General features: G+C 27.3%; 55 protein-coding genes and 1 pseudogene (2 of these 56 only partly in view). 54 read left to right on the plus strand and 2 right to left on the minus strand.

Going from position 1 to position 57,671, the window contains the following annotated elements; all coding sequences use genetic code 11:
• The 54 genes and pseudogenes from PG913_RS08560 to PG913_RS08825 form a co-directional block, all read left to right on the plus strand.
• A protein-coding gene (locus tag PG913_RS08560; RefSeq protein ID WP_271230375.1) for a DNA cytosine methyltransferase crosses the window boundary here: on the plus strand, positions 1–807 show its 3' portion. The gene continues 66 nt to the left of window position 1, outside the view; only the last 807 of its 873 coding nucleotides appear in the window; its start codon lies beyond the left edge, outside the window; the stop codon is at positions 805–807.
• 41 nt (positions 808–848) lie between these two features.
• Positions 849–1,178, plus strand: coding sequence for a DNA cytosine methyltransferase (locus PG913_RS08565; RefSeq protein ID WP_271232152.1), 330 nt, complete (start codon positions 849–851; stop codon positions 1,176–1,178).
• Between the two features lie 1,334 nt (positions 1,179–2,512).
• Positions 2,513–2,905 carry a helix-turn-helix domain-containing protein gene (locus tag PG913_RS08570; protein ID WP_271230376.1) on the plus strand — a complete coding sequence of 131 codons (393 nt, stop codon included), beginning with the start codon at positions 2,513–2,515 and terminating at the stop codon, positions 2,903–2,905.
• 14 nt (positions 2,906–2,919) lie between these two features.
• On the plus strand, positions 2,920–3,768 hold the full coding sequence (locus PG913_RS08575) for an IS3 family transposase (RefSeq protein ID WP_233885030.1): 849 nt from the start codon (positions 2,920–2,922) through the stop codon (positions 3,766–3,768).
• A 55-nt stretch (positions 3,769–3,823) separates the two neighbouring features.
• Positions 3,824–5,014: a hypothetical protein gene (locus PG913_RS08580; RefSeq protein WP_271230377.1), complete on the plus strand. Its 1,191-nt coding sequence runs from the start codon at positions 3,824–3,826 to the stop codon at positions 5,012–5,014.
• A 241-nt stretch (positions 5,015–5,255) separates the two neighbouring features.
• Positions 5,256–6,110, plus strand: coding sequence for a hypothetical protein (locus PG913_RS08585; protein ID WP_271230378.1), 855 nt, complete (start codon positions 5,256–5,258; stop codon positions 6,108–6,110).
• Positions 6,111–6,294: 184 nt separating this feature from the next.
• Positions 6,295–6,786, plus strand: a complete 492-nt coding sequence (locus PG913_RS08590) for a hypothetical protein (protein WP_232121157.1) — start codon at positions 6,295–6,297, stop codon at positions 6,784–6,786.
• Positions 6,787–7,613: 827 nt separating this feature from the next.
• A complete protein-coding gene (locus PG913_RS08595) occupies positions 7,614–8,159 on the plus strand; it encodes a hypothetical protein (RefSeq protein ID WP_271230295.1) in 546 nt (181 codons plus the stop codon).
• Positions 8,160–8,468: 309 nt separating this feature from the next.
• Positions 8,469–8,861, plus strand: a complete 393-nt coding sequence (locus PG913_RS08600) for a transposase (RefSeq protein WP_271230305.1) — start codon at positions 8,469–8,471, stop codon at positions 8,859–8,861.
• Between the two features lie 14 nt (positions 8,862–8,875).
• Positions 8,876–9,724, plus strand: a complete 849-nt coding sequence (locus PG913_RS08605) for an IS3 family transposase (RefSeq protein ID WP_233885030.1) — start codon at positions 8,876–8,878, stop codon at positions 9,722–9,724.
• A gap of 64 nt (positions 9,725–9,788) precedes the next feature.
• A complete protein-coding gene (locus tag PG913_RS08610; protein WP_271230294.1) occupies positions 9,789–10,289 on the plus strand; it encodes a hypothetical protein in 501 nt (166 codons plus the stop codon).
• Positions 10,290–10,434: 145 nt separating this feature from the next.
• Complete coding sequence (locus PG913_RS08615) at positions 10,435–10,968, plus strand: hypothetical protein (RefSeq protein WP_271230379.1); 534 nt, start codon at positions 10,435–10,437, stop codon at positions 10,966–10,968.
• 83 nt (positions 10,969–11,051) lie between these two features.
• Positions 11,052–11,276: a hypothetical protein gene (locus tag PG913_RS08620; protein WP_271230380.1), complete on the plus strand. Its 225-nt coding sequence runs from the start codon at positions 11,052–11,054 to the stop codon at positions 11,274–11,276.
• A gap of 903 nt (positions 11,277–12,179) precedes the next feature.
• Positions 12,180–12,503: pseudogene (locus tag PG913_RS08625) on the plus strand (transposase); the annotation flags it as partial.
• Between the two features lie 14 nt (positions 12,504–12,517).
• The gene (locus PG913_RS08630; protein ID WP_233885030.1) at positions 12,518–13,366 is read left to right on the plus strand and encodes an IS3 family transposase; all 849 of its coding nucleotides are present in this window, start codon (positions 12,518–12,520) and stop codon (positions 13,364–13,366) included.
• A gap of 270 nt (positions 13,367–13,636) precedes the next feature.
• Complete coding sequence (locus PG913_RS08635; protein ID WP_271230381.1) at positions 13,637–14,371, plus strand: hypothetical protein; 735 nt, start codon at positions 13,637–13,639, stop codon at positions 14,369–14,371.
• 1,064 nt (positions 14,372–15,435) lie between these two features.
• Positions 15,436–15,864: a hypothetical protein gene (locus PG913_RS08640; RefSeq protein WP_271230382.1), complete on the plus strand. Its 429-nt coding sequence runs from the start codon at positions 15,436–15,438 to the stop codon at positions 15,862–15,864.
• 1,358 nt (positions 15,865–17,222) lie between these two features.
• The gene (locus PG913_RS08645) at positions 17,223–19,709 is read left to right on the plus strand and encodes a TonB-dependent receptor (protein WP_271230383.1); all 2,487 of its coding nucleotides are present in this window, start codon (positions 17,223–17,225) and stop codon (positions 19,707–19,709) included.
• A 76-nt stretch (positions 19,710–19,785) separates the two neighbouring features.
• Entirely contained in the window at positions 19,786–20,115 is a 330-nt protein-coding gene (locus PG913_RS08650; protein ID WP_271230384.1) for a hypothetical protein, read from the plus strand.
• A 2-nt stretch (positions 20,116–20,117) separates the two neighbouring features.
• Complete coding sequence (locus PG913_RS08655; RefSeq protein WP_271230385.1) at positions 20,118–20,420, plus strand: hypothetical protein; 303 nt, start codon at positions 20,118–20,120, stop codon at positions 20,418–20,420.
• Entirely contained in the window at positions 20,420–22,486 is a 2,067-nt protein-coding gene (locus PG913_RS08660; protein WP_271230386.1) for a PepSY-associated TM helix domain-containing protein, read from the plus strand. Before PG913_RS08655 ends, PG913_RS08660 begins: the two co-directional genes overlap by 1 nt.
• Positions 22,487–22,925: 439 nt before the next feature.
• Positions 22,926–23,474, plus strand: coding sequence for a hypothetical protein (locus PG913_RS08665; protein ID WP_271230387.1), 549 nt, complete (start codon positions 22,926–22,928; stop codon positions 23,472–23,474).
• Positions 23,475–24,266: 792 nt separating this feature from the next.
• Positions 24,267–24,659 carry a transposase gene (locus PG913_RS08670; protein WP_271230362.1) on the plus strand — a complete coding sequence of 131 codons (393 nt, stop codon included), beginning with the start codon at positions 24,267–24,269 and terminating at the stop codon, positions 24,657–24,659.
• Positions 24,660–24,673: 14 nt separating this feature from the next.
• Positions 24,674–25,522: an IS3 family transposase gene (locus PG913_RS08675; protein WP_233885030.1), complete on the plus strand. Its 849-nt coding sequence runs from the start codon at positions 24,674–24,676 to the stop codon at positions 25,520–25,522.
• Positions 25,523–25,586: 64 nt separating this feature from the next.
• On the plus strand, positions 25,587–26,105 hold the full coding sequence (locus PG913_RS08680; protein WP_271230388.1) for a DMP19 family protein: 519 nt from the start codon (positions 25,587–25,589) through the stop codon (positions 26,103–26,105).
• A 158-nt stretch (positions 26,106–26,263) separates the two neighbouring features.
• Positions 26,264–26,809, plus strand: coding sequence for a hypothetical protein (locus tag PG913_RS08685; RefSeq protein ID WP_271230389.1), 546 nt, complete (start codon positions 26,264–26,266; stop codon positions 26,807–26,809).
• A gap of 1,853 nt (positions 26,810–28,662) precedes the next feature.
• Complete coding sequence (locus tag PG913_RS08690) at positions 28,663–28,857, plus strand: hypothetical protein (protein ID WP_271230390.1); 195 nt, start codon at positions 28,663–28,665, stop codon at positions 28,855–28,857.
• A 362-nt stretch (positions 28,858–29,219) separates the two neighbouring features.
• The gene (locus tag PG913_RS08695) at positions 29,220–30,452 is read left to right on the plus strand and encodes a S41 family peptidase (RefSeq protein WP_271230391.1); all 1,233 of its coding nucleotides are present in this window, start codon (positions 29,220–29,222) and stop codon (positions 30,450–30,452) included.
• Positions 30,453–31,709: 1,257 nt separating this feature from the next.
• Positions 31,710–32,621 (plus strand): hypothetical protein, encoded by a 912-nt coding sequence (locus PG913_RS08700; RefSeq protein WP_271230287.1) that lies wholly within the window; start codon positions 31,710–31,712, stop codon positions 32,619–32,621.
• 741 nt (positions 32,622–33,362) lie between these two features.
• Complete coding sequence (locus PG913_RS08705; protein ID WP_271230392.1) at positions 33,363–33,602, plus strand: hypothetical protein; 240 nt, start codon at positions 33,363–33,365, stop codon at positions 33,600–33,602.
• 33 nt (positions 33,603–33,635) lie between these two features.
• The gene (locus tag PG913_RS08710) at positions 33,636–34,028 is read left to right on the plus strand and encodes a transposase (RefSeq protein ID WP_271230305.1); all 393 of its coding nucleotides are present in this window, start codon (positions 33,636–33,638) and stop codon (positions 34,026–34,028) included.
• 14 nt (positions 34,029–34,042) lie between these two features.
• Positions 34,043–34,882 carry an IS3 family transposase gene (locus PG913_RS08715; RefSeq protein WP_271232153.1) on the plus strand — a complete coding sequence of 280 codons (840 nt, stop codon included), beginning with the start codon at positions 34,043–34,045 and terminating at the stop codon, positions 34,880–34,882.
• Between the two features lie 108 nt (positions 34,883–34,990).
• Positions 34,991–35,350: a DUF4145 domain-containing protein gene (locus PG913_RS08720; protein WP_271230393.1), complete on the plus strand. Its 360-nt coding sequence runs from the start codon at positions 34,991–34,993 to the stop codon at positions 35,348–35,350.
• Between the two features lie 156 nt (positions 35,351–35,506).
• Entirely contained in the window at positions 35,507–35,860 is a 354-nt protein-coding gene (locus tag PG913_RS08725; RefSeq protein WP_271230288.1) for a hypothetical protein, read from the plus strand.
• 3 nt (positions 35,861–35,863) lie between these two features.
• A complete protein-coding gene (locus tag PG913_RS08730) occupies positions 35,864–36,325 on the plus strand; it encodes a hypothetical protein (protein ID WP_271230289.1) in 462 nt (153 codons plus the stop codon).
• A gap of 1,315 nt (positions 36,326–37,640) precedes the next feature.
• Positions 37,641–37,853 (plus strand): hypothetical protein, encoded by a 213-nt coding sequence (locus PG913_RS08735; RefSeq protein ID WP_271230281.1) that lies wholly within the window; start codon positions 37,641–37,643, stop codon positions 37,851–37,853.
• A gap of 78 nt (positions 37,854–37,931) precedes the next feature.
• Positions 37,932–38,165: a hypothetical protein gene (locus PG913_RS08740; RefSeq protein ID WP_193709350.1), complete on the plus strand. Its 234-nt coding sequence runs from the start codon at positions 37,932–37,934 to the stop codon at positions 38,163–38,165.
• Between the two features lie 200 nt (positions 38,166–38,365).
• Positions 38,366–38,659: a type II toxin-antitoxin system HigB family toxin gene (locus tag PG913_RS08745; protein ID WP_101931722.1), complete on the plus strand. Its 294-nt coding sequence runs from the start codon at positions 38,366–38,368 to the stop codon at positions 38,657–38,659.
• A gap of 2 nt (positions 38,660–38,661) precedes the next feature.
• A complete protein-coding gene (locus PG913_RS08750) occupies positions 38,662–39,027 on the plus strand; it encodes a helix-turn-helix domain-containing protein (protein WP_271230280.1) in 366 nt (121 codons plus the stop codon).
• A 1,372-nt stretch (positions 39,028–40,399) separates the two neighbouring features.
• Entirely contained in the window at positions 40,400–40,792 is a 393-nt protein-coding gene (locus PG913_RS08755; protein ID WP_271230376.1) for a helix-turn-helix domain-containing protein, read from the plus strand.
• Between the two features lie 14 nt (positions 40,793–40,806).
• Entirely contained in the window at positions 40,807–41,655 is an 849-nt protein-coding gene (locus PG913_RS08760; protein WP_233885030.1) for an IS3 family transposase, read from the plus strand.
• A 43-nt stretch (positions 41,656–41,698) separates the two neighbouring features.
• Complete coding sequence (locus PG913_RS08765; protein WP_271230394.1) at positions 41,699–42,397, plus strand: hypothetical protein; 699 nt, start codon at positions 41,699–41,701, stop codon at positions 42,395–42,397.
• Between the two features lie 1,264 nt (positions 42,398–43,661).
• A complete protein-coding gene (locus PG913_RS08770) occupies positions 43,662–45,002 on the plus strand; it encodes a hypothetical protein (RefSeq protein ID WP_271230395.1) in 1,341 nt (446 codons plus the stop codon).
• Between the two features lie 204 nt (positions 45,003–45,206).
• Positions 45,207–45,599 carry a helix-turn-helix domain-containing protein gene (locus PG913_RS08775; RefSeq protein WP_271230376.1) on the plus strand — a complete coding sequence of 131 codons (393 nt, stop codon included), beginning with the start codon at positions 45,207–45,209 and terminating at the stop codon, positions 45,597–45,599.
• Positions 45,600–45,613: 14 nt separating this feature from the next.
• A complete protein-coding gene (locus tag PG913_RS08780; RefSeq protein WP_233885030.1) occupies positions 45,614–46,462 on the plus strand; it encodes an IS3 family transposase in 849 nt (282 codons plus the stop codon).
• A gap of 598 nt (positions 46,463–47,060) precedes the next feature.
• Complete coding sequence (locus PG913_RS08785; protein WP_271230396.1) at positions 47,061–47,762, plus strand: hypothetical protein; 702 nt, start codon at positions 47,061–47,063, stop codon at positions 47,760–47,762.
• A complete protein-coding gene (locus tag PG913_RS08790; RefSeq protein WP_271230397.1) occupies positions 47,749–48,501 on the plus strand; it encodes a hypothetical protein in 753 nt (250 codons plus the stop codon). Before PG913_RS08785 ends, PG913_RS08790 begins: the two co-directional genes overlap by 14 nt.
• Positions 48,502–49,158: 657 nt before the next feature.
• Positions 49,159–49,611, plus strand: coding sequence for a hypothetical protein (locus PG913_RS08795; protein WP_271230398.1), 453 nt, complete (start codon positions 49,159–49,161; stop codon positions 49,609–49,611).
• Between the two features lie 46 nt (positions 49,612–49,657).
• The gene (locus PG913_RS08800) at positions 49,658–50,050 is read left to right on the plus strand and encodes a helix-turn-helix domain-containing protein (RefSeq protein WP_101915088.1); all 393 of its coding nucleotides are present in this window, start codon (positions 49,658–49,660) and stop codon (positions 50,048–50,050) included.
• A gap of 14 nt (positions 50,051–50,064) precedes the next feature.
• Positions 50,065–50,913 carry an IS3 family transposase gene (locus tag PG913_RS08805; protein WP_233885030.1) on the plus strand — a complete coding sequence of 283 codons (849 nt, stop codon included), beginning with the start codon at positions 50,065–50,067 and terminating at the stop codon, positions 50,911–50,913.
• A gap of 39 nt (positions 50,914–50,952) precedes the next feature.
• Positions 50,953–51,765 carry a metallophosphoesterase gene (locus tag PG913_RS08810; RefSeq protein WP_271230399.1) on the plus strand — a complete coding sequence of 271 codons (813 nt, stop codon included), beginning with the start codon at positions 50,953–50,955 and terminating at the stop codon, positions 51,763–51,765.
• Positions 51,766–53,803: 2,038 nt separating this feature from the next.
• Positions 53,804–54,283: a hypothetical protein gene (locus PG913_RS08815; RefSeq protein WP_271230400.1), complete on the plus strand. Its 480-nt coding sequence runs from the start codon at positions 53,804–53,806 to the stop codon at positions 54,281–54,283.
• Positions 54,284–54,979: 696 nt separating this feature from the next.
• Positions 54,980–55,372 (plus strand): helix-turn-helix domain-containing protein, encoded by a 393-nt coding sequence (locus tag PG913_RS08820; RefSeq protein WP_271230376.1) that lies wholly within the window; start codon positions 54,980–54,982, stop codon positions 55,370–55,372.
• A 14-nt stretch (positions 55,373–55,386) separates the two neighbouring features.
• A complete protein-coding gene (locus tag PG913_RS08825) occupies positions 55,387–56,235 on the plus strand; it encodes an IS3 family transposase (RefSeq protein WP_271232154.1) in 849 nt (282 codons plus the stop codon).
• 218 nt (positions 56,236–56,453) lie between these two features.
• Here PG913_RS08825 and PG913_RS08830 read toward each other — a convergent pair whose 3' ends face one another.
• Both PG913_RS08830 and PG913_RS08835 read right to left on the minus strand, forming a co-directional pair.
• Positions 56,454–56,651 (minus strand): hypothetical protein, encoded by a 198-nt coding sequence (locus PG913_RS08830; RefSeq protein ID WP_271230401.1) that lies wholly within the window; start codon positions 56,649–56,651, stop codon positions 56,454–56,456.
• A gap of 231 nt (positions 56,652–56,882) precedes the next feature.
• Positions 56,883–57,671, minus strand: the 3' portion of a protein-coding gene (locus PG913_RS08835; protein WP_271230402.1) for a helix-turn-helix domain-containing protein. Its footprint extends 321 nt past the window's final position; 789 of the gene's 1,110 nt are visible here — the last part of the coding sequence; the start codon falls outside the window, past its right edge — the gene reads right to left on this strand; it ends in the stop codon at positions 56,883–56,885.

Genomic DNA, 57,671 nt, shown 5'->3' on the forward strand with positions numbered 1-57,671 from the left:
TCAGTTAGAAGATATATTCATTCTGGAAAATTAAAATCTAACAAAATTGGAGGTGTTCATAGAGTAGAAGAAAGTGAACTAGAGTATTTTCTTAAATTATCTGTTTACGAAAATGGAAAAGAAAAAGAAAAAGAACTCACTCGCCCAAAATCTACAAAAACTGATTTGATAAATTGGATGGATATTTCAGAAGAATGGGATAATCCTAAAAAAAATAAATATACTTCAGCAGATTTATTTTGTGGTGCTGGAGGAATGGCTAAAGGTTTTGAAATGGCTGGGTTTAATCAAGTATGTGGTTTAGATTGGTTTAAAGAAGCTGGTATGACTTATAGGCACAATTTTAAACACCCATTAATTGAAGGAGATATTACAAATAGAGAAATAAAAGATAAATTTATAAACACTGTAAGAAAACAACTTAAAGGTAAACCTTTAACTGTTCTTTCTGGTGGTTTCCCTTGTCAAGGTTTTAGTATGTCTGGAAGTAGAATTGTTGAAGATGAAAGAAATTCTCTTTACAAAGATATGCTTGAAATAATTGAAGAATTACAACCAGAATTTATTGTTGCTGAAAATGTTAAAGGTTTGCGTTCAATGCTTAAAGGAAAAGTTGAGGATAAAATAAAAATTGACATTAAAAAACTTGGTTATGATGTAAATGTTACTGTACTGAATTCAGCAGATTATTATGTTCCGCAAAAAAGAGAACGAGTAATTTTTATTGCAAATAGAATTGGAAAAAAAACCATCACCCTTCTCCTCTACTTGAATCAGGTTCTTATATTACAACAAAAGAAGCTATAGAAGATTTAATCAAACTTAAAGACAAAAAGGAATTTAATCATATAAGAACTAAACATAGTGATGATATGAAAGCAAGATTAGCTTTAGTTCCTGAAGGAAAAAGTTTATATGATAATTATTCTGATTCTTGGAAGAAATGTCCTTGGAATGAAGCAAGTTGTACAATAAAAGAAAACCATGGAGGAGTGAATATTCACCCTATTGAACCAAGAGTTATAACTGTGAGAGAAATGGCAAGATTACAATCTTTTCCTGATGATTTTATATTTCAAGGCGCAAAAGGAAAACAAATGGTACAAATCGGAAATGCAGTTCCTCCGTTTTTAGCGAAAGCAATTGGATTATCAATAAAAAAAACGTTAGAAAAATAAAAGTCTACAACAACGTGTATAATTAATTGCTATTATAAGCATGTTTGGAAAAATAACTACAAACTTTAAAAGTTAGGCTTATTTATTATATTTATTGCTAAAACCACGCAACTAATTATACACAAACCGTTGCAAGTAATGGCGGAATTTCCTCAGAAACTCCTAATTAGTGATTTATCTTTTCTAGAAATTAATATTGAATAATATTGCGCTGGAAAAATTGAAAATGACTTCTACTCTATTTTTAGAAAGTTAATCCTAAAAAAGAGAAAAAAACAGAATTGAACTCTGAAAAATGAAGCATGAATAAATAGGCTGAAATTAATTAAGGCGGAGTTTTAAGCTGAAACGTGAAAAAAGGCAGAATTTAACGCTGAAAATAAATCATGAATAAATAGGCGCAAATTAATTAAGGTGGAGTTTTAAGCTGAAACGTGAAAGAAAAAAAAATAAAACGGAAAAATTAAGAAATAAGAAATATAGTTAGAAAATCACTACTTGCAACACCATATATAATTTATTGCTTGTGATTAACTACTTACGAAAATCCTTGGCGGATTTTCTATTCCGTTTTTATTTACTAAATTAGTTGCTCGAAAAACGCAACAAACCATATATAAAAACGTTGCCAAAAACTCGGAAAAATAAAATGCTGAAAACCAATATTACGGAATAAAAAAGTGGAATTGACATTTTACTTAAATTGAATAATTTAGAATTTATTCAAATTTCAGAATATTATAAAGGCTGAAAATAAATATCGCGGAATTTAAAACGTGGAATTAAAGTTTTACTCAAATTGAATCGTTTAGAAAATATTGAAAATTTGGAGGATTATAAAAACTGAAAATAAATATCGCAGAATTTAAAATGTGGAATTAAAGTTTTACTCAAATTGAATAGTTTAGAAAATATTGAAAATTTAGAGGATTATAAAAACTGAAAATAAATATCACGGAATGAAAACGAAGAATTGAAATTTCACTTAAATTGAATAATTTAAAAATATTGAAAATTTAGAGTTTTATAAAACTGAAAATAAATATTATAGAATTAAAAAATGCTGAATTAAATTTTACTTAAATTCAATAATTTAGAAAATATTTAAAGTCTATAATTTAAACAAAAAGTCGCATTTGGCAACAACGTATATAATTCATTGCTTAATGATTTTCCTGCGGAAAATCCTCGCAAACGTAGATGTTTGAGTTTTTTAAACTATATTAGTGCTATGATTTCGCAACGAAATCATATACAAGAACGTTATATGCAATTGTAATCAATGTAAAATCCTGAAATAGGTTGACTAAAATTTAAACACTTTTAGTTAAACTATGGACACAAAGACAAAACTACCCTGCCGAAAAAAGAACTACAATAAAGTAGGTTTTGAACTCAAATTATTCATCATTGACCAAATTCATAATGGACGTATTTCTGTTAATTACGCCGCTAAAAAATACGATATTTCTAGAGCTACAATTCAGTACTGGATCAAAAAATATAGTACTTTTGAACAAAAAAAATTAAGCATGAGTAAACAAGATGAAATCAAAAAACTCAAAGAGAAAATTGAAGAACTAGAATTTGTAAAAGATTTTCAACAAGATATTATCGCTGATATGGAAATCATTACTGGTGTCGATATGTCAAAAAAGTCATTGCCCAAAACATTAGCAGAAGAGATTCAAAAAAAGAAGCAAAACCGTTTAAAAGAAAATGGTTAATTCAATGTTTTGGGATTAGTAAACAGGCCTTTTACAAACGATTAAAATCTTATCAAATAAAGCAAAATAACGAACTTATATTAACACAATTAGTCAAACAATGTCGTGATAGAATTGGTCAGAAATTAGGGGCTAAAAAACTATATCATCAATTAAAAATTGATATCGATAAAAAAGGAATAAAAATAGGGCGAGACAAGTTCTATAATTTCTTAAGAAGCCATAGATTACTAGTACCTAGAACAAAAAACTATCATATTACAACGAATTCTAAACATCATTTTTATAAGTATAAAAACCTTGTATCAAACAAAATCCCGACAAGAGCGGAACAACTTTGGGTAACAGATATTACCTATATAAAAACAGAAAAAGGTCATAATTATTTAGCTTTAGTAACAGATGCATATTCTAAGAAAATAATGGGGTATAAATTAGACACACATATGAGAACATCGCTTTGTATAGATGCACTCAAAATGGCTATCAAAAATCGAAAATATCCGAATGAAAAACTAATTCATCATTCAGATAGAGGACTACAATATTGCAATCCGACTTATACCCTATTTGCTGAAAAAAATGGTTTAATTATGAGTATGACTGAAAAATATGATCCATATGAAAATGCTATCGCTGAAAGAATTAATAGAACTTTAAAATATGAATATGGTTTGAAACTAACAATTAAAAACACTATTTTAGCAAAGAAAATTACAAAAAGTGCTATTAATATTTATAACAACCTTCGTCCACATTTAAGTCTCGATTTAAATACTCCTAAGAAGGTTCATATAAATCAAAATATCGAATATAAATCATATCGAAGAAATAAAAAAAATCTGGAATTATTAACCTTATAAATTCAAAAAAAAAGGTCAACCTATTTCAGGACAATACACAAAAACTCAACTTCACATGTATAATCTAAAAGAAAGTAGACTTTCTGAATTGAACATTGATTATTTACTATCAAATCATGATATTAAAATAAAAAATGAGCCTTCTATAAGATTTTCAGGAGAGTCAGATGAGCAGTCTTCGCATAGAACTAAAGTTTCAATTGATGTGATTTTCAATATTAATAATAATAGATTAGATTTTGATTTAAATGAAAATTTAATCAGATTAGTACTTGAAAAAAATAATGCGACTGAATTTTATCAAACTAGACTCAATATCTCTATAAATGCTACAGACTCTGTTTTAAGAAATATAACATTTACTGAAAATTGGAATGATAACTCTAAAGAGCCTCATAAAGGAATATTTCTTACTACTGATTTCAAGTTATCAAATTGCAGATTAAATTCATTAAAAATATCTAACAATAGGAATTCAAATAACTTTTATTTAAACAACTTAAAATGTGAGGATTTAATAATTGAAAAAAATCGTGGGAAATATTTTAAAGCAAAAGGTTTTAAGGTTAAAAAATTACAACTAACGCCCTTTGAAAACACACCTGTTTTGGACAATTTCAAACTAAATTCCTTGATATTATCTGAAAACATAGTCGATATTGAATTGATAACAGGAACAATTAATGACAAAATTGAAACTCTACCTGAAAGTTACAATCATAACAACGAAAAAACTTTATTTAAAATTTATTTTGTCAATTTAAAGAATGCTACAGAAACAAATATAGAATTGATTAGGTCAATTAAAAAGCAACTTGAAAAAGTTGGAAATAACTACGACTATTTAAACGCATTAGCTTGTGAATACAAAATAACAAAGAAGGAAATAAAAATATGGAAAAATCCATTTGATTACCTTCAGTTATTTTTAAACGAAAAATCTAACAATTTTGGTACTAGTTGGAGTAGAGCAATACTATTCACTTTTATAGTAAATCTAATAGGAACATCAGCTTTATTATACTCTATCAAAACAAGTTCCTGTTCGGGAATTTTAAATTTCGATTTAAATGCTAAAATAAAATTAATTTTCTTTAATAATTTCTCCCCCATTTATAATAATAAATTAATTGAACAATTAAATTCGACCTCCTTGGCCTCATATATCATAGTATTTTTAACTAAAATTTTTATTTTCTATGGTATTTATCAAACTGTTTTTGCTTTTAGGAAATATAGAAATTAGAAATTTATTGGTTTAATAAAACTTGAGGAAAACTGCATATAACAAAGTATAAAAATAATAAGGGTTAAGTGCCAAACCCAAAACTGGCGCATATTAACAAAGTTCGCCAAATTTACAATTTGACGGTTAAAAGAAAAATAACGGTAAAATTGTAAATTTGGCTAAGTGCTAAACAGAAAAGTAAGTGCGTTTTTAATCACTTACTATTCTTATACTAACCGTTGGCATTCATTAACAAGAAATGAGAATATTATTTAGAATTTTATTAATATCACTAATATTTGGTTGTAAAAACCGAACTTATATTTCTGACTCAAATGAAACAATTGACACGTTAAAATACTCTTATAAAGGTTTCAATAATGGTGGAAGTCTTTATTTGATGAATAACGGAAATTTTATTCACACAAAATTTATTTATGGTTGTACAGGAGGAGGAGAAATCAAACAAATTTTTGGAGAATATAAGAGAGAAAAATCAGACTTAATCCTTAATGAAAAGAGAATTGAACTTGAAAAACTTTCAATAGGTTTTAACGAAAAGAGCGAAATTTTAAAACTTAATTTTGTGCCAGATTCATTAAAACTAAATAATAAATTTAAAATCATTAATTGGAATAATTTTGAATATCTATTATCTGAAAATATTACTGAAGGTTGGAGTTTAAGAGAATTAAATGATTTTAATAGATTTTCCGATAATTATAATTCAGGCTATGAACCAGAGAATAGTGGAATGTATTTGAGAATGAAAGTTGATAGTATAAATACTAACAAAAAACTGAATTTAAATCAGATTCCCATAAAATGGAGAAATTTATTTCTACAAGAACCAATAAAAACTAAAATAGTTGGATTTAGAAAAAAAACAGAAATTATTGACAACGAAGATTACATATATTGGTTAGTTAAAATTGATAAGGGAGAAAATCAAAATATCCGAAAATTTTTAGATTTTAAAAGAAAAAATGAATATAATATTTTTACAATTGATTCAGTTTTAAGTAATAAAAGTTATATAAAAATATACGACCACACTTTTCAAGATAAAATGGATTTAAAAGTTGGAGAAGAATTAAGAACAAAATGGAATTAAACGAAATGCCAACACCGTGTATAATTAATTGCTAGTACTCGCCTACTTACGAAAATCCTTGCGGATTTTCTATTCGGTAAATATTTGCTACTTTAGTGCAGAATCTACGCAACTAATCATAACACAAACACGTTACAACCAATTTATCACAAAAACGGGGAGAAATAAGAAAAGAATATAATTAATGAATAATTCTACTTTATTAAAAAAATTAGACTCAGAATTACAATCAAATAATCAAAACCTAGAAAACTTAGTCGAGTTGATTTTTAAACTTCAAGAACAAGGAGAAAATAAATTTGAATATCAAAGATTATATATTTTAATGATTGATTTTATTAATAATAATATTGAATGTAAATCCAAAATTGAAATAAAAAACGACATTCTTGACTTAATACTTGATATTTTTTGGCATCAAGAAAATGGATTAAAAAAACTGAATAAAAAAGAGCAAATAGAATTTAATAAAGCCTTAATAAAAGTATCTAAGTATGATTACCGGGAAAGTGAATACTCAGAAAGACTATTTTATTCAATTTCAAAATCAATGGACTTAATAAAATATCAGAAAGAATATGGAGATTCAGAGAAATTGATTAACTTATATTTAAACCATTTTAATCTTGTAATTAAAGAAAGAGCAAAAGAATATTCAGAAAAAAACTGGTTGTAACACCATATATAATTTATTGCTAGTGCTTAACTACTTACGAAAATCCTTAGGGGATTTTCTATTCCGTTTTTATTTACTAAATTAGTTGCGCGAAATACACAACAAACCATATATAAAAACGTTGTAAAAAACTCAAAAATTTCGGTAGAATTTAAAATTTAAGAAAATATTTGAAATTTCCTTAAATATGAAAAACAATCTGGCGGATTTTTTAAAATATGAATTAAAGTTTTTAGAAAAATTGAATAATCTCATTTCTAATCAAAATTCAGAATTGCCCAAAATATAGATAAATAAATATGGCAGAATTGAAAACGTGGAATTGAAGTTTTCTTCAAATTGAATAATTTAGAGAACATTGAAAATTTAGAATTCCCTAAAATATGGAGAAATAAATATAGCGGAATTAAAAACGTGGAATTGAAGTTTTCTTCAAATTTAATAATTTAGAAAATATTGAAAATTTAGAATTTCCTGAAATATGGAGAAATAAATATGGCGGAATTAAAAACGTGGAATTGAAGTTTTCTTCAAATTTAATAATTTAGAAAATATTGAAAATTTAGAGTTTTATAAAAACTGAAAATAAATATGGCGGAATTTAAAATGCAGAATTAAAGTTTTACTCAAAAAAAGTAATTTAGAAAAAAAAAAGAATATTTAAACAAAAAATCGCATTTTACAACAACGTGCATAGTTCATTGCTTGTTGATTTTCTTGCAGAAAATCCTCGCGCACGTTGAAGTTTGAGGTTTTTAAACTATATTAGTGCTATAATTCCGCAACGAAACCATGCACAAAAACGTTAGCAATAATTAAACCCAAAAATGAGAAAAAATATGTTTGAAAAATTTGAAAATATAAAATCTGTACTTTATAAAATTGTATTTATGATTTTATTTTTTGTTCTTGCAAAATCTTGCGTTTCAGATTATGTTAGTGGAGGCGATAAAAATCATATAGCTGAATTACAACAAATGATTGATGAAAATACTAATATCGTTGCTAATTTATCGAATGAATATACTGAAACCAGAATAGCTAAAGTTGTTAAATTATATAAATTTGATTACTCATTTGACTTAAATGGAGAATCTTATAATGGGAAAATCACATTAAATGAAATTCCAAACGCCAATAAACTTAAAATATATTATTTAAAAGAAAATCCAAATACCATTTCTGCTGACCCTTTCGATGATTTAAAAAGTGAAAATGAAAAAGGAAAATCAATTTCAGATTTATTAGTTGGAATTTTGTGGGGTATTTTATCTATTATAACATTAATCTCTTTAATTACTAGCTTTAGTAAGAAAAAAACACCTGAAACACATAAAGAAAAAAAGAAAATAGTAAGAAAAAAAATAAAATAATTGAATCTCAAAAAGAAGTTACTGAAGAGGAAAAGAAAAAAATAGAACTTGAAAAAGAAAGAATACGAAAAGAAAAAGAAGACCCTAGTAGGTTTATGCCTAAATAACTATTGCTAACAACGTATATAATTTATTGCTAAGACTCCCCTATTTACGAAAATCCTTAGGGGATTTTCTATTCCGCTTTTATTTACTAAATTAGTTGCTCGAAATACGCAACAAATAATATACAAAAACGTTAGCACCAATTTGAAAATGTGTAAAATCCTGAAATAGGTTGACTAAAATTTAAACACTTTTAGTTAAACTATGGACACAAAGACAAAACTACCCTGCCGAAAAAAGAACTACAATAAAGTAGGTTTTGAACTCAAATTATTCATCATTGACCAAATTCATAATGGACGTATTTCTGTTAATTACGCCGCTAAAAAATACGATATTTCTAGAGCTACAATTCAGTACTGGATCAAAAAATATAGTACTTTTGAACAAAAAAAATTAGGCGTGAGTAAACAAGATGAAATCAAAAAACTCAAAGAGAAAATTGAAGAACTAGAATTTGTAAAAGATTTTCAACAAGATATTATCGCTGATATGGAAATCATTACTGGTGTCGATATGTCAAAAAAGTCATTGCCCAAAACATTAGCAGAAGAGATTCAAAAAAAGAAGCAAAACCGTTTAAAAGAAAATGGTTAATTCAATGTTTTGGGATTAGTAAACAGGCCTTTTACAAACGATTAAAATCTTATCAAATAAAGCAAAATAACGAACTTATATTAACACAATTAGTCAAACAATGTCGTGATAGAATTGGTCAGAAATTAGGGGCTAAAAAACTATATCATCAATTAAAAATTGATATCGATAAAAAAGGAATAAAAATAGGGCGAGACAAGTTCTATAATTTCTTAAGAAGCCATAGATTACTAGTACCTAGAACAAAAAACTATCATATTACAACGAATTCTAAACATCATTTTTATAAGTATAAAAACCTTGTATCAAACAAAATCCCGACAAGAGCGGAACAACTTTGGGTAACAGATATTACCTATATAAAAACAGAAAAAGGTCATAATTATTTAGCTTTAGTAACAGATGCATATTCTAAGAAAATAATGGGGTATAAATTAGACACACATATGAGAACATCGCTTTGTATAGATGCACTCAAAATGGCTATCAAAAATCGAAAATATCCGAATGAAAAACTAATTCATCATTCAGATAGAGGACTACAATATTGCAATCCGACTTATACCCTATTTGCTGAAAAAAATGGTTTAATTATGAGTATGACTGAAAAATATGATCCATATGAAAATGCTATCGCTGAAAGAATTAATAGAACTTTAAAATATGAATATGGTTTGAAACTAACAATTAAAAACACTATTTTAGCAAAGAAAATTACAAAAAGTGCTATTAATATTTATAACAACCTTCGTCCACATTTAAGTCTCGATTTAAATACTCCTAAGAAGGTTCATATAAATCAAAATATCGAATATAAATCATATCGAAGAAATAAAAAAAATCTGGAATTATTAACCTTATAAATTCAAAAAAAAGGTCAACCTATTTCAGGACAATACAATGAAACTAAATCTGACAATAATATTTATGATTTTTTGTCTGTCAACAATAAGCGGACAGAACCAAAAATTCAGAATTACAAATAGCTGTGATGATTTTTCTTATAATTTTGACAAACCAAATAACTGGGTTATTGATTCTATCAATGTAACTCAATATTTAGCACATTCAGCAATCTATAAAAGCAAAAAAGATTATGATAATGGAGGAGCTTTGATTCAAATCTTTGCTTTTAAAAAACAAGATGAAAATACTATTGAAGACCTTAACTTTGATATTAATAACTATATTGAAAAATATGAAAATCTTAAGCAAAAAGAGCTGAATATTAATCACTCTTCGTATAAAACATTTTGTAAAGAAGTATATGTTGAAGGAAGTTTTTATCAATACATTGTTTATCTTAATCCTGGAAAAGAATTTGAATTTGGAATATCAGTTGCACTTAATATAAATAAAATGGAACTTGAAAATGAGGATTTGGAAATATTTAAGAATATAGTTAAATCTGTAAAAGCATTGGAATAAAAAACTGGTGCTAACATTGTATAAAAATAATGCGTAGTTTAGTGCTTAATCAAGAGTTCGTGCGCTTTTGTTACATCTGATTTTCCTGAGGAAAATCCTCGCATACAAAACCGCACTATTCTTATACGTAACCGTTACCACACATTTGAAAAAACCAATTGAAATAGAATTAACATTTGTAAGAAAAGATTTTGAAGAGGTCTATTTCAATGGAAATCAAGCGAACTATTTCAAAAGTCAGACCGTGAAAAAACCATTTCAAAATATTTTGATTTCTGGACTTATATTTTCTCTCTTATTATATAATACTATAACAGAAAATTCTGGACATATTTTAACTATTGTTCTTGGAATCTTTTTTGTTTATAATACAACTCTGTTTTTGATTAAAGCTTATGAAATATTTAAAAGAAGAAGTAAAGTAAAAAAATATTTAGATGATGTAGAAAAAATTAAGAGTCATAAATTAATATTAACTGATACTTCGTTCGAAATAATACAAGAACACGAAAAGACAATTGAAAAGTGGACTGACTTTAAATCTAGCGAAAGTAATGACTTGTTTATCTATCTATTATCTGAAAAAGAAAATTATCTAATTCCGAGTAAGTCAATGACTGAACAGGAATATATTGAGCTGACTAATATTGTGACTGAAAAGATAAAAGCAGAAATATGACAAAGAATATAATACTGAACATATTGTTATTTTCTGCCCTAGCCATTCTACTTGTTATATTACAAGTCTTTATTTTTTGGTTTATGTATGGCGAAGGAGCTGAATCTGGGAGAATAGCGGATTTATGGTATGTTAGCTTAATTTTAGAATATTTACCTTTATTTATCATTTTAAGTATTATATCGTTTAAGACATTCAAACATTATAAAGACAAAGAATTTGATAAAGTAAAAGCGAACTTAATTTCAGTTTTGATATTAACAGTTTTATATTTATTTAGGTATGAAATTATCAACTTAATTGGATAAAAAACGTGTGGTAACACCGTATATAATTTATTGCTAGTTCTAGCCTACTTACGAAAATCCTTAGGGGATTTTCTATTCCGCTTTTATTTACTAAATTAGTTGCTCGAAAAACGCAACAAATAATATACAAAAACGTTGCTAAAAACTCGGAAAAATAAAATGCTGAAAACCAATATTGCGGAATTGAAAACGTAGAATTATAATTTTACTCAAATTGAATAATTTAGAAAATATTGAAAATTTAGAGTTTTTTAAAAGCTGAAAATAAATATCGCGGAATTTAAAACGTGAAATAAAGTTTTACTCAAATTCAATAATTTAGAAAATATTGAAAAATTAGAGTTTTTTAAAAAACTGAAAATAAATATCGCGGAATTTAAAACGTGAAGTAAAGTTTTACTCAAATTGAATAGTTTAGAAAATATTGAAAATTTTGAGTCTTATAAAACTGAAAATAAATATCGCGGAATTTAAAACATTGAAATAAAGTTTTACTCAAATTCAATAATTTAGAAAATATTGAAAATTTTGAGTCTTATAAAAAATGAAAACAAATATGGTGGAGTTTAAAAAAATTGAATTAAAGTTTTCGTAAAATTGAATATTATAGTAAAAAATTAAACGAAAAATCGCATTTAGCAACAACATATATAATTCATTGCTCATTTATTTTCCTGCGGAAAATACTCGCAAATGTAGATGTTTGAGTTTTTTAAACTATATTAGTTGCTCAAAACACGCAACAAACCATATATAAAACCGTTAGCCACTATTAGAAAAAATGTAAAATCCTGAAATAGGTTGACTAAAATTTAAACACTTTTAGTTAAACTATGGACACAAAGACAAAACTACCCTGCCGAAAAAAAGAACTACAATAAAGTAGGTTTTGAACTCAGATTATTCATCATTGACCAAATTCATAATGGACGTATTTCTGTTAATTACGCCGCTAAAAAATACGATATTTCTAGAGCTACAATTCAGTACTGGATCAAAAAATATAGTACTTTTGAACAAAAAAAATTAAGCGTGAGTAAACAAGATGAAATCAAAAAACTCAAAGAGAAAATTGAAGAACTAGAATTTGTAAAAGATTTTCAACAAGATATTATCGCTGATATGGAAATCATTACTGGTGTCGATATGTCAAAAAAGTCATTGCCCAAAACATTAGCAGAAGAGATTCAAAAAAAGAAGCAAAACCGTTTAAAAGAAAATGGTTAATTCAATGTTTTGGGATTAGTAAACAGGCCTTTTACAAACGATTAAAATCTTATCAAATAAAGCAAAATAACGAACTTATATTAACACAATTAGTCAAACAATGTCGTGATAGAATTGGTCAGAAATTAGGGGCTAAAAAACTATATCATCAATTAAAAATTGATATCGATAAAAAAGGAATAAAAATAGGGCGAGACAAGTTCTATAATTTCTTAAGAAGCCATAGATTACTAGTACCTAGAACAAAAAACTATCATATTACAACGAATTCTAAACATCATTTTTATAAGTATAAAAACCTTGTATCAAACAAAATCCCGACAAGAGCGGAACAACTTTGGGTAACAGATATTACCTATATAAAAACAGAAAAAGGTCATAATTATTTAGCTTTAGTAACAGATGCATATTCTAAGAAAATAATGGGGTATAAATTAGACACACATATGAGAACATCGCTTTGTATAGATGCACTCAAAATGGCTATCAAAAATCGAAAATATCCGAATGAAAAACTAATTCATCATTCAGATAGAGGACTACAATATTGCAATCCGACTTATACCCTATTTGCTGAAAAAAATGGTTTAATTATGAGTATGACTGAAAAATATGATCCATATGAAAATGCTATCGCTGAAAGAATTAATAGAACTTTAAAATATGAATATGGTTTGAAACTAACAATTAAAAACACTATTTTAGCAAAGAAAATTACAAAAAGTGCTATTAATATTTATAACAACCTTCGTCCACATTTAAGTCTCGATTTAAATACTCCTAAGAAGGTTCATATAAATCAAAATATCGAATATAAATCATATCGAAGAAATAAAAAAAATCTGGAATTATTAACCTTATAAATTCAAAAAAAAGGTCAACCTATTTCAGGACAATACAAAAACAATGGAGACATACATACAAACAGGATTAGGAATTATAGTTTACTTTTTTTAATTGGTTACAGACAGACAATTGGAGCTAGAAAAGAAAGAATTAAAAGCGCAAACGAAAAAATTTTAGAAACAATTCTACGCAGGCTAATTTTAGAGAATTATGAGCCGAAAAAGGATGATATCAAAAGATTGATTGAAGGTAAAGCGAGAGACTATAAAGTTAAACAAAGAGACTTATTGAGCGTTGACCAAATCATAAATACAATTTATACAAGAATTTTTGAAAACGATTTAATTAGTCAACAACAAAGAGAAGAAAACGTTGAGCGACTTTCAAATCTATTTGTAACTGACAAAAAAGAAATTAAAAGAGAAGTTGAACAAGTACTATCAAGAGGAAAAGACAGTAATAGAAAAGTATTTAATTATTTAGTAATCCTTCTTGGACTTTTATCTGCTGTAATAGGTGTATCTATCGTTTCATTTGACAAATTAGTGAATTTCAATTCTGAATTAAATTCTAACATTCTATTAACAATGCTTGCAAGTGTATTAGCAATATTCACTTCATACATCTTCTTAAGATTTAAAGACAATCAAGAAAGTTCTGATGAAAAAGACTCGCCAAGAAATTTACACAAAGTTGCATTTCGATTCGAAAGAGACATTATGAGGAGTCTCAAAAAGCAGAACTTTGACATAACCATTCCTAATGAAAAAGATTCTGGTTTTGACTTATATTTAAATAACGGACAAAAAAGCGTTGGTGTAAAAATTAAATATTGGCGAAATAGACCACCATTTTCTTATATAAAACATTTGATTTCTAGAATTGATAACGCAATGGAAAAAGAAAAGATTTCAGAGAGTTACATTATCACGAATGACACATACGATTTAGGACAAAAAATTAAATTTGATAAGAATATTTCAATAGTTACTATTAATGAACTTAAGAATAAGCTTCGATAAAATAACAGTGGCTAACACCGTGTATAATTAATGGCTAGTTCTCGCTTACTTACGAAAACCCTTGCGGATTTTCTATTCGGTTTTTATTTACTAAATTAAGTGTTTTAACACGCCACAAATCATACACAAAAACGTTGGGTTTCATTAGCGGAAATCGTTAAAATTTGAAAATTTAGTTTTTAAATAAAATTTAAAAATAGCAGAGAAAATATTTAGAAAAAGCTCCTGTAATTACCTCAGGAAATCACACAAAAAATCATTTTGAAAATTATAGTTTTTTAAGAATGTTTTTTACATTTTGAAAAATTCTAATTGAAAATTGTTGTGTGAAAATAGAAATATAAAATGAGAGAATTTTAAAATCAAATTTTACATTTTCTATATTTTGAAAAATTATAGTTCAAAACTGTTGTGTGAAAATAGAAACGTGAAATGAAAGAGTTTTAAAATCAAATTTTACATTTTCTACATTTTGAAAAATTTTAGAAAATATGAAAAATAGAAATTGAAGCTCAAAGCGTGAAAATTAAAACCGTAGAATTAAAAACTTTGAGAAAAATAATTACTGTAAAATATGAGAATTTAAAAAATAGGTAGAAAAAAAATACAAAAAATATAAAACGAAAACCCAACAGCGTGCATAGTTCATTGCTTGTTGATTTTCTTGCAGAAAATCCTCGCGCACGTTGAAGTTTTAGTTTTTTAAACTATATTAGTGCTGTAATTCCGCAACGAAACCATGCACAAATACGTTGCAAGTAATGGCCGAATTTCCTCAGAAATTCCTAATTAGTGATTTATCTTTTCTAGAAATTAATATTGAAAAATATTGCGCTGGAAAAATTGAAAATGACTGCTACTCTATTTTTAGAAAATGAATCCTAAAAAAGAGAAAAGAGATAGTTTTACTTGTAAAAATGAATCCTAAATAAAATAGACAAAGTAGATATTGGAGAAGCAACCTTTGCTACTAAAAGAGAATTCTGGAAAAAGACAAGGGATTCTTCGTAACAATAGATTAAATAACATAAACATTTAAAGCATGAAAATATATAGTTTTCTTTTTGTCTTTTTTTTTATTTTCAAAATGTGAATATCCTGATACTTTTTATGGATTGAGTATTCGAAATAATTCAGATATACCAATATCTTTTTATTTAAATACAATTTATAAAACTAAAAACTTTCAATATCCCGACACTTTAATAAATAATTCAGATATTACAAGAAATATTGGTTTATCAACAGCTACAGTTAATAGTTCAAAGAGTTGGAGAGAGATAGTGTCTGATTTACCAAAAGATACTTTGTCAATATTTATTTTTGATAAGGATATAATAAAAAAAGAAGACTGGGAAAAAGTTAGAAAAGACTATTTAATATTAAAACGATATGATTTAAGTATTGAAGATTTAGAGCTATTAAATTACAAAATACCTTATCCACCAACAGCAGAAATGTTTAAAATGAAGCAATATCCATCTTTTGATTAAAAGGTATTACTAAAAAGATAAGCGGAAATAAAATAATGCGGAGTTTTAAGCTGAAACGTCAAAAAAATGAAAAATTAAATCTTAAAAAATAATTCAAATAGAAAATTAAGAAATGAAAAATATAGTTAGAAAATCACTACTTGCAACACCGTATATAATTTATTGCTAGTTCTAGCCTACTTACGAAAATCCTTAGGGATTTTCTATTCCGTTTTTATTTACTAAATTTAGTGCTTCAAAAACGCAACAAACCATATACAAACACGTTGCAAAACATTGTCGAGCAAGTTTGCGGAAATTACTCAAATTTGAAAAATATAATGAAGTAAATTGAAATGACAGAAGAAAACAAACCATCTGAAAAACATATATTATTTATATATTTTTGCTATATATCTGTTTTTTCATTAATTATTACAAGTATTTTAAATTTGTGGACAGCTTTAGCTTCTTTAGGAGCGTTTTTTCTATTTTTAATTTGTCCTTTTATAACGGGAATAATAGCTTATAAAAATTATAGGAAAATTAACATATCTAAAACTCATAAAAAATTATTCTACTTTTCTTCTTTCTATTCGATAGGAGTTATAATTACAATAATATTTGCTCGAATATTTTAATAAAACTGGAACACTTTCTCGCTCGTGAAATTTTGTGAAAATTGAGTAAAATTTAGAATTTAGAATTTAGAATTTACAAATATTTGAATTTACTCAAACGCTGAAAATTAGTTTGGCGGAATTCTTACTCAAACTCTGAATTTAGAAAGTTTGCGGAATTGAGCAAAATGCTAAAAATCTGAATGGCGGAATTCACTCAAACTCTGAATTAAAAAATTGAGAGAAAAATCACTCAAAAGTTGAATTTCGAAAATTAAGAAAATGTGATTATAGAAATAAAAAAACAACGATTTTGCAACACCGTGTATAAAAAATTGCTAATTTAGTTCTTAACCAAAGGCAGTTGCATTTTTATGCACTTTGATTTTCCGTTGGAAAATCCTCGCGCACAAAACCGCAACTTTCCATAACACAAACACGTTGTACACAATATACCAATCGCATTCTGAACATCAAAAAAACATTGAAGAAAGGGCTTATTTGGAAAGTTTTCGCCAAAAAAGTTTTCACAACATTCTGAACTGATTTCTCACAAGAGCAAAAAATTACTCTGCGAGATAATTTCTTTGCACTTGCTACTTTTCGTCTTCGAAACAAACAAAATAAAGATGTAATTAAAAACACAAAATCAACAACTTAAAAATTATTATTTAGATTTATTGTAAATAACTTGGTCAATCCAAAACACATAGTTATTTTTGTCGGAAATTTAACTATTCATATTCAGTCTAAATAAAAATGATGAAAAATATTTTATCAACACTAACTTTATTTCTGCTAACTAATTTAGCATTTTCTCAAAACGCGACTATAACAGGAACTGTAACTGACAACAATCAAACAGCACTTTTAAGTGTAAACGTTTACTTAAAAAACACAACAAAAGGTACTCAAACTAACGAAAATGGAGACTTCGAAATCACTAATTTAGAAAACGGAGACTACATCCTTTCAATTTCGTATTTAGGATTCAAAACGAAAGAAATTTCAATTTCAATTTCAAATAATCAAAATACAACATTAGAAAATGTAATACTTTACGAAGGAAATGAAATCCTGAGTGAGGTTGTTATTGAAGGAGAACGTCGTAATAAATTTTCAAGAAAAAAGACAGCTTATGTTTCTAAACTTCCATTAAAAGACATTGATAATCCAACAGTATATAGCACAGTTACTACTGAACTATTAGAATCTCAACTAGCAACAAGTTTAGATGACGCAATGAAAAACGCAACAGGAGTAACAAAATTATGGGAATCAACAGGTCGTTCAGCGAGTGAAGGTACAAGTTATTACAGCATTAGAGGATTTAATGCTCAATCACAATTAATTAATGGAGTTCCTGGTTATTCTAATAGTTCCTTGGATCCATCATATATTGAACGCATTGAAGTTTTAAAAGGACCTACAGCAACTTTATTTGGCAGTACGACACCATCATTGGGTGGTTTAATAAACATTGTCACTAAAAAACCATATAAAGGTTTTGGAGGAAGCGTATCATATACAGGAGGATCATTTAATACACATAGAGTTTCTGCCGATATCAATACAGCTTTAGGAAAAAGTAAAGCACCATACTTTAGATTAACAAGTTCTTATTTAACAAAAGACAGCTGGCAAGATGCTGGTTTTAGAAAAACATTTTTTGTTGCGCCTTCAATTTCTTATGAAGTAAACTCACGTTTAAGTATATCTGCTGGTATTGAATACTCACAAACAGAACAAACAAATCCAGTAATGATGTTCTTGCGCTCTGGATATCCTATGGTATCTAATACTATAGATGAGTTGAATTTGGATAATAATTTATCGTTTACTAATAATGATTTATCGTTAAAATCTTCCACTCTTACCACAAGATTGGTTGGAGATTATAAAATTTCAAATACATGGAATTCTCAAACAATATTTGCTTCGAGTGCTTCTGAAAGCAAAGGATATTATCAATATGTGATAGAAGGTGCTGGATTTGCATTTTTAGCGCATCCAGACCCAAATGTTCAAGCATTTGCAACACAATTATTGCAACAAGATGTATTAACTAGATTAATAGATAAAAGAGACGACAATCTTAATACCGTAAATTTGCAACAAAATTTTATTGGCAATTTTAATTTAGGTGCCATAAAAAACAAAATGGTTATTGGTTTAGATTATTTATCAAAATCACGTACGACTAATAATCAAGCAACAGTACCATCTACTGGCTTACCATTTTTTGATGCATTCTTTACACCTCAAGGCATTATAATTCCTACTCCATTTACACCAAATGCTAACTATATTATTACAAGTGAAAATTTAGATCCTATTTTCGAACAAATACCCGTTAATAATATAGAAACAAAAAATCAAATATTTGCAACGTATGTTTCAAATGTGATGAAATTTAGTCCAAAACTTTCAGTAATGTTAGGGATGCGATTAAATTACTTTGATCAAGAAGGTGTAGCTAGTACAGATTTAGATGATTATACAAAAACAACATTGTCTCCTAATGCTGGAATTGTGTATCAACCAATTTTAAATAAACTATCCATCTTCGGGAATTACCAAACAGGATACTTAAATGTTAATTCACAAGTTGCTATTGATGGATCTGTAAAAACTTTCGATCCGGTAAAAACTAAACAATTCGAATTTGGAATAAAATCGAACTTTTTTAAAGGAAGATTAAATGCAGGTATTAGTTATTATGATATTACTGTAAATGACAAACCGGATAGAAATCCATACAATGGACTTGGTGCTGGAATTGTTTTAGAAGAATCAAAAAGTAAAGGGGTAGAGTTAGAAATTAATGCACAACCTGTAAATGGATTAAACATACGTGCTTCATATTCTTACAATCACGCTGAAATTACTAAGACTACTTTTGTAGATGAATTAAAAGGAAGAAGACCAGCTGAAGCAGGACCTGAAACTATTTATAATTTTTGGGCAGATTACAAATTTCAAGAAAATACAGCGTTAAAAAACTTTGGCCTTGGTTTTGGATTTGACGGAGTTTCTGAATACTCGCCTAGAAATAATGGTGTTACAGGAAAATTTACCATACCAAGCTATACCATTTTAAATGCCTCTGTTTATTACGATGCAAAACAATTTAGAATTGGAATAAAAGGAAACAATTTAACTGACGAGACCTATTATAAAGGTTGGGGAACAATAAATCCTCAAGAAACAATTAATTTCTTAGGAACTGTACAGTATAAATTTTAAATAAATTTGAGTTAGTTTTTTAAACAACTCTAGGTCATATATATGATTTAGAGTTGTTTTATTTAATATTACCTAAATGATAACGATTGGTGTTTTATTAATTTTATTAGGAAATATTGTTTTATACAATACTTCAAAAAAAGTTGAATTATATTCTAATACAACTGTAGAAAGATGGATTCAGCAACATACTAATTATTCACAAATTATAGGTTGCTTACTTTTAATTTCTGCTCTTCCATTTATATGTTATAGCATCGGAATCACATCAGGACTTATATTTTGGCTTGTTACTCTAATGTTATTTTTAAGTTTAGTTGTTGTCATTTCACCTTTAAAGATTGTAAACTACAAGCATCTCGCTATCGTTTTTTTAATACTAATAATTATTGAATATACTTTGTAAATATGCCCGCAAATAAGAAGTATTTAACAAAATCACCGTGGCAACAGTTTGCTAAAATATCTGCTGGTATTTTAGGAGGCTATTTGATTTCAGCTTTGATCCATATGTGTTTGCCTTTATGGTTGCCAAATCCAAAAGAAATTTTAATAACATCTATTTTTACATTATTTATAGTTTGGTGTGCTTTGCTGATAGTCCCTTTTTTATTTAAAAATGGCTGGAAAGCTTGGTTACTTTATCTTGTAATTATTGCTATACTCTATGGTATTTATATTATTGGTAATCAAAAAAATCCATTTATATAATGAGTAACAGAAATTACAACGTATTTTTTAACATACATACTGTTAGTGGTATTGTAATAAGTGCTGCTCTATATATTATATTTTTTGCAGGCGCTTTTTCATTGTTTAAAGAAGAAATTGGCATTTGGCAAGAAGGAAAAGCAATAAGTCATACAGAAAGAAAAAATATTGACTATGATCGTATTTTAAAAAATATAGATGAAAAACACGAACTAACAGGACGTGATTTACAAATTAATTTTGGTAAAAACAACGATAAAATTTATGTGCGTTTAGATGCGAGTAAAGATTCTTTAGCCTCAGAAAAAGCCAAATTGCGTGATTATTTTTCGGTTGATATAAACTCCGAAAAAACAAAAAGCTATGCCGAAAATTATAGCTTAGGAGAGTTTTTATATCGATTACATTTCTTTGCACAATTACCATATATAGGAATCTATTTGGCTGGTTTTGTATCATTATTTTTCTTATTCGCCATAGTAACTGGTGTAATTGTACATTGGAAAAAAATTATATCAAATTTCTATTCCTTTAATCCTAAAATTGCTTTAAAACGTGTTTGGACAGATGCACATACTGCACTTGGTATTATTGGTTTGCCTTTTCAATTTATGTTTGCAGTAACAGGAGCATATTTTTGTTTAAGTCTTTTGGTATTACTTCCTGCTAATTTTCTCTATAATGGCGACCAAAACAAATTGATGGAAGATTTACGACCAATCAGTATATCTTCCGATTGGATTGAAAAATCTAATGATGCTATGCCTAGTTTTAATCAATTTGCAAAACAGACTGCTAAACGATGGGATGATTTTCATTTGACGAGAGGGTTTATTAAAAATTATCGAGGAACCAATATGAAATTTGTTATTAATGGTGAACTAAAAGAAAGTAAACGTTTTATTGGTGTAGGGAGTATTTCATACGATCCTTATTCTGGAAACATTGAAACTAAAAAAGATCCTAATAAATTATCTTATCTAGAAGACTCTCAATTTGTTTTAGGACGTCTTCATTTTGGAGAATCTGGAGGTATTTCGATGAAAATCATCTATTTTATTTTAGCATTAATTACATGTTTTGTAATTATTACTGGTGTTTTAATTTATATAGAAGCACGAAATAAAAAAAGCGTGACTTTAAAGCAGCGTTTATATACTGCAAAAGTTGGTCATATTTATATGGCAATTTGCTTGTCTATGCTTCCAGTTACTGCTCTTTCTTTCTTATTTGTAAAACTCACAAACACTTATTTTAACGACAAACTAACAGCGATTTATAGTTTTTATTTTATCGTTTGGTTGCTTATTATATTATTTTTTAGATTTAAAAGATATAATTATTATATCAATAAAGTAAGTCTTCTATTTGGTGCAATATTTGGTTTTTTAATACCTATTATAAATGGAATTATCTCTGGTAATTGGATTTGGAAAACTTATACCCAAGGGCAGTTTGACATCTTATTAATTGATGTGCTTTGGATTGTAATTGCTACTTTTTCTTTACTATTCTACTTAAAAATAAAACCAAAAGTAAAAGAGAAAAGTGCTTTTACTAAAAACCCAATTGATTATAAAAATATTGAAGCTTTAAAGTTAGATGAAGCTAATAAATTACAAGCAACACCAAAAGAACCAAATTCTATAACTACAAAACAAACAGATAAAAACCATATTGAAATGAGAACAAAAATTATTATTCTTTGGCTATTTTTAGGGTTAGGATGGATTGTGCATCACATCTATGGATTATTCAATATCTATTATAACGAGACCCTAATTATGGATGGAGCAACAGGAGAAGCACCTTTAATACATCATATTTATAGAATACTTTTTGAAGGCTTATGTTTACTTTTCGCTTTACTAACAATAGAGGTTTCTAAACAATGGTTTAAATGGACAGCTTTTATTTGGGCAATAATTGCAGGTTTGTACAATGTATATCATTTTGTGGAAGCGCTACTTTTTGAAAGCTCTAATATTTCAGAAATATTTATGCTTTTATTAGTATCGCTAGCAAGTATTTTCTTAGTAAGGAATTTATTCTTGTGGAAAAAGTAATAATACTTTGGTATCAAATTACCATTCCATACACTTTTACACCAACGCTTCATCCAAGCAAAAAAGAGTATTCCATTACATCGCAGAAGAAACATTTGAGAAAAAAACTTTTGAATAAGGTTATTGCTTATTTATTAAGGCTATTGACAGTTGAATTTAGGAAAGATTCAAGCCGATAAGCATTTTAAAAATGAATTGGAAGTGCTGAAGACAAATGCTTGAGAAAGAAATTACTGTGTACAACAATGTATATAAAACATAGCTTTTATAAGCTTTTCGAGAGGTTTTTTCTTGTTTATTGAGTCCGCCAAATTTTTATTTTTGTATATTTAGAAATCAAAAGATAAATAGAAAAAATAAAAATTCGGCTACATGTATAATCCGAAAAATAGTGTGTTTTCACACGCTACGTTTCATATACGGAGACGTTGTAAGTAATATGAAGAAACACTTTTTACTCATATTTTTAATTCTAAATTCTATTGGAATTTTAGCTCAAAATGAAAAACTTATTTTGACTGAAAATGAAAACGAATTATGGTTTGAATCGCTGAACGAAACGGAAATACTTACCGAAAAAATTGAATTGATAAATAATCGGCTGATTCAAGACTTAAATGTTTATATTGAATGGGAATTCCCAGATGGAATGACTATGGAGAGAACACCAAAATTTGATAGTATTCGAAAAATTAGAACTAAAGGATTCTGTAAACCACTTTATGTTGTTAAATATAAAACTAAACAAATTGTCTTCCAAATTGAGAATCCATTAAATGTAGAATTGACAAGTTCGGTGACTGAACTTATTACTAAAGATAATATTTCGAATGTAGAAATCTGGTCTAACGACAAAAGGCAAGTTTTATATGGAACAAGTGCGGATTATGGTATTGTCTTTTTGGAAACTAAAAAACGAAGAGTATTTAAAGCATTTAAAAAAATGGAATTGACGAATTGGAAGTATGATGAAATTGCGAATTATTGACAAACAGCACGAAAAACACTACTTACAACAACATATATAATTTATTACTAGTGCTTAACTACTTACGAAAATCCTTAGGGGATTTTCTATTCCGTTTTTATTTAATATATTTAGAACTTGAAACACGCAACAAACCATATATAAAAACGTTAGTTTTCATTGCTCAGAAAAAATGAGAATATTAAAGAAAAAAGAGAATTATTGAGAATGTTTTTGAATAATTAAAAATCAATAAATCGTAAATTTTTAAACTCATAAAAAACGCTGTTTTGCATAAATCTAAAAAAAGAATATTTAGAGTTTTAAAGAAAAAGTTTAGAAAAAAACTAACAAATTGAAAATCTTTAAACTCGTGAAAAATTGCTAGTTTGAGTAAATCCAAAAAAGAATATTTAGAATTTTAAAGAAAAAGTTTTATGAAATATAACAAATTTTGAATTTTAAACTCGTGAAAAAAACCTGTTTTACGTGAATCTAAAAAAGAATGTTTAGAATTTTAAAGAAAAAATAAAACATAAAAAAATCTTGAATTTTAAATTCTTGAAAAACTTAGAAACGCAAAAAAACGTGCTTATAAAAATGTTTCGCAACGAAAAACTAACAACGTATATAATTAATTGCTGGTTTTCGCCTACATACGAAAATCCCTTGGGGATTTTCTATTCCGATTTTTTTTACTAAATTTAGTCCCGAATCACGCAACAAATCATATACAAATCCGTTGCCAAACATTTATTGAAATGTAAAATCCTGAAATAGGTTGACTAAAATTTAAACACTTTTAGTTAAACTATGGACACAAAGACAAAACTACCCTGCCGAAAAAAGAACTACAATAAAGTAGGTTTTGAACTCAAATTATTCATCATTGACCAAATTCATAATGGACGTATTTCTGTTAATTACGCCGCTAAAAAATACGATATTTCTAGAGCTACAATTCAGTACTGGATCAAAAAATATAGTACTTTTGAACAAAAAAAATTAAGCGTGAGTAAACAAGATGAAATCAAAAAACTCAAAGAGAAAATTGAAGAACTAGAATTTGTAAAAGATTTTCAACAAGATATTATCGCTGATATGGAAATCATTACTGGTGTCGATATGTCAAAAAAGTCATTGCCCAAAACATTAGCAGAAGAGATTCAAAAAAAGAAGCAAAACCGTTTAAAAGAAAATGGTTAATTCAATGTTTTGGGATTAGTAAACAGGCCTTTTACAAACGATTAAAATCTTATCAAATAAAGCAAAATAACGAACTTATATTAACACAATTAGTCAAACAATGTCGTGATAGAATTGGTCAGAAATTAGGGGCTAAAAAACTATATCATCAATTAAAAATTGATATCGATAAAAAAGGAATAAAAATAGGGCGAGACAAGTTCTATAATTTCTTAAGAAGCCATAGATTACTAGTACCTAGAACAAAAAACTATCATATTACAACGAATTCTAAACATCATTTTTATAAGTATAAAAACCTTGTATCAAACAAAATCCCGACAAGAGCGGAACAACTTTGGGTAACAGATATTACCTATATAAAAACAGAAAAAGGTCATAATTATTTAGCTTTAGTAACAGATGCATATTCTAAGAAAATAATGGGGTATAAATTAGACACACATATGAGAACATCGCTTTGTATAGATGCACTCAAAATGGCTATCAAAAATCGAAAATATCCGAATGAAAAACTAATTCATCATTCAGATAGAGGACTACAATATTGCAATCCGACTTATACCCTATTTGCTGAAAAAAATGGTTTAATTATGAGTATGACTGAAAAATATGATCCATATGAAAATGCTATCGCTGAAAGAATTAATAGAACTTTAAAATATGAATATGGTTTGAAACTAACAATTAAAAACACTATTTTAGCAAAGAAAATTACAAAAAGTGCTATTAATATTTATAACAACCTTCGTCCACATTTAAGTCTCGATTTAAATACTCCTAAGAAGGTTCATATAAATCAAAATATCGAATATAAATCATATCGAAGAAATAAAAAAAATCTGGAATTATTAACCTTATAAATTCAAAAAAAAGGTCAACCTATTTCAGGACAATACACCGAAATAAATCAATGAAATTCGAACTATGAAAAAAGATTCTTATTCTGGACTTTCTTGGATGACAGAGGAAATAAAAAACGAATCAATTATACGAGATAAAATTGTTGAAAATGAAGATATTGAAAGTCTTTTTTCTTTAAAAGACAATTCTGACTTTTCAATTGCATTATTTAAAATCCTTCAAAAAAGGAACGAAAAAGAACCTAATTCTTTAAATGAAATTGAACTGAATTTATTTTTATGTATGAATTTGGAAAATGCAGGTCAAGCAGATAGTATTTTGTCTTTTTTACAAGAATGGTTTCCTGAACAGAATGAAAAAGTTATTAAATCGCTGAATGAAATTGGAGCGTCTAAATCATCTGAAATAATAAAAAAAGCGATTGAATTACTTCCTGAAAATGGTACTTGGTTTTTTGAAAGTTCAAACGAAGAATCTGAAAGAATAATGAGTGAATTAGATTCTGAATTTTCTAATTATCCAGATGGTCCAATGAGAAATTTATATCGAAAATATGCCGAAAAAAACAGGAATGAATTATAAAACCTACCTACAACACCGTATATAATTTATTGCTAGTTCTAGCCTACTTACGAAAATCCTTAGGGGATTTTCTATTCCGCTTTTATTTACTAAATTAGTTGCTCGAAATACGCAACAAATAATATACAAAAACGTTGGGCACAAGCCGACAAAAAAAAATGCTAGAAAGTATAATATTTATGATTTTGTCTTTTATTGGAATAATCAGTTTGATTATTTCAGTAATAATTTTATTAGTTGGATTAATTAAAAAATCAAGAAAAGTAAAAATGACTGGCTTGATTTTCTTAATAATTCCGATTTTTTGTTACGGATTAATTCAATTTTGGTATAAAACTGTAATTCCAAATTCTAATGACAGAATATCGAATGATTTTGTCGGAGTTTATTCAACTCATAAAGTTAAATCAACTAAATTTCTGAAACGAAATGGATTGTATGATAAAGAACGATTTCTAATTTTAAAAGACAACGGAACATATGAATTTGATTCAATTCCAGGAGTTGATTTATGGAAAACTGGAAAATGGGAGTCTGGAGGAATTGATGGAGTTTTTAATTTTTACAATAATAAAGGTCATTTAATTGACAGAGGAATGCCTTTTGGAAGTGGAGATAATTGTGGATTGGAATTTGATTTTTATCCAAATCCAAAAGATTTTAGAAAAAGCGAAAATTTAACTTTAAGAAAAAAAACAGATTGAAAAGCCAGTGCCCAACACCTCATATAATTTATGCTTAAATTTGAACTAGTACAAACTGACAAACATTCAACCAACGATTTGCTACCACCGAAAAATCTCCGATTTTTAGGCGCACAAATCATATAAAATCTCGTTGCCAAAAACTCGGAAAAATAAAATACTGAAAACCATTTTTACTGAATAAAAACGTAGAATTAAAGTTTTACTAAAATTGAATAATTTAGAAAATATTTCAAAAATTAGAATTTTATAAAAACTGAAAATAAATATTACGGAATTTAAAAACGCAGAATTAAAATTTTTCTCAAATTCAATAATTTAGAAAATATTGAAAAATTTAGAATTTTATAAAAATGGAAATAAATATCGCGGAATTGAAAACGTAGAATTGAAATTTTGCTAAAATTCAATAATTTAGAAAATATTGAAAATTTAGAGTTTTTTAAAAGCTGAAAATAAATATCACGGAATTGAAAACGCAGAATTAAAATTTTGCTCAAATTCAATAATTTAGAAAACATTGAAAATTTAGAGTTTTTTAAAAAGCTGAAAATAAATATTACGGAATTAAAAACGCAGAATTAAAATTTTGCTCAAATTCAATAATTTAGAAAACATTGAAAATTTAGAGTTTTTTAAAAAGCTGAAAATAAATATTACGGAATTAAAAACGCAGAATTAAAATTTTGCTCAAATTCAATAATTTAGAAAATATTTAAAATTTAGAATTTAAACAAAAAATCGCATTTGGCAACACCGTGCATAGTTCATTGCTTGTTGATTTTCTTGCAGAAAATCCTCGCGCACGTTGAAGTTTTAGTTTTTTAAACTATATTTAGTGCTGTAATTCCGCAACGAAACCATGCACAAATACGTTAGTTTTTATCGCTCGAAAAAATTAACATCTAGAGAAAATAATAAATAATTGAAAATTTTAAAAAGTAATTTAATAAAAAACTTATAACTCTCTGAGTTAAAAATAACAGCGGGAATTTAGCTTGTTTTCGGGACTTAAAATGCGAAAATTAGTTCGCAGAATTTCTATAAAATTAAAATGTAGAAACGTTAGCTATTTGCTGAATTAAAAAACTCCTAAAACAAAAGAATTAAAACCTTAAAAAAGTTTGAATAAAAAATATAGAAACGTAAAAATTTACGCGAGAATAAAAAAGTAGAAACGTAAATTAAACGTGCTTGTTTAAATGTCTCGCAACAAAAACTAACAACGTATATAATTCATTGCTTACTGATTTTCCTGCGGAAAATCCTTGCAAACGTAAATGTTTGAGTTTTTTAAACTATATTAGTGCTATGATTTCGCAACGAAATCATATACAAGAACGTTGCAATTAATGGCGGAATTTCAGCCAGAAATTCCTAATTAGTGATTTATCTTTTCTAGAAATTAATATTGAAAAATATTGCGCTAGAAAAATTGAAAATGACTTCTACTCTATTTTTAGAAAATGAATCCTAAAAAAGAGAAAAAAAAGAATTGAACGCTGAAAAATGAATCGTGAATAAATAGGCGGAAATTAATTAAGGCGGAGTTTTAAGCTGAAACGTGAAAAAAAGGCAGAAGTTAACGCTGAAAATAAAGCGTGAAAAAAAAAAGAAAGAGAAATAAAACGGAAAAATTGAAAATTAAAAAACGAGAAATATAGTTAGAAAATCACTAATTGCAACACCATATATAATTTATTGCTTGTGATTAACTACTTACGAAAATCCTTAGGGATTTTCTATTCCGTTTTTATTTACTAAATTAGTTGCTCGAAAAACGCAACAAACCATATATAAAAACGTTGGCATTCATTGACCAAAAAACCAAAATCTGAATTAAAAATAAAAAAATGATTAAAAGAAACGGAGCATCAATTTTAATAATAATTTCAAGTATCATAGGTATTTTGAATGTTGATTTTTCTAATATTTCAGAACCAAAAAATTATTGGAATTTAATTATATCATCATTTATTATTTTGGCATCAATAATATTAATTTATAGTACGGAATCAAAATTTAAGAAAAATATAGAATCTGAATAAAATTAATAGCGGATTTTTAGCACGCTTATGGAATTAGAAACAGAACTGAAAAGCAAAGTCTGAATTGAATGCAGAATTTAGCAAGCTGTGGAATTTCTCACTCAATCGGAATTTATAAAGTTTGCGGAATAAAAAAGAATCTACTCAAATACTCGATACATAACTTAAAGAATTAGAATCTGAAAAAATAAAACAACGAAATGCCAACACCATATATAATTTATTACTTGTAATTAACTACTTACGAAAATCCTTGGCGGATTTTCTATTCCGTTTTTATTTACTAAATTAGTTGCTCGAAATACGCAACAAACCATATATAAAAACGTTCTACGCAATTTAAACCAAGAACATTACAATTTATGAGAAACCTGATTTTAGCGATATTAATCCTTTTAAATTTTTCTTATGTCAATTCACAGGAAAATAAAATTGACCATAATAAAGTTAAAGAAGACTTAAACGAAATTATAAATCACCTTTCACAGAATTATATTTATTTAAAAGAAAAAAATGTTGATTTAAAATGTATTCAAGAATATTATGACAGACAAATTCCTAAAATAAAATCAAAAGAAGAAATCGTACTGTTCTTCGAGTATTTACTCAATGAGTTTTCCGATAGTCACGTACATCTAAATACAGCTTACAATTCCTCTTATCGTTTGTTCTCACCAATTTATGCAACAGTAAAAAATGAGAAGGTAATTATTTCCAATGTTTGGCAAACCCAAATTAAAAATCTCGACCAAAATTTAATTGGAACGGAACTACTAAAAATAAACGGAACTGATTTGAATAAAGCTGTTGAAAAGTTTCCAACTCATTGCAATGATAAAAGTTCTCCAAAACTTAGAGAGTGGATTTTAAATAAGATTTTAGCGGGACGCTATAATCAACCAAGAATATTAACTTTAAAAGTAAAAAATAATCAAATCATTGAATTTGACATAGATAAACTCAAAATATTAAAGAATTCTACACTTTTAACATCAAAAACAGAAAACAAAATTGGAATAATTACAATAAATAATTCTTTGGGAAATAACAACCTAATAAATGAATTTGATAAGGCACTTGATAGTTTAATGCATACTAAAGGATTGATAATTGATTTGAGAAATACTGTGGATGGAGGGAATTCTTATGTTGCTCGTGGAATTATGAGCAGGTTTATAAAAGAACCGAAACCTTATCAAAGACATTTAACGACAGAACAATATGATGGAAATCCTAAAATTGCACGAAGTTGGGTTGAGTATGTAAGTCCAAGATATATACAATATAAAAAACCAGTTGTGATTATAGTTGGTCGCTGGACAGGAAGTATGGGAGAAGGACTTGCAATCGGATTTGAAGGAATAAATAGAGCAGAAATTGTTGGTTCAGAAATGGAAAGATTAGCAGGAGAAATGAATGGGTTTTCGTTTAAACATCGAAATTTTGGATACAGTCTTTCAACAGCAAAACTTTATCATATAAATGGAATACCAAGGGAAAAGTATGTTCCAACTAATTATGTAAAACAAACAACAAGTGAAAAAGACGAATTTCTTAAAAAGGGAATTGAACTGATTAACAAAATGGCGGAATAAAAACTGCGTAGAACACCGTATATAATTTATTGCTAGTTCAAGCCTACTTACGAAAATCCTCGCGGATTTTCTATTCCGCTTTTATTTACTAAATTAGTTGCTCGAAAAACGCAACAAATAATATACAAAAACGTTGCAAGTAATGGCGGAATTCCCTCAGAAATTTCTAATTAGTTATTTATCTTTTCTAGAAATTAATATTGAATAATATTACGCTGGAAAAATTGAAAATGACTGCTACTCTATTTTTAGAAAATGAATCCTAAAAAAGAGGAAAACAGAATTAACTCTGAAAAATGAAGCGTGAATAAATAGGCAGAAATTAATTAAAGCGGAGTTTTAAGCAGAAACGTGAAAAAAGCAGAAGTTAACGCTGAAAATAAAGCGTAAATAAATAGGTGGAAATTAATTAAGGCGGAGTCTTAAGTAGAAACGTAAAAAAAAGAGAAATAAAACGGGAAAATTGAAAATTAATAAATGAGAAATTTAGTTAGAAAATCACTACTTGCAACAACATATATAATTTATTCCTAGTGCTTATCTACTTACGAAAATCCTTAGGGGATTTTCTATTCCGTTTTTATTTAATATATTTAGAACTTGAAATACGCAACAAATCATATATAAAACCGTTGGGTTTCATTTGAGAAAAAAATAGTTAAAATTTGAAAATTTAGTTTTTAAATAAAATTTAAAATAGCTCGAAAAATATTTAGAAAAAAGCTTCTTTAATTACCTCAGGAAATCGCACAAAAAATCATTTTGAAAATTATAGTTTTTTTAATAATATTTTTTGCATTTTGAAAAATTCTAATTGAAAACTGTTGTGTAAAAAGTCATTTTAAAAACTATAGTTTTTTTAATAATATTTTTTGCATTTTGAAAAATTCTGATTGAAAACTGTTGTGTGAAAATAGAAACGTGAAATGAAAGAGTTTTAAAATCAAATTCTACATTATTTTACTTTTTGAAAAATTTTTAAAAATATGAAAAATCGGAATTGAAGCTCAAAAGCGTGAAAATTAAAACCGTAGATTTAAAAACTGTGAGAAAAATAATTATTGAAAAATATGAGAATTAAAAAAAGGTAGAAAAAAAACACAAAATCCATAAAACGAAAACCCAACAACGTGCATAGTTCATTGCTTGTTGATTTTCTTGCAGAAAATCCTCGCGCATGTTAAAGTTCTCGTTTTTTAAACTATATTAGTGCTATGATTTCGCAACGAAACCATGCACAAAAACGTTGCCACACATATGAGAAAAACCAGTTTTATCATTTTAACTTTAGTATTCAATTTAATGTTGAATGCTCAAAATTTGGATTTCGGAAATTTCCCATCCGAAAATATTGATGAAAAACCTATGCTCACTTCTGACTTACTAAAGTCATTGAATTGGGGAAAATTAAAAGAGTTTAGTAACTCTAACAATGGTCATTATACTTATGAACGAAAAGATAGTTTATTAGTCGAATATGAATATATTCAACAAGGTCGAGTGGCTGATTTTGAAATCACAAGTTTTAAAGGAAAAGTGTTAGAATATCAATGCCAAATATCTAATTCAACAAAAGAAACAAACACAAATTATTTCGACAAAAAATTATGGTTAGAATATGCTCATTCATATCTACCAAGTCTTGCAGATAGTTTGAAATTGACTATTAACGAACCAAAAAGAATTTTAAAAGCATATTACAAATTGTTGGGAGTTGGAACTTACGATGAATATGGTTGGATTTGCGAATATTCAACTATTGGAAGAGCAACTGACCGAAGAATGGCTGTTATCGAATTATTTGGTCGAGAAGAATTATTGTGGCAACTTTTAGAATATCCAAATGTTCACGTTCAATTATATGTTGCTGATGCTTTAATTTATTCAGATTTTAGAGATAAACAAATGATTGAGGAATATAAAGAAAACAGGAAATACAAAACTGCTCGTGAAATGATAAAGTATTTAAAAGACGAATTGTTGACCAAAGCAGAATGGAAAAAAATATATGAATTAAGAGATAGTAACCAAAAAGTAAGTACTTGTAAAAGCGGAACAGGTTCTTTTAAAATTTATGAAAATAACACTTCCGAATTGTTAAGTGAACAAGCAATTTCTAAAATCCCGAAAAGATATGAGAAATTGAAAAAATTAGGCTACTTGCGATAAAATACGTGTGGCAACACCGTATATAATTTATTACTAGTTCTAACCTACTTACGAAAATCCTTAGGGGATTTTCTATTCCGCTTTTATTTACTATATTTAATGCTTGAAATACGCAACAAATAATATACAAAAACGTTGCAAGTAATGGCGGAATTCCCTCAGAAATTTCTAATTAGTGATTTATCTTTTCTAGAAATTAATATTGAATAATATTACGCTGGAAAAATTGAAAATGACTGCTACTCTATTTTTAGAAAATGAATCCTAAAAAAGAAGAAAACAGAATTAACGCTGAAAAATGAAGCGTGAATAAATAGGCGGAAATTAATTAAAGCGGAGTTTTAAGCAGAAACGTGAAAAAAGCAGAAGTTAACGCTGAAAATAAAGCGTGAATAAATAGGCGGAAATTAATTAAAGTGGAGTTTTAAGCAGAAATGTGAAAAAAGCAGAAGTTAACGCTGAAAATAAAGTGTGAATAAATAGGTGGAAATTAATTAAGGCGGAGTTTTAAGTAGAAACGTAAAAAAAAGAGAAATAAAACGGGAAAATTGAAAATTAAGAAATGAGAAATTTAGTTAGAAAATCACTACTTGCAACAACATATATAATTTATTGCTAGTGCTTATCTACTTACGAAAATCCTTAGGGGATTTTCTATTCCGTTTTTATTTAATATATTTAGAACTTGAAACACGCAACAAACCATATACAAATCCGTTAGCAAACATTTGAGAAAAAACTATGTACCAAATAAACACAAACGCAGGAGCAACCAAAATAGATAAATTACCAGAAAAATGTCCTTTCTGTCATAGTGGAATATCGCCAAAAACAATAAATGGGAATAGTGGAAATGGACGTATGGAAATATTTATGTCTTGCCCGAAAAGTACTTGTAAAAATTCATTCATTGGATATTACAAATACGAAAATAATATGTGGCGATATACCAATGAAACTACTTGTAAAATCCTGAAATAGGTTGACTAAAATTTAAACACTTTTAGTTAAACTATGGACACAAAGACAAAACTACCCTGCCGAAAAAAGAACTACAATAAAGTAGGTTTTGAACTCAAATTATTCATCATTGACCAAATTCATAATGGACGTATTTCTGTTAATTACGCCGCTAAAAAATACGATATTTCTAGAGCTACAATTCAGTACTGGATCAAAAAATATAGTACTTTTGAACAAAAAAAATTAGGCGTGAGTAAACAAGATGAAATCAAAAAACTCAAAGAGAAAATTGAAGAACTAGAATTTGTAAAAGATTTTCAACAAGATATTATCGCTGATATGGAAATCATTACTGGTGTCGATATGTCAAAAAAGTCATTGCCCAAAACATTAGCAGAAGAGATTCAAAAAAAGAAGCAAAACCGTTTAAAAGAAAATGGTTAATTCAATGTTTTGGGATTAGTAAACAGGCCTTTTACAAACGATTAAAATCTTATCAAATAAAGCAAAATAACGAACTTATATTAACACAATTAGTCAAACAATGTCGTGATAGAATTGGTCAGAAATTAGGGGCTAAAAAACTATATCATCAATTAAAAATTGATATCGATAAAAAAGGAATAAAAATAGGGCGAGACAAGTTCTATAATTTCTTAAGAAGCCATAGATTACTAGTACCTAGAACAAAAAACTATCATATTACAACGAATTCTAAACATCATTTTTATAAGTATAAAAACCTTGTATCAAACAAAATCCCGACAAGAGCGGAACAACTTTGGGTAACAGATATTACCTATATAAAAACAGAAAAAGGTCATAATTATTTAGCTTTAGTAACAGATGCATATTCTAAGAAAATAATGGGGTATAAATTAGACACACATATGAGAACATCGCTTTGTATAGATGCACTCAAAATGGCTATCAAAAATCGAAAATATCCGAATGAAAAACTAATTCATCATTCAGATAGAGGACTACAATATTGCAATCCGACTTATACCCTATTTGCTGAAAAAAATGGTTTAATTATGAGTATGACTGAAAAATATGATCCATATGAAAATGCTATCGCTGAAAGAATTAATAGAACTTTAAAATATGAATATGGTTTGAAACTAACAATTAAAAACACTATTTTAGCAAAGAAAATTACAAAAAGTGCTATTAATATTTATAACAACCTTCGTCCACATTTAAGTCTCGATTTAAATACTCCTAAGAAGGTTCATATAAATCAAAATATCGAATATAAATCATATCGAAGAAATAAAAAAATCTGGAATTATTAACCTTATAAATTCAAAAAAAAGGTCAACCTATTTCAGGACAATACAACTGTTGGAAATCTAACAACTAAAGAATTCAGTGATAGTATTCAAGAAATATCACCATCATTTGTGAAAATATATAACGAGGCATATTCTGCTGAACAACAAAATCTAAAAGAAATATGTGGAGTTGGATACAGAAAAGCGTTGGAGTTTTTAATAAAGGATTATGTAATCTTGAATAATAAAGAAAAAGAAGATAAGATTTTAAAAATGGGACTTGGAAATTGTATAAAAGATTTAGTTACTGATGACAGAGTTAAATCTGTTTCTAAAAGAGCTGTTTGGCTCGGAAATGACGAAACTCATTACGTACGAAGATGGGAAACTAAAAATCTTGAGGATTTAAAAAAACTAATCAGTTTAACCGTACATTGGATTGAAATGGAAAAACTGACTGAAAGTTTTGAAACAGAAATGCCTGAATAAAAAACATTTGCTAACACCGTATATAATTTATTGCTAGTGCTAGCCTACTTACGAAAATCCTTAGGGGATTTTCTATTCCGCTTTTATTTACTATATTTAATGCTCGAAATACGCAACAAATAATATACAAAAACGTTAGGCACAAGTTGACCAAAAATGCGAACACAAGAATATAATAGAATAACGAAAGAAAGAAACGTACTTGATTTTGGAACGCTGAAAGAAACTAAAAAGCAACTTGAAATTAACAAATTGACTGAACTTGAATCTGAAATTGACCGAATAATAAAGGAAAACAAAATTCAAAAACCCGAATTGCACAATGAACCGAATAGTACAGAAACTAACTTTTTCCTAATTGATTTAAACTCTGACCAAATTGAAATAATAGTTTCTATTTTTGGAGATTTAGAAGTTGGAAATCTCGGATTGAATTACGAATCGACTTATTCCGCTAACTTTTTTGCTAAAATGCTTGATAAGTGGAGTAATTTACCAGATTATAGATAAAAAATGAGTGAAGAAAAACAATCATACCTAAACGCTGAACAAATCAGAGAAGGATCTCAAAAAGGACTAAAGAAATATGAAAACTTGAGTTTTATTGAACAATATGCTATGTATATGGGAATGGCACAATTACTCGAATTTGGACTGAAAAAGTTATATGAAGAGAAATTTGGAGGAAATCTTGACAATATGGAAAGATGGACTCTTGGGAAAACTAAAGTTGAACTTGAAAGAAAAGGATTGAGAGAAGACTTCATTACTCTTCTCAAAGAAGTTACGGATTCAAGAAATCATATAGCACACGAAATTTTAGCAAATGAGGCACTTATGAATGGAACGATGAATAAATTAAATATACAAGGAGGGTTTTCGAAAAACAAGAGAATACTTTGGAAAGCAATAAATGAACTTGAACACGCCTGTTTTCTTTTTGACTGGACTAATGAAAATAATGGTTGGGATTAAAAACCAGTGCCTAACACCGTGTATAATTAATGGCTAATCCTCTCCTACTTACGAAAATCCTCGCGGATTTTCTATTCGTTTTTTATTTACTAAATTAGGTGCTTGAAAACGCCACAAATCATACACAAACACGTTGTAATTAATGGCGGAATTCAGCCAGGAATCCCTAATTAGTGATTTATCTTTTCTAGAAATTAATATTGAATAATATTACACTGGAAAAATTGAAAATGACTTCTACCCTATTTTTAGAAAGTAAATCCTAAAAAAGAGAAAAACAGTATTAAACTCTGAAAAATGAAGCGTGAATAAATCGGTGGAAATTAATTAAAGTGGAGTTTTAAGCAGAAACGTGAAAAAAGACAGAAGTTAACGCTGAAAATAAAGCGAAAATTAATTGAAGCGGAGTTTTAAGCAGAAACGTGAAAAAAGGCAGAAGTTAACGCTGAAAATAAAGCGTGAATTAATTAAGGCGGAATTTTAAGACGAAAACGGAAAAAAGAAAGATAAATAAAACGGAAAAATTGAAAATTAAGAAATGAGAAATATAGTTAGAAATTCACTAATTACAACAACATATATAATTTATTGCTAGTGCTTATCTACTTACGAAAATCCTTAGGGGATTTTCTATTCCGTTTTTATTTAATATATTTAGAACTTGAAATACGCAACAAACCATATATAAAACCGTTGCCTACTATAGCGGAAAACACTCAGACGCAATCAATTCGGAATAAAAAATTGAGTTTATATAAAATAGACTTAAAATAACTCAGAGTTTTCACTCAATCGTGGAAAAAATTACAACAGAATTTCAACAAATTTTGAAAATAAAATTACACCCTAAAATAATTTTCCTGAATTACTCAATCAGCCAAAAAAAATTACAAGAAAAATTGAGTGATTTTTCGAAATTAAATAACTTTTGAAAAATAGAATTGTACCCTAAAGACTTTCAGGAATTGCTCACTCAAGCGCGAAAAAAATATAATGGAATTTTAGAAAGTTTATGTAATCAAATCCTAGACTAAAAAAAATTAGACTTGCTAAATCTAACTGAATTTAAAAACAAACTGAATTAAAATTTACTTAAAAAATGAAAAAACTACAGTAGGCAACAACGTATATAATTCATTGCTTAATGATTTTCCTGCGGAAAATCCTTGCACACGTAAATGTTTGAGTTTTTTAAACTATATTAGTGCTATGATTTCGCAACGAAATCATATACAAGAACGTTACCATACATTAAAAACCAAGCCTTATGGAGGAATTTGAAAAAAAATATAAATATCTCAATTATGATAAATTTATGAATGAGATTACAATTAATTATAAAAATTCTTCTAAAGAAAGATTATTTGACAAAATACTAACACCAGCAAATTTTGAAAATATAGATTTTGAACAATTAATTAAAATGAAATCCTTATTGAAGACCTTTAATCCTAATGATGAAAAAGTTAAATTATTACTCAAAACTCGGCTCGAATTAGTACAAAAAGCTCTTAATGCTTTAAAATAAGAAAATTATATTCGATAAATTTAGGAATTTATTTAAGAAATTAAACTGAAATGAATGAAGAAGAAAAGATAATATTAATTGATAAAGTTTTACAAGGCTTTAAAAAAAATATTAAATACTGTTCCTGAATTAATCGATGGATTTCAAAAATATCCAAGCTATAAATCTGAAAAACTTGAATTCGATAAAAAAATAAGGAATCTTGAAAGTCAATTAAAAGTTACGAATTTAGTAAAGAACTATTGGTGGATTATAATTACTGCAGTCGGAATTGGCTTTTCGATTTCTGAAATAATAAAAAACGTATGGTAACACCGTATATAATTTATTGCTAGTGCTAACCTACTTACGAAAATCCTTAGGGGATTTTCTATTCCGCTTTTATTTACTAAATTAGTTGCTTGAAACACGCAACAAACCATATACAACAACGTTGGCAATAATAAAAAACCACAAAAAACACCAAATCGGGAACTTTTTTTATTATATTTGCATTGTCAAAAAATAAAACTGTGAGAATAATATCAAGAAGAACACTACGAGAATTTTGGGAAAAACACGCTGATAGTGAACAACAATTAAAAGCTTGGTATCGTGAAACAGAAAAAGCAAATTGGAAAAATATAAATGAATTAAAAATTGAATATCCTAGCGCTAGTGTTTTAAAAGACAATAGAATAGTTTTCAATATTAAAGGAAATAATTATAGACTCATTGTTAAAATGAATTTTGAATTTCAAGTATCTTGGATTCTATTTATTGGAACTCATGCAGAATATGATAAGATTAATGCTAACAAATTATAATTATGCAAATTAAACCTATAAAAAACGAAACAGATTACCAGGAAGCTCTTAATAGACTTGAATTAATTTTTGAAGCAACAAAAGGAACAAAAAAAGGAGATGAACTTGAAATACTTACTATTCTAATTGACAAATATGAAAATGAAAATTTTCCAATTGGAATGCCTGATCCTATTGAAGCTATTAAATTCAGAATGGAACAAATGGGAATGAAACAAAAAGATCTTGCTGAACTTGTTGGTTTTAAAAGTAGAGTAAGTGAAATTTTAAATAAAAAACGAAAACTAACTTTAAAAATGATTAGGAAAATTAGTGATTCGTTACATATACCTACTGATGTCTTAATACAAGAATATATTGTAGAATAAAAATTACTATTGCCAACAGCGTATATAATTTATTGCTAGTACTCGCCTACTTACGAAAATCCTTAGGGATTTTCTATTCCGCTTTTATTTACTAAATTAGTTGCTCGAAATACGCAACAAACCATATACAAACCGTTGGGTTTCATTAGCGGAAATCGTTAAAATTTGAAAATTTAGTTTTTAAATAAAATTTAAAAATAGCAGAGAAAATATTTAGAAAAAGCTCCTGTAATTACCTCAGGAAATCGCACAAAAAATCATTTTGAAAATTATAGTTTTTTAAGAATGTTTTTTACATTTTGAAAAATTCTAATTGAAAATTGTTGTGTGAAAATAGAAATATAAAATGAGAGAATTTTAAAATCAAATTTTACATTTTCTATATTTTGAAAAATTATAGTTCAAAACTGTTGTGTGAAAATAGAAACGTGAAATGAAAGAGTTTTAAAATCAAATTTTACATTTTCTACATTTTGAAAAATTTTAGAAAATATGAAAAATAGAAATTGAAGCTCAAAGCGTGAAAATTAAAACCGTAGAATTAAAAACTTTGAGAAAAATAATTACTGTAAAATATGAGAATTTAAAAAATAGGTAGAAAAAAAATACAAAAACTATAAAACGAAAACCCAACAGCGTGCATAGTTCATTGCTTGTTGATTTTCTTGCAGAAAATCCTCGCGCACGTTGAAGTTTTAGTTTTTTAAACTATATTAGTACTGTAATTCCGCAACGAAACCACGCACAAATACGTTATGTTTAACGGCGGAATTTCCTCAGAAATTCCTAATGAGTATTTTATGAGTTCTAAAAAATAAATTGACATAATTATACGCCGAAAAAAAAGACTCAAACAGCTAAAAATGGAAATAACTTCTTCCCTATTTTAAGAGAAAATTGAAACTAGAAAAGTCATTTAAGACAATTTAGAAATAAAATGAAAAATTCAAGAATCATTTAAAACTGAATGTCGAAACGTGAAAATATCTCTGGAGAAAAAAGGTTTTAGCAAAACAGCGCGAATATCAAGCTGAAAAGTAAAACGGGAAATTTAAGTACTAGAACTGGAAAAATTAATTAAGAAAAATTAAAAGACGAAAATTGAGCTTTAAAACGTGAAAATATAGAATAAAATTTAAGTAGAATGATTATTTAGAACTCAAAACCGATAAACATAACATCGTATATAATTTATTGCTAGTTTTTAAATATTTATGAAAAGCTTTTTTTAGAATTTTATATTTCGATTTTATTAACTAAATTAGTTGCTTGAAATACGCAACAAATCATATACAAAAACGTTATGCACAAGCTGAAAAAATGTAAAATCCTGAAATAGGTTGACTAAAATTTAAACACTTTTAGTTAAACTATGGACACAAAGACAAAACTACCCTGCCGAAAAAAGAACTACAATAAAGTAGGTTTTGAACTCAAATTATTCATCATTGACCAAATTCATAATGGACGTATTTCTGTTAATTACGCCGCTAAAAAATACGATATTTCTAGAGCTACAATTCAGTACTGGATCAAAAAATATAGTACTTTTGAACAAAAAAAATTAAGCATGAGTAAACAAGATGAAATCAAAAAACTCAAAGAGAAAATTGAAGAACTAGAATTTGTAAAAGATTTTCAACAAGATATTATCGCTGATATGGAAATCATTACTGGTGTCGATATGTCAAAAAAGTCATTGCCCAAAACATTAGCAGAAGAGATTCAAAAAAAGAAGCAAAACCGTTTAAAAGAAAATGGTTAATTCAATGTTTTGGGATTAGTAAACAGGCCTTTTACAAACGATTAAAATCTTATCAAATAAAGCAAAATAACGAACTTATATTAACACAATTAGTCAAACAATGTCGTGATAGAATTGGTCAGAAATTAGGGGCTAAAAAACTATATCATCAATTAAAAATTGATATCGATAAAAAAGGAATAAAAATAGGGCGAGACAAGTTCTATAATTTCTTAAGAAGCCATAGATTACTAGTACCTAGAACAAAAAACTATCATATTACAACGAATTCTAAACATCATTTTTATAAGTATAAAAACCTTGTATCAAACAAAATCCCGACAAGAGCGGAACAACTTTGGGTAACAGATATTACCTATATAAAAACAGAAAAAGGTCATAATTATTTAGCTTTAGTAACAGATGCATATTCTAAGAAAATAATGGGGTATAAATTAGACACACATATGAGAACATCGCTTTGTATAGATGCACTCAAAATGGCTATCAAAAATCGAAAATATCCGAATGAAAAACTAATTCATCATTCAGATAGAGGACTACAATATTGCAATCCGACTTATACCCTATTTGCTGAAAAAAATGGTTTAATTATGAGTATGACTGAAAAATATGATCCATATGAAAATGCTATCGCTGAAAGAATTAATAGAACTTTAAAATATGAATATGGTTTGAAACTAACAATTAAAAACACTATTTTAGCAAAGAAAATTACAAAAAGTGCTATTAATATTTATAACAACCTTCGTCCACATTTAAGTCTCGATTTAAATACTCCTAAGAAGGTTCATATAAATCAAAATATCGAATATAAATCATATCGAAGAAATAAAAAAAATCTGGAATTATTAACCTTATAAATTCAAAAAAAAAGGTCAACCTATTTCAGGACAATACAAAACATTGAGATATTACATTGGAGCATATTATTTGATTAAACTTCGAAAGTCTAAATTTGGAACTTATGAAGGAAAGGAGTTGCATACTTGCAGCACTTGCATCAATGATTCATATTTTGACGCTTGGTCTATTTCTTGGACAGAAAACGGAAAAATAATTAGTCAAGAAACTAAAACGGATTTTAATCTTGACGAAAATCTAATTGAAAGAATTCAAAAATGGTCTGACCAAAAATTTGAGGAAAATAAAATTGGCTGGATTTGTACTTTTTCGGACTTAAAAACTCTGACTGAATATAAACAATCTTTCTTTCCAGAGGTCGAGGCTGAAATCTTGAGTGTAAACTTTCCCGAAACTGAAAAAGGAGAATTTTTAAAACTATTCAATCCCGAAAAGTCAAGTTATGGAGAAATCGGACTTTCTAAAAACCTAAAAAATGGAATTATTGAAAGTAAAACTGAAAAGACACTCGGATTTGACCTTATTGGAATTGAATCAAGTGGCGAATTTCATAGTTTTCATTGTCACGATTTGGCAAGTGATTTAATAGAAAAGTTCGGAATCGAAATAAACGAATTTGGACTGATTAAGGAAAATGACAATTGGAATCAAATGGTTGAATATATGAATGACGAAAAAAACGGATTTGAACCAACACCTTGGTTTTATGTTAAAATAAAAAAAGTTAAAGCCAGTGCATAACACCGTATAAAAAAAATTGCTAGTTTTAGCTAAACCAAAGTTAGTTGCTCGTTTGCTAGCTTCTGATTTTCCTTCGGAAAATCCTCGCACACAAACACGCAACTTTCCTTATACATAAACGTTGTGTCTAATGGCGGAATTTCCTCAGAAATTCCTAATGAGTATTTTATAAACCAAAAATTAAGCGGACACAAACTCTAGACAAAAAACACTAAAAACTGAAAAAGACTTCTACTCCATTAAAATAAAAAATTGAAATGTGAAAAAATCAGCGCAGAAAAAATTATTTTAATAAAATAGCTGAATACAAATAGAAACGTAAAAAACTGAGCAAATAGGTGGAATTAAGCTCTGAAGCGCAAAAAATCGTTGATATTAAAAAGTCATTATGAAAATTCATAAATAAATTGAAAAACTTAAGCTTTTAATAAAATTAATGAATTGAAAGTTGAAACGTAAAAAAATCGGCGGAATTAAACTCTGAAATCAAAAAAGCTCATTAAAACGAAAATGGAATTATAAATAAATTGAAAAATTTGAATTTCTAATAAAATTAATGAACTAAAATGAAAAAACCACTAAACACAACAACGTATATAATTTATTGCTAGTTTTTAAATATTTATGAAAAGCTTTTTTTAAATTTTATATTTCGATTTTATTTACTAAATTAGTTGCTCGAAATACGCAACAAATCATATACAAGAACGTTGCCAAAAACTCGGAAAAATAAAATGCTGAAAACCAATATTACGGAATAAAAAAGTGGAATTGACATTTTACTTAAATTGAATAATTTAGAATTTATTCAAATTTCAGAATATTATAAAGGCTGAAAATAAATATCGCGGAATTTAAAACGTGGAATTAAAGTTTTACTCAAATTGAATAGTTTAGAAAATATTGAAAATTTGGAGGATTATAAAAACTGAAAATAAATATCGCAGAATTTAAAATGTGGAATTAAAGTTTTACTCAAATTGAATAGTTTAGAAAATATTGAAAATTTAGAGGATTATAAAAACTGAAAATAAATATCACGGAATGAAAACAAAGAATTGAAATTTCACTTAAATTGAATAATTTAAAAATATTGAAAATTTAGAATTTAAACAAAAAGTCGCATTTGGCAACAACATATATAATTCATTGCTCATTTATTTTCCTGCGGAAAATACTCGCAAATGTAGATGTTTGAGTTTTTTAAACTATATTAGTAACTTGAAATACGCAACAAACCATATATAAAACCGTTGCCCGTAATATGAATAAAATTAATCGAAATCTATTTAATATATATCTTTTATTCACTAGAGAACCCTTTTCTAGAACATACATAAATGAACTTGAATTCTTCTCAAATGGAGACAATACTATAATTGGTCTCGTAAGTTTAGATTTAATTGACAATGACTTTAGTGGAGTCGTTTTATCAAGAGATCAATCCAAGCAATACAGAGCCGAAAACGTTATTACTTGTTTAAGCACATTAGAAGAAGCAAGACAATGGGTTCAAAAAGAGATGAGTTCTGACAAAATTATTATTCATGATAATAAATCTAGTTTTTTTGACTTGTTCAATACAATAACAAAAGAAAATCAGATTCATCCTTATTATAATTCATTAAAAAACGATGAAGCTTTTAGTGGTTCAAAAGATGTTATCAAAGAAATTTCATATCATTATAAGGATATAGATGGTAATTTTATTGAACAATTTCAATCCTTAAATGGTTTTGACGCTAGACTCTGGGAGTTATATCTTTTTTGTCTTTGTAGAGAAGAAGGTTTTTCTTTCAAGAGAAACAAACATGCACCTGACTTTATTATTGAAAAATTCAATGAAATAATTGCAATAGAAGCTGTAACAATAAGTCGTGATTCAAGTAAAAAGATTGATATTAAAAACTTTGAACCTAAAAGTAAAGAAGAAACTACAGAACTCCTTAAAGACGAAATGCCTCTGAAATTTGGAAGTGCTTTATTCTCAAAATTAAAAAAGAAATATTGGGAACTTGAACACGTTAATGGAAAACCTTTTCTAATAGCTATTGCTGATTTTCACGACACAATGTCAATGACTTGGTCTTTTCCTGCATTAATCACTTATTTATATGGCTATAATTATGAAGCGAAACATGATAAGAATGGAAAGCTAGTAATTACTCCAATTAAAATAACAGAATTTGTTAAAAAAACTGGAGCAAAAATCCCTGCTGGATTCTTCAATCAACCAGATTCTGAAAACATAAGTGCAATATTATTTTCTTCCACAGCAACAGTCTCAAAATTTAACAGAATGGGAAAACAAGCGGGATTAGGTTCTGAGAAATTATCAATAATTAGAATGGGAGCTAAACATAACTTTGACGAAAACTCTTCTGAATCAATACCGTTTATTAATCATATAAATGAGGAATGCAATGAACTATGGTCAGAGGGAGTTTCAATATTTCACAACCCCAATGCTATTATTCCTTTAAAAAAGGAACTATTTCCATCTGTAGCTCATCATTTTTTTAAAGACGAAAATATCTCAAGTATATTTCCTGATTTTTTTCCATATTTTTCTATGAATCAAAACATCGTTTCTGTAGACAAATAATACTACGGGCAACACCGTATATAATTTATTGCTGGCTTTTTGCATACTTACGAAAGTCCTCGCGGACTTTCTTGGTCGGTAATTATTTATTAAATTAGTTGCTTGAAACACGCAACAAACCATATACAACAACGTTGTAGCACATTAAAGTAATGTAAAATCCTGAAATAGGTTGACTAAAATTTAAACACTTTTAGTTAAACTATGGACACAAAGACAAAACTACCCTGCCGAAAAAAGAACTACAATAAAGTAGGTTTTGAACTCAAATTATTCATCATTGACCAAATTCATAATGGACGTATTTCTGTTAATTACGCCGCTAAAAAATACGATATTTCTAGAGCTACAATTCAGTACTGGATCAAAAAATATAGTACTTTTGAACAAAAAAAATTAAGCATGAGTAAACAAGATGAAATCAAAAAACTCAAAGAGAAAATTGAAGAACTAGAATTTGTAAAAGATTTTCAACAAGATATTATCGCTGATATGGAAATCATTACTGGTGTCGATATGTCAAAAAAGTCATTGCCCAAAACATTAGCAGAAGAGATTCAAAAAAAGAAGCAAAACCGTTTAAAAGAAAATGGTTAATTCAATGTTTTGGGATTAGTAAACAGGCCTTTTACAAACGATTAAAATCTTATCAAATAAAGCAAAATAACGAACTTATATTAACACAATTAGTCAAACAATGTCGTGATAGAATTGGTCAGAAATTAGGGGCTAAAAAACTATATCATCAATTAAAAATTGATATCGATAAAAAAGGAATAAAAATAGGGCGAGACAAGTTCTATAATTTCTTAAGAAGCCATAGATTACTAGTACCTAGAACAAAAAACTATCATATTACAACGAATTCTAAACATCATTTTTATAAGTATAAAAACCTTGTATCAAACAAAATCCCGACAAGAGCGGAACAACTTTGGGTAACAGATATTACCTATATAAAAACAGAAAAAGGTCATAATTATTTAGCTTTAGTAACAGATGCATATTCTAAGAAAATAATGGGGTATAAATTAGACACACATATGAGAACATCGCTTTGTATAGATGCACTCAAAATGGCTATCAAAAATCGAAAATATCCGAATGAAAAACTAATTCATCATTCAGATAGAGGACTACAATATTGCAATCCGACTTATACCCTATTTGCTGAAAAAAATGGTTTAATTATGAGTATGACTGAAAAATATGATCCATATGAAAATGCTATCGCTGAAAGAATTAATAGAACTTTAAAATATGAATATGGTTTGAAACTAACAATTAAAAACACTATTTTAGCAAAGAAAATTACAAAAAGTGCTATTAATATTTATAACAACCTTCGTCCACATTTAAGTCTCGATTTAAATACTCCTAAGAAGGTTCATATAAATCAAAATATCGAATATAAATCATATCGAAGAAATAAAAAAAATCTGGAATTATTAACCTTATAAATTCAAAAAAAAAGGTCAACCTATTTCAGGACAATACAAAACACTCAGACGCAATCAATTCGGAATAAAAAATTGAGTTTATATAAAATAGACTTAAAATAACTCAGAGTTTTCACTCAATCGTGGAAAAAATTACAACAGAATTTCAACAAATTTTGAAAATAAAATTACACCCTAAAATAATTTTCCTGAATTACTCAATCAGCCAAAAAAAATTACAAGAAAAATTGAGTGATTTTTCGAAATTAAATAACTTTTGAAAAATAGAATTGTACCCTAAAGACTTTCAGGAATTGCTCACTCAAGCGCGAAAAAAATATAATGGAATTTTAGAAAGTTTATGTAATCAAATCCTAGACTAAAAAAAATTAGACTTGCTAAATCTAACTGAATTTAAAAACAAACTGAATTAAAATTTACTTAAAAAATGAAAAAACTACAGTAGGCAACAACGTATATAATTCATTGCTTAATGATTTTCCTGCGGAAAATCCTTGCACACGTAAATGTTTGAGTTTTTTAAACTATATTAGTGCTATGATTTCGCAACGAAATCATATACAAGAACGTTAGGGGTAATTAGAAAAAAAATCCGTGAATGAATGAAAATTTAGTAGCAATATTGATTTTATTGCTTTATTTCTCACCAGTATTTTATCAATTAGTTCTCGTTATCAAAGAGAGTAAAAGAGGAAACCGAATACCACTAAAAAAGTTTATGAAATTTGTGAAATATAGTTTTGCGGTTTTAATTCCTTGTTTAATTGGTTTTGCAGTTATAAACCATACAAATTATCTGAATTACGAAAAACCAATGACCTTCGATAAATATGACCAAATTACATTTGAGAATTTTAGAGGTTTGGAGTTTTTCAAAAAGTCGTTGTATGGGAATGAACGATTTGCATATGTAAATACAACTATCGAAAGTGAAATTGATGATAATTCCGTAACAGTAAAGTCGTTATTTCATCCATCTCGCTCTTTTGTTTACAATAAGCAAACTCATAGCAAAGAACTTTTAAGCCACGAAAAGTATCACATTAAAATAACAGAACTTTTTACGAGAAAAGCAAAAGAAAAGTTATCAAATCTTAATACTTTTGACGAGGACAAAATTGAGGGAATAATTGATAACACAAGAAAAGAAGAAAGAGATTACCAAAAGGAATACGATTACAACACTTTTCATAGTTACGTTTTGAGCGAACAAAAACGTTACGAGAAAGAAGTTGACAGTTTATTAACTAATTTGACTAAATTTAAAAATCCAAAAATAATAATTGATGAAACTAATTAAGTACGCATTTTTAGCAATCATTTGCTTAACATTAACGAATTGTAAAACAGAAGAACACGAATTTCCGCTTGATAAAAGATATTGGGATACAGCAGATTATGATAAGGCTGTGCTTGAATTGAGATATGGTTATAAAGACGACGAAAAGAAACCAACTTTCGACAATCCCGAAACGAGAATAATCGTCGAAAAACTTACTGACCACCAAAATTACAAAGTAGTTTTAGAAGACAAAGAGTTAGGAATTAAACACAGAAATGATGTTGCAACTGCTTTTTTCAATGAGTGGAAAGATATGAACCAAATTTATACTGCAACCGACAGAAAAGACAAATATCTTTATGACAAAGAAATGTTGGCGGTTTGGCAATTTGGTTTAGGTCTGCAATTGGGATATTTCAAATTAGGCAATGACCAAATTTTAGAAAGTGCAGATGACCCAAATTCATCAAGAGTTAAGAACCAAGTCAACTCAAATGTTAGTACGTTAATCAAAAATTATCTGATTTATTTAGACGAGATTAATAACGAAAATGCGTTTACCGAAGAAGGCAAAAGTAAACTTGCGGAAGGAATTGATAAATTCTTTAGCGAACTGATTGAACTTTATCCGAATGCAAATTATAGCGGAATGGAAAACAAAGCGAATTTGATGCTTAAAAAGAGTCAATCGGGAAAAATAAAGCCTTCTTTATCCAAATTAATTGAGTTAATAAATTCAAAGAAATCGCAAGAATAACTACCCCTAACACTGTGTATAATTAATGGCTAGTTCTCGCCTACTTACGAAAACCCTCGCGGATTTTCTATTTGGTTTTTATTTACTAAATTAGGTACTTGAAAACGCCACTAATCATACACAACAACGTTGCAAATAATGGCGGAATTTCCTCAGAAATTCCTAATTAGTGATTTATCTTTTCTAGAAATTAATATTGAATAATATTACGCTGGAAAAATTGAAAATGACTACTACTCTATTTTTAGAAAATAAATCCTAAAAAGAGAAAAACAGAATTAAGCTCTGAAAAATGAAGCGTGAATAAATAGGTAGAAATTAATTAAAGCGGAGTTTTAAGCAGAAACGTGAAAAAAGGAAGAAGTTAACGCTGAAAATAAAGCGTGAATAAATAGGCGGAAATTAATTAAAGTGGAGTTTTAAGTAGAAACGTAAAAAAAGAAAGAGAAATAAAACGGAAAAATTGAAAATTAAGAAATGAGAAATTTAGTTAGAAAATCACTATTTGCAACAACATATATAATTTATTGCTAGTGCTTATCTACTTACGAAAATCCTTAGGCGATTTTCTATTCCGTTTTTATTTAATATATTTAGAACTTGAAACACGCAACAAACCATATATAAAACCGTTGTACAACATTTACGAAATCAAGAATGAACTTTAATCAATATTTAGGAAAATATGTTTGTGGAAATCTATCTGAAATGGATTACCCTGAACTTGCTGTTGCTGGACTTTTAGATGGTTTTGACTCAAAATATCTTGGGATTTTAGCAGCAATGAATAGAACTGACGAAATATCTGAATTGAGAAAGTATTTAAAGTGGACAATAGAAGAATTGAATATTGAAATCCCTACAAAACGTGAAGCTGCACTACTTTATACAAGTGGAATAATAAATGAAATTTTAGAAGAAAAAAAAGAAATCATAAAAGGAGTTTCGGAAATTAAAAATGACGCATTATTTAGTTATGATTTTTTCTCTGAATCAGATAAATACTGTTATGATAGTATCGGATTTGAAAATATTCACGGGCTTTTTGTCGAATATTATGATTCGTTAGATGAATTAAACGTTGATAAAAAACATATAGAAGATATGTAAAATCCTGAAATAGGTTGACTAAAATTTAAACACTTTTAGTTAAACTATGGACACAAAGACAAAACTACCCTGCCGAAAAAAGAACTACAATAAAGTAGGTTTTGAACTCAAATTATTCATCATTGACCAAATTCATAATGGACGTATTTCTGTTAATTACGCCGCTAAAAAATACGATATTTCTAGAGCTACAATTCAGTACTGGATCAAAAAATATAGTACTTTTGAACAAAAAAAATTAGGCATGAGTAAACAAGATGAAATCAAAAAACTCAAAGAGAAAATTGAAGAACTAGAATTTGTAAAAGATTTTCAACAAGATATTATCGCTGATATGGAAATCATTACTGGTGTCGATATGTCAAAAAAGTCATTGCCCAAAACATTAGCAGAAGAGATTCAAAAAAAGAAGCAAAACCGTTTAAAAGAAAATGGTTAATTCAATGTTTTGGGATTAGTAAACAGGCCTTTTACAAACGATTAAAATCTTATCAAATAAAGCAAAATAACGAACTTATATTAACACAATTAGTCAAACAATGTCGTGATAGAATTGGTCAGAAATTAGGGGCTAAAAAACTATATCATCAATTAAAAATTGATATCGATAAAAAAGGAATAAAAATAGGGCGAGACAAGTTCTATAATTTCTTAAGAAGCCATAGATTACTAGTACCTAGAACAAAAAACTATCATATTACAACGAATTCTAAACATCATTTTTATAAGTATAAAAACCTTGTATCAAACAAAATCCCGACAAGAGCGGAACAACTTTGGGTAACAGATATTACCTATATAAAAACAGAAAAAGGTCATAATTATTTAGCTTTAGTAACAGATGCATATTCTAAGAAAATAATGGGGTATAAATTAGACACACATATGAGAACATCGCTTTGTATAGATGCACTCAAAATGGCTATCAAAAATCGAAAATATCCGAATGAAAAACTAATTCATCATTCAGATAGAGGACTACAATATTGCAATCCGACTTATACCCTATTTGCTGAAAAAAATGGTTTAATTATGAGTATGACTGAAAAATATGATCCATATGAAAATGCTATCGCTGAAAGAATTAATAGAACTTTAAAATATGAATATGGTTTGAAACTAACAATTAAAAACACTATTTTAGCAAAGAAAATTACAAAAAGTGCTATTAATATTTATAACAACCTTCGTCCACATTTAAGTCTCGATTTAAATACTCCTAAGAAGGTTCATATAAATCAAAATATCGAATATAAATCATATCGAAGAAATAAAAAAAATCTGGAATTATTAACCTTATAAATTCAAAAAAAAGGTCAACCTATTTCAGGACAATACAAAATGACGAACTTAACCAGAAGAAAATTTATAAAAAGAGGAATTTTAGCCTCAATTGGATTAGTTCTTTTGGACTCACTTTGGTTTGAGAAATATGTAATTGACTGGAATTACTTTGACATCTCAAAATCGGAAAAAGACAAAATAAAAATCATTCAAATTTCGGATTTACATTTTGACCAATTAAGATATTTTCATAAATCTATTGCGAAAAAAATAAATTCAATTAAACCTGATTTAATATTTATAACTGGAGATTCTGTTGACAAAACCGAAAAAATAGATTCACTGAACGATTTTTTACAATTAATAGATAATTCTATCAAAAAGTATGCGATTACAGGAAATTGGGAATATTGGGGGAAAGTCGATTTGACAAAACTTAAAAATACTTATTCTAAAAATAATTGCGAATTATTAATAAACGAGAACAGAACTATTTCAATTAAAAATCGTGAAATCTCAATAATCGGAATTGACGATTTAGTTGGTGGAAATGCTGATTTCGAAAAAGCAGTTGAGAATCTAAAACAAACCGAAACCAATATCGTTTTATCACATTGCCCTGAATACAGAGATATAATTACAAAAAAGAAAGAGAATTTAAATATTAATTTAGTACTTTCTGGTCATACTCACGGAGGACAAATTACATTTTTAGGTATTGTTCCTTTTAAACCTCAAGGAAGTGGAAAATATTTAAAAGGTTGGTATAAAGAATCCGAACCGAAAATGTACATATCAAAAGGAATTGGAACAAGTATTTTACCAATTCGATTTGGAGCAAGAGCGGAAATGGTAGAAATGGAAATATAAAAACTACTGGCAACACCGTATATAATTTATTACTAGTTATAGCCTACTTACGAAAATCCTTGGCGGATTTTCTATTCTGTTTTTATTTACTAAATTAGTTGCTCGAAATACGCAACAAATAATATACAAAAACGTTGCCAAAAACTCGGAAAAATAAAATGCTGAAAACCAATATTACGGAATAAAAAAAGTGGAATTGACATTTTACTTAAATTGAATAATTTAGAATTTATTCAAATTTCAGAATATTATAAAGGCTGAAAATAAATATCGCGGAATTTAAAATGTAGAATTAAAGTTTTACTCAAATTGAATAGTTTAGAAAATATTGAAAATTTAGAGGCTTATAAAAACTGAAAATAAATATCGCAGAATTTAAAACGTGGAATTAAAGTTTTATTCAAATTAAATAATTTAAAAAATATTGAAAATTTGGAGACTTATAAAAACTGAAATAAATATCGCGGACTTAAAACGTGGAATTGAAATTTCACTTAAATTAAATAATTTAAAAAATATTGAAAATTTGGAGACTTATAAAAACTGAAATAAATATCGCGGACTTAAAACGTGGAATTGAAATTTCACTTAAATTAAATAATTTAAAAATATTGAAAATTTAGAGTTTTATAAAAACTGAAAATAAATATTACGGAATTAAAAAATGCTAAATTATGTTTTACTCAAATTCAATAATTTAGAAAATATTTAAAGTTTAGAATTTAAACAAAAAGTCGCATTTGGCAACAACGTATATAATTCATTGCTTACTGATTTTCCTGCGGAAAATCCTTGCAAATGTATATATTTGAGTTTTTGGCAACGTTCTTGTATATGATTTCGCAACGAAATCATATACAAGAACGTTGCCAAAAACTCGGAAAAATAAAATACTGAAAACCATTATTACTGAATAAAAACGTAGAATTAAAGTTTTACTAAAATTGAATAATTTAGAAAATATTTCAAAAATTAGAATTTTATAAAAACTGAAAATAAATATTACGGAATGTAAAACGCAGAATTAAAATTTTGCTCAAATTCAATAATTTAGAAAATATTGAAAAATTTAGAATTTTATAAAACTGGAAATAAATATTACGGAATATAAAACGCAGAATTAAAATTTTGCTCAAATTCAATAATTTAGAAAATATTGAAAATTTAGAATTTTATAAAACTGAAAATAAATATCACGGAATTTAAAACGTAGAATTAAAATTTTGTTCAAATTCAATAATTTATAAAATATTGAAAATTTAGAGTTTTTTAAAAAGTTGAAAATAAATATCACGGAATTAAAAACACAGAATTAAAGTTTTAATCAAATTCAATAATTTAGAAAATATTTAAAGTTTAGAATTTAAACAAAAAGTCGCATTTGGCAACAACATATATAATTCATTGCTTATTGATTTTCCTGCGGAAAATCCTCGCAAACGTAGATATTTGAGTTTTTTAAACTATATTAGTGCTATGATTTCGCAACGAAATCATATACAAAAACGTTGCAAGTAATGGCGGAATTCCCTCAGAAATTTCTAATTAGTTATTTATCTTTTCTAGAAATTAATATTGAATAATATTACGCTGGAAAAATTGAAAATGACTTCTACTCTATTTTTAGAAAATGAATCCTAAAAAAGAGGAAAACAGAATTAACTCTGAAAAATGAAGCGTGAATAAATAGGCAGAAATTAATTAAAGCGGAGTTTTAAGCAGAAACGTGAAAAAAGCAGAAGTTAACGCTGAAAATAAAGCGTAAATAAATAGGTGGAAATTAATTAAGGCGGAGTCTTAAGTAGAAACGTAAAAAAAAGAGAAATAAAACGGGAAAATTGAAAATTAATAAATGAGAAATTTAGTTAGAAAATCACTACTTGCAACAACATATATAATTTATTCCTAGTGCTTATCTACTTACGAAAATCCTTAGGGGATTTTCTATTCCGTTTTTATTTAATATATTTAGAACTTGAAATACGCAACAAATCATATATAAAACCGTTGGGTGTAATTTGAGAAACCGAGTAACTGAATGAAAATAAAGAATTTTGACCATATAATTTCATCAACGGATTTTGATATAATTCATCGAGAAAAAACACATCTTAATGAAGATATTATCCAATCTTCCGAATTGAATTTTGAAAATAACGGAACTAAAACTCGAATAAAATTTGAGCTTGCCAAAGGAAATGAAATTGACGAAAGCGATTTTTTATTTATTCCAGAGACAAATTTCTTATTCTATCGTGGAAATATTGAATGGTGTGCTTTTGACTTGACAAACAAAAGTGTCGTTAGAAACGAAAACGCAACTCAATTACCGTTTCTCGAAAGACGGAATAATGTGATTTTGATATATGATGATTTATACGCAGAATCTACGGATTTAAAAGCTGAACGGATTGATAACGTTCCAATAGATCCGCCAACTGAATCGATTGATTATGATGATAGAATAGAATTTGACAGTCCTGTATTTGGAAAACAAACTCTAAAACTGATAAAATAAAAACTACACACAACAACGTATAAAAATAATGCGTAGTTTAGTGCTTAATCAAGAGTTCGTACTCTTTTGTTACGTCTGATTTTTCTTCGGAAAATCCTCGCACACAAAACCGCACTATTCTTATACAAGACCGTTGGGTTTCATTAGCAAAAATCGTTAAAATTTGAAAATTTAGTTTTTAAATAAAATTTAAAAATAGCTGGAAAAAACTTTCAGAAAAACTCACTTTAATTACCTCAGGAAATCACACTAAAAATCATTTTGAAAATTATAGTTTTTTAAGAATATTATTTACATTTTGAAAAATTCTAATTGAAAATTGTTGTGGAAAAATTGAAATGTGAAATAAGAGAATTTTAAAATCATATTTTACATTTCCTATATTTTGAAAAATTCTATTTGAAAACTGTTGTGGAAAAACTGAAATGTGAAATGAGAGAATTTTAAAATCATATTTTACATTTTGAAAAATTGCAGAAAATATGAAAAATAGGAATTGAAGCTCAAAACGTGAAAATTAAAACCGTAGAATTAAAAACTTTGAGAAAATAATTGCTAAAAAACATAAATTTAAAAAGAAAAACAGGTAGAAAAAAACACAAAAACTATAAAACGAAAACCCAACAACGTGCATAGTTCATTGCTTGTAAAATCCTGAAATAGGTTGACTAAAATTTAAACACTTTTAGTTAAACTATGGACACAAAGACAAAACTACCCTGCCGAAAAAAGAACTACAATAAAGTAGGTTTTGAACTCAAATTATTCATCATTGACCAAATTCATAATGGACGTATTTCTGTTAATTACGCCGCTAAAAAATACGATATTTCTAGAGCTACAATTCAGTACTGGATCAAAAAATATAGTACTTTTGAACAAAAAAAATTAAGCATGAGTAAACAAGATGAAATCAAAAAACTCAAAGAGAAAATTGAAGAACTAGAATTTGTAAAAGATTTTCAACAAGATATTATCGCTGATATGGAAATCATTACTGGTGTCGATATGTCAAAAAAGTCATTGCCCAAAACATTAGCAGAAGAGATTCAAAAAAAGAAGCAAAACCGTTTAAAAGAAAATGGTTAATTCAATGTTTTGGGATTAGTAAACAGGCCTTTTACAAACGATTAAAATCTTATCAAATAAAGCAAAATAACGAACTTATATTAACACAATTAGTCAAACAATGTCGTGATAGAATTGGTCAGAAATTAGGGGCTAAAAAACTATATCATCAATTAAAAATTGATATCGATAAAAAAGGAATAAAAATAGGGCGAGACAAGTTCTATAATTTCTTAAAAAGCCATAGATTACTAGTGCCTAGAACAAAAAACTATCATATTACAACGAATTCTAAACATCATTTTTATAAGTATAAAAACCTTGTATCAAACAAAATCCCGACAAGAGCGGAACAACTTTGGGTAACAGATATTACCTATATAAAAACAGAAAAAGGACATAATTATTTAGCTTTAGTAACAGATGCATATTCTAAGAAAATAATGGGGTATAAATTAGACACACATATGAGAACATCGCTTTGTATAGATGCACTCAAAATGGCTATCAAAAATCGAAAATATCCGAATGAAAAACTAATTCATCATTCAGATAGAGGACTACAATATTGCAATCCGACTTATACCTTATTTGCTGAAAAAAATGGTTTAATTATGAGTATGACTGAAAAATATGATCCATATGAAAATGCTATCGCTGAAAGAATTAATAGAACTTTAAAATATGAATATGGTTTGAAACTAACAATTAAAAACACTATTTTAGCAAAGAAAATTACAAAAAGTGCTATTAATATTTATAACAACCTTCGTCCACATTTAAGTCTCGATTTAAATACTCCTAAGAAGGTTCATATAAATCAAAATATCGAATATAAATCATATCGAAGAAATAAAAAAAATCTGGAATTATTAACCTTATAAATTCAAAAAAAAGGTCAACCTATTTCAGGACAATACAGCTGCTAAATAGTTCATTTTTTTATAAAATTAGATATAATAGGATTTGAAAATAAATTTCAAATCTTTTAATTGTTATTAGAATTCGGAATAAAAATCGTGCTGAATCAAAATTTAATTAAAGTATTATCTTGATTCAGCACAATAAGTTCTATTTAGAATAAATAAAACCTCTATAAATATTAATCCTCTTTAACAGGACAGCCAACAGCATCAACCTCTACTCCTTCAGGTGTATGCGCACATTTATCAATAACATTTACAACACCGTCTCCATCATCATCATTTCTTTCAACAATATTATTATCGTCGTCACCAAGACTACATGAATTCAATGCTAAAAGCATACTAAAAACCGTAATAAATAAATAAAATTTCATTGTTCTCATTTTTATATTTTTATTTGTTAGCGAATGAATTATTTCATTGCACATATTTTCTCACAAAGATGTACTCGTTTTTAATATCAAAAGGCTTAGTATTTAAGTAAAAAGTACGTGCTTACAAGTTCTTACTAAAGAACCATTGGTTTTTCTGTGTTTTATAGAGAATTACATTTATAATATAAGTAGTATACTTTTACAAGGGAAACAAAATATCTACAAAAAAAGTTAAGAATTGAAAAATTCTGTTGGTGTTTTTCCTGTCTGTAGTTTAAAATTCTTATTGAATGTAGATTTTGTATTAAAACCACAATCATAAGCTAGAGAAATTATTGTGTATTTTTTATTTTCTTTTATAGATGCTAACTTAATAAACTCTTTTATTCGAAGACCGTTAATGTAGTTGTGAAAATTTTTTCCTTCAACCTCGTTAATGACTTGCGATAAATAATTAGGATGTACATCTAAAATTTTAGCTAATTCTACTAAAGTGAGTTCTGAATTTTTATAATATGATTTGTTATCCATCAACTCTTTGAGTGCAATATAAATCTCCAAAACATTATTTTTAGTTAAACCAGACTTAGCATACTTTTTTTTTGAAACACTTTTTCTAGAAACTTCTTGCTTTTTTACTTTTTTATTTTCTATAAGTAGCTCCTTATCTAATGTATTAGAATAAAAAATATTTAATTGGTTAATTCCAAAAAATCCAATAAACAAAACTAAGAGCACTATTGCTGTGTAAGTAACATTTGTCTCAAAAAAAAGAGCTAACATGAATATAACACCATTAGCTATGGATAAGATTTTTAACCACTGTAATTTCTTTTTTTCTTTATTCGAAAATATATTTTCTAAGTTTTTTTGATGTCTATTTATAATTATCAAAGACCAAATAGAATAAGTCAAACCAGAGATAACAACTGTTAATCCTTCTATTAATACAAACCACTCAAAACCTTCTCCATTATTTTGATAAACAAGTATTTTCTGTTCGGTCGTTAATTGAAAAAA

Origin of the sequence: Tenacibaculum pacificus, from assembly GCF_027941775.1 — a bacterium.
GTDB classification, from domain to species: domain Bacteria; phylum Bacteroidota; class Bacteroidia; order Flavobacteriales; family Flavobacteriaceae; genus Polaribacter; species Polaribacter pacificus_A.

Excerpts from the sequence above, each read along its gene's own strand:
- PG913_RS08600 (WP_271230305.1), top strand. The coding sequence starts at position 8,469 with ATGGACACAAAGACAAAACTACCCTGCCGAAAAAAGAACTACAATAAA.
- PG913_RS08680 (WP_271230388.1), top strand. The coding sequence starts at position 25,587 with ATGAAAAAAGATTCTTATTCTGGACTTTCTTGGATGACAGAGGAAATA.
- PG913_RS08785 (WP_271230396.1), top strand. The coding sequence starts at position 47,061 with ATGAATGAAAATTTAGTAGCAATATTGATTTTATTGCTTTATTTCTCA.
- PG913_RS08725 (WP_271230288.1), top strand. The coding sequence starts at position 35,507 with ATGCGAACACAAGAATATAATAGAATAACGAAAGAAAGAAACGTACTT.
- PG913_RS08810 (WP_271230399.1), top strand. The coding sequence starts at position 50,953 with ATGACGAACTTAACCAGAAGAAAATTTATAAAAAGAGGAATTTTAGCC.
- PG913_RS08705 (WP_271230392.1), top strand. The coding sequence starts at position 33,363 with ATGTACCAAATAAACACAAACGCAGGAGCAACCAAAATAGATAAATTA.
- PG913_RS08770 (WP_271230395.1), top strand. The coding sequence starts at position 43,662 with ATGAATAAAATTAATCGAAATCTATTTAATATATATCTTTTATTCACT.
- PG913_RS08790 (WP_271230397.1), top strand. The coding sequence starts at position 47,749 with ATGAAACTAATTAAGTACGCATTTTTAGCAATCATTTGCTTAACATTA.
- PG913_RS08585 (WP_271230378.1), top strand. The coding sequence starts at position 5,256 with ATGAGAATATTATTTAGAATTTTATTAATATCACTAATATTTGGTTGT.
- PG913_RS08670 (WP_271230362.1), top strand. The coding sequence starts at position 24,267 with ATGGACACAAAGACAAAACTACCCTGCCGAAAAAAGAACTACAATAAA.
- PG913_RS08755 (WP_271230376.1), top strand. The coding sequence starts at position 40,400 with ATGGACACAAAGACAAAACTACCCTGCCGAAAAAAGAACTACAATAAA.
- PG913_RS08795 (WP_271230398.1), top strand. The coding sequence starts at position 49,159 with ATGAACTTTAATCAATATTTAGGAAAATATGTTTGTGGAAATCTATCT.
- PG913_RS08690 (WP_271230390.1), top strand. The coding sequence starts at position 28,663 with ATGATTAAAAGAAACGGAGCATCAATTTTAATAATAATTTCAAGTATC.
- PG913_RS08695 (WP_271230391.1), top strand. The coding sequence starts at position 29,220 with ATGAGAAACCTGATTTTAGCGATATTAATCCTTTTAAATTTTTCTTAT.
- PG913_RS08830 (WP_271230401.1), bottom strand. The coding sequence starts at position 56,651 with ATGAAATTTTATTTATTTATTACGGTTTTTAGTATGCTTTTAGCATTG.
- PG913_RS08620 (WP_271230380.1), top strand. The coding sequence starts at position 11,052 with ATGTATGGCGAAGGAGCTGAATCTGGGAGAATAGCGGATTTATGGTAT.
- PG913_RS08595 (WP_271230295.1), top strand. The coding sequence starts at position 7,614 with ATGAGAAAAAATATGTTTGAAAAATTTGAAAATATAAAATCTGTACTT.
- PG913_RS08730 (WP_271230289.1), top strand. The coding sequence starts at position 35,864 with ATGAGTGAAGAAAAACAATCATACCTAAACGCTGAACAAATCAGAGAA.
- PG913_RS08665 (WP_271230387.1), top strand. The coding sequence starts at position 22,926 with ATGAAGAAACACTTTTTACTCATATTTTTAATTCTAAATTCTATTGGA.
- PG913_RS08700 (WP_271230287.1), top strand. The coding sequence starts at position 31,710 with ATGAGAAAAACCAGTTTTATCATTTTAACTTTAGTATTCAATTTAATG.
- PG913_RS08820 (WP_271230376.1), top strand. The coding sequence starts at position 54,980 with ATGGACACAAAGACAAAACTACCCTGCCGAAAAAAGAACTACAATAAA.
- PG913_RS08645 (WP_271230383.1), top strand. The coding sequence starts at position 17,223 with ATGATGAAAAATATTTTATCAACACTAACTTTATTTCTGCTAACTAAT.
- PG913_RS08590 (WP_232121157.1), top strand. The coding sequence starts at position 6,295 with ATGAATAATTCTACTTTATTAAAAAAATTAGACTCAGAATTACAATCA.
- PG913_RS08735 (WP_271230281.1), top strand. The coding sequence starts at position 37,641 with ATGAATGAGATTACAATTAATTATAAAAATTCTTCTAAAGAAAGATTA.
- PG913_RS08800 (WP_101915088.1), top strand. The coding sequence starts at position 49,658 with ATGGACACAAAGACAAAACTACCCTGCCGAAAAAAGAACTACAATAAA.
- PG913_RS08750 (WP_271230280.1), top strand. The coding sequence starts at position 38,662 with ATGCAAATTAAACCTATAAAAAACGAAACAGATTACCAGGAAGCTCTT.
- PG913_RS08775 (WP_271230376.1), top strand. The coding sequence starts at position 45,207 with ATGGACACAAAGACAAAACTACCCTGCCGAAAAAAGAACTACAATAAA.
- PG913_RS08710 (WP_271230305.1), top strand. The coding sequence starts at position 33,636 with ATGGACACAAAGACAAAACTACCCTGCCGAAAAAAGAACTACAATAAA.
- PG913_RS08685 (WP_271230389.1), top strand. The coding sequence starts at position 26,264 with ATGCTAGAAAGTATAATATTTATGATTTTGTCTTTTATTGGAATAATC.
- PG913_RS08580 (WP_271230377.1), top strand. The coding sequence starts at position 3,824 with ATGTATAATCTAAAAGAAAGTAGACTTTCTGAATTGAACATTGATTAT.
- PG913_RS08610 (WP_271230294.1), top strand. The coding sequence starts at position 9,789 with ATGATTTTTTGTCTGTCAACAATAAGCGGACAGAACCAAAAATTCAGA.
- PG913_RS08570 (WP_271230376.1), top strand. The coding sequence starts at position 2,513 with ATGGACACAAAGACAAAACTACCCTGCCGAAAAAAGAACTACAATAAA.
- PG913_RS08660 (WP_271230386.1), top strand. The coding sequence starts at position 20,420 with ATGAGTAACAGAAATTACAACGTATTTTTTAACATACATACTGTTAGT.
- PG913_RS08650 (WP_271230384.1), top strand. The coding sequence starts at position 19,786 with ATGATAACGATTGGTGTTTTATTAATTTTATTAGGAAATATTGTTTTA.
- PG913_RS08655 (WP_271230385.1), top strand. The coding sequence starts at position 20,118 with ATGCCCGCAAATAAGAAGTATTTAACAAAATCACCGTGGCAACAGTTT.
- PG913_RS08815 (WP_271230400.1), top strand. The coding sequence starts at position 53,804 with ATGAAAATAAAGAATTTTGACCATATAATTTCATCAACGGATTTTGAT.